This is a genomic window from Pseudomonas sp. P8_241 (assembly GCF_034008315.1).
Classification (GTDB): domain Bacteria; phylum Pseudomonadota; class Gammaproteobacteria; order Pseudomonadales; family Pseudomonadaceae; genus Aquipseudomonas.
This window is the reverse complement of sequence record NZ_CP125377.1, coordinates 1224713-1282383: the sequence shown is the minus strand read 5'-3', so window position 1 is coordinate 1282383 and position 57671 is coordinate 1224713. Positions and strand designations below refer to the sequence as shown.

Genomic DNA, 57671 nt, shown 5'->3' with positions numbered 1-57671 from the left:
AGATATATCTTAAGTTGTATCTAAACACGACGAGAGAAGACGAAATGAGAGACCATCATTCCCCCCACCGCGAACACGGCGACGGCCGCGACGGCTTCGAGAAACGCCCCGGCCGCGAACGCGGTGGCCGCGGCCCGCGGGTATTTGCCCCTGGTGATTTGAAACTGCTGCTGCTTGCACTGATCGCCGAACAGCCTTGCCACGGCTACGACCTGATCCGCCAGATCGAAGGCCTGTTCGACGGCGCCTACAGCCCAAGCCCCGGTGTGATTTACCCGACCTTGACGTTCCTCGAAGAAAGCGAGTTGATCCAGGGCGACGCCGAAGGCGGAAAAAAACGCTACACAATCACCGACGCCGGACGTCTTTCCTTGCAGGAGCAAGCCGTTGCGCTGGATGGCGTGCGCATGCGCATCGAGGTGAGCAAACGTTCGTTGCGCGGGCATGATCGACCGCCGGAAATTCATGAGGCGGTGCACAACCTGCGCCACGCATTACAGCTACATCACGGACGCTGGAGCCCGGAAGAAATCCTGCGGGTGCGCGACCTGCTCAACAACACGGCCAAAGCCATTGTCGACGGCCCCGCCGTTCAACCCGTTCAGGAGCAAGCTGAATGACTGAAGTGACCCAAACCATTCACCGCGTCATGCACGAAATCAAACGCCGTCGCCTGGAAGTGCTGCGAGTGGTTGACCTGACGCCGCGCATGCGTCGCATCACCCTGGGCGGACCAGAGCTTGCGGGATTCGTCAGCCTGGGCACCGATGATCACGTCAAACTGCTGTTCCCGCAGAACGCCGAGCAAACGGCGGCACTGGACACCATGGTGCTCGGTGCCGGCAAGTCCAACGGTCCGATGCCTGAAATGCGCGACTACACCCCACGTCGCTATGACCTGGACACGCTGGAGCTGGACATCGACTTCGTCCTGCATGGCGACGGCCCTGCGTCGACCTGGGCGGAACAGGCGCAACCCGGGCAGTTCCTGCACATCGGCGGGCCACGGGGTTCGATGATCGTGCCGGACATCTTCGACAGTTATTTGCTGATCGGCGACGAAACCGCCCTGCCTGCCATCGCCCGGCGCCTCGAAGGCCTGGCGGCCAATCGGCGTGCACTGGTGATCATCGAAGTGGAGAACGGCAAGGAGCAGCAAGTGCTGCACAGCGCTGCCCAGGTCAATGTGATCTGGGTGCTACGCGAAGGTGGCCAAGAGCATTTGCTGACCACTGTGCGCCAGATGCAGGTGCCGGCTGGCAGCCTGTACGCCTGGGTGGCGACCGAGAGCAAGGTTTCGCGGCAGATTCGTCGGGTCTTGCTGGATGAGCATGGGCTGGACGACCAGTTCGTCAAGGCGGCTGGATACTGGAAGCTCGATAGCAGCGACGTGGAGTAGCAACCTGTAGGAGCGAGCATGCTCGCGAAAAACCTGAGAACGCCGCGGGGCGTCAGGCTCGAAGCGTAATTGTTGACGTCCATCGCGAGCCTGCTCGCTCCTACAGAGAGCGGGCGCGCCAGCGATCCAGCCCGATCACCACCAACCCAATCACCACAAACCCCACCAGCAACCCACCGGCATTCAAAAACACCTGTGGATAACCCAACTTGTCCACATCGATGAACGGATAGGGATAAACCGCCAACACATGTCCGCGCAACAACGTATAGGCAAAGTACACCAGCGGATAAATCAGCCATATCGGGATGTGTCCCAAGCGCAAAGTGCCCTTGGGCACGCAGCACCACCAATACCCCAGAAACAGCAGCGGCATCACGTCATGCAGCAACTCATCGGCGAGCCATTGCCACCCTTCGGGATGCCACAAATGGCGCAGCAACAGGTTGTACGCGATGGCGACCACGGCGATGCTCACGGCGATCGCACTGCTGACCCCGGGCTGTAAAAACCAGCGCCGCGCCGCCGAGTCTCGAGAGGTGATTTCACAGGTCAACACCGTCGCCACCAGGGTGTTGCTCAGTACAGTGAAGAAGCTGAAGAAACTGACCAGCCCACCGATCAGACTCGCTTCCAGCGTCCAGCGCGAGTGGAAGATCAAATACATCTGGATACTCAATCCGGCCCAGCCAAGCACGGTCGCCACCGCCACAAACCGACGCCGCACAGACGGATTGACCATGTTCAGAGCGGACGCTTGGTGCGCATCAGCTTCACGTACAGACGCTCGACCTTCTCCCGCGCCCATGGCGTTTTACGCAGGAACGTCAGGCTCGACTTGATGCTCGGGTCACTCTTGAAGCAGCGGATATCGATACGCTCGGCCAGCCCCGACCATTCGTAATGTTCAACCAGCGCATTGAGGATCTGTTCCAGCGTCACGCCATGCAGCGGATCAATGTTGTGTTCGGTCATGCCGGGCCTTCGAGCAGTGAGGGAATTGGAAGCCGCGCACCTTACGTTAAATGTAGGTGAAACGGAAAAGATCGCAGCCTGCATTGGAATGCATTCCCTGTAGGAGCTGCCGAAGGCTGCGATCCTTTGTCACTGTTACCGAATCCGAAAAGCTGCATGTCAGCAAAAGCCCTTTCTCTATTTGTAACAGAACATTATCCTTGCGCCCGCCTTAGCTGAAACGCTTCATCCATCGACTGCACTTCCCGATCACTTCCAGAAAAAGATCAAGAATTTCTTCCTTATGCCTTACGTAAAAAGCTTGCGAGACAGCGCTGTCTTAACTTCTGCTGCCCATCGAAATGCCCTGAATCTGCTCAGTGGATTCACCGCGCTAGGCGTTGCCGCCTGCGCCCAAGCGGCACCGGCGTTCGACAGCGATTCACCGTGGATGCTCGGCGACTGGAACGGCACTCGTACAGAACTCGCGGAGAAAGGCTACGACTTCAAGGTCGAATACACAGGCGAAATGGGCAGCAACCTGCATGGCGGTTACGACAACGATCGGACGGCGCGCTACAGCGACCAGTTTGCCCTTGGGACGCATCTGGACTTGCAGAAAATCCTCGGCTGGAACGATGCCGAATTTCAGCTGACGCTCACCGAACGCAGTGGCAACAACATCAGCAACGATCGCATCAACGATCCGCGCGTCGGCGGCTTCACGTCCGCCCAGGAAGTCTGGGGGCGTGGCCAGACCTGGCGTTTGACGCAGATGTGGTATCAGCAGAAATTTTTTGATCAGACACTCGACATCAAGGTCGGCCGTTTCGGTGAAGGCGAGGACTTCAACACCTTCCCTTGCGACTTCCAGAACCTGGCGTTCTGCGGTTCCCAGGTCGGCAACTGGGCGGGCGGCATTTGGTACAACTGGCCGGTGAGCCAATGGGCGATGCGCGTCAAATATCACCTGACACCCGAGCTGTACACGCAAGTCGGGGTGTATGAACAGAACCCGTCAAACCTTGATCGCGACAACGGATTCAAGCTCAGTGGCAGCGGCACCCAAGGCGCGGTTCTGCCGGTGGAGCTGGTGTGGACGCCGAAGCTCAACGGTCTGCCGGGCGAATACCGCGCCGGTTACTACTACAGCAACGCCGACGCCACCGACGTCTACAAGGACAGCAACGGCCAGCCCGCCGCCCTGAGTGGCGAGGCCTACCGCAGCGCATCGAGCAAGCACGGCGTGTGGCTCGGCATTCAGCAACAAGTCACCAGCCTCGCCAGCGACCATTCACGCGGCCTGAGCGTGTTCGCCAACGGCACGATGCACGATAAGAAGACCAATGCCATCGACAACTACGTCCAGGCCGGCGTCGTCTACAAAGGCTTGTTCAATGCCCGCGTCAAGGACGACATCGGTTTCGCCATGGCCCGCGTCCACGTCAACCCGGCTTACCGCAAGAATGCCGAGGCGACCAATCAGGCCCGCGCCGTCTACGACTACGATGATCCGTCCTACCTGCCGCCACAGGACACCGAATACAGCGCCGAACTCTATTACGGCGTGCACGTCACCCACTGGCTGACCGTGCGCCCGAACCTGCAATACATCCGTCATCCCGGTGGCGTGAAAGAGGTAGATGACGCGCTGATCGGCGGGATCAAGATCCAGTCATCGTTCTAAAAAACACCAAAAACCCTGTAGGAGCCGGCTTGCCGGCGATGGCGGTGTATCAGTCGACACACATGCCCGCTGACACACCGCCATCGCTGGCAAGCCAGCTCCTACAAGGGATTGCGTCAACCCAATCGGTTTTATCTGAACCATGTCCCAGCAAGATCGTCATCTACAGTGAACTTGCGCGGGACTCTTTGAAACATCACGGAGAATCACACTATGAGCACTGATGGTGCCTTGAGTCGAAGCCGTCTATTGCCGACGTTGCTCGGCATTCTGCTTTTGCTGATGGGCCTGGCCATGCTGGCCGGGGGAATCAAGCTGAGCATGCTCGGCGGCTCGCTGTATTACCTGCTGGTCGGTATCGGCCTGGCGCTGAGCGGCGTGCTGCTGATCGCCGCTCGCCGCGCGGCGTTGGGCCTGTATGCACTGGTGCTGTTCGCCAGCACCGTGTGGGCACTGTGGGAAGTCGGCCTCGACTGGTGGCAACTGGTGCCGCGTCTGTCGCTGCTGTTCGGACTGGGCATCGTCATGTTGCTGCCGTGGTTGCGCCGTCCACTGCTGGTCAACGGCGCGGCACCGATGGGCACGGGCGCGCTGAGCGTCGCCGTGGTGCTCGCGGGCGCGACGGCACTGGCCAGCCAGTTCACCAACCCGGGTGAAATCAAAGGCCAACTGGACCGCGACAGCGTGCCGGGCATGACCAACACCGCTCCGGCCATGCCGGACGGCGACTGGAACTCCTACGGCCGCAGCGCCCACGGCGACCGTTACTCGCCGCTGGCGCAGATCACGCCGCAGAACGCCCATAAACTGGTCGAAGCCTGGTCTTATCGTACCGGCGACCTGCCAGGGCCGAACGACCCGGGCGAAACCACCGCCGAAAACACCCCGCTGAAAGTCAACGGCATGCTCTACGTGTGCACGCCGCACAGCCAGGTGATTGCACTGGATCCGGATACCGGCAAAGAAATCTGGCGTTTCGATCCGAAGCTCTCCACGCAGAACGCGGCGAACTTCAAGGGTTGGGCGCACATGACCTGCCGTGGCGTGACCTATCACGATGACGCGGTGTATGCCTCCGAGCAGAGCCCGACCGGTTCCGCCAGCCCGGCCCCGGCAAGCGCTTGCCCACGCAAGATCTTCCTGCCGACCGCCGACACTCGTCTGATCGCCCTCAACGCCGACACCGGCAAGATGTGCGAGGAGTTCGGTGACAAGGGTCAGGTCGACCTGCGCGCCAACATCGGCGGCTTCACGGCCGGCGGGTACTACTCTACCTCGCCACCTGCAGTCACCAAGGACCTGGTGGTAATCGGCGGCCACGTCACCGATAACGTCTCCACCGACGAGCCTAGCGGCGTGATTCGCGCGTTCGACGTTCACACCGGCAAACTGGTGTGGAACTGGGACAGCGGCAACCCGGACGACACCACGCCGATTGCCGAAGGTGAGATCTACACCCGCAACTCGCCGAACATGTGGTCCATGTTCGCCGTCGATGAAAAACTCGGCATGCTTTACCTGCCGATGGGCAACCAGACCCCGGACCAATTCGGTGGTGATCGCACCCCTGAATCGGAACTGCACGCTGCGGGCCTGACCGCCCTGGACATCGCCACCGGCCAAGTGCGCTGGCACTTCCAGTTCACTCACCATGACCTGTGGGACATGGACGTCGGTGGCCAGCCAACCCTGATGGACCTGAAAACCGCTGACGGCGTCAAGCAAGCAGTACTGGCGTCGACCAAGCAAGGCAGCATCTACGTGCTGGATCGCAGCACTGGTCAGGCCATCGTGCCGATCAATGAAGTGCCGGTGCCGCAAGGCGCGGTGGACGGCGACCACACCTCGCCAACCCAACCGAAATCCGACCTGAACCTGATGCCGCCGCCGCTGCAAGAGCGCGACATGTGGGGTGTTACACCGTTCGACCAGCTGATCTGCCGGATCGACTTCAAATCCATGCGCTACGACGGCCCGTTCACGCCGCCATCGCTGCAGGGTTCGATCGTCTATCCCGGCAACTTCGGCGTGTTCGACTGGGGCGGTATCTCGGTTGACCCGGTGCGCCAGATCGCGTTCGTGAACCCGAGCTACATGGCGTTCAAATCGAAAATGATCCCGGCCGCCGAAATCGCGGCCCAAGGCCCGCGCAAAAGCGAAACCGAAGGCGTGCAGCCGAACAAAGGCGCGCCATACGGCGTGGTTCTCGAAGCATTGCTGTCGCCGATGGGCCTGCCTTGCCAGGCGCCAGCGTGGGGTTACGTGGCCGCGGTCGACCTGACCACCCACCAGATCCTCTGGAAGCACAAGAACGGCACCGTGCGCGACAGCTCGCCGGTTCCGATTGCCCTTAGCATGGGCGTGCCAAGCCTGGGCGGCACCTTCACCACCGCCGGTGGCGTTGGGTTCCTCAGCGGCACCCTCGACCAGTACCTGCGCGCCTACGACGTAAAAAACGGCAAGCAATTGTGGGAAGGTCGCCTGCCGGCCGGTGCGCAAACCACGCCAATGACCTACACCGGCAAGGACGGCAAGCAATACGTGCTGGTTGTTGCCGGCGGCCACGGTTCGCTGGGCACCAAGCAGGGTGACTATGTGATTGCGTACAAACTGTCCGAGTAAGTTTTAGCGGCAATAAAAAGGCGACGCCCTCACAGGCGTCGCCTTTTTTGTGATCGTGTGAAAAACACTGTAGGAGCCGGCTTGCTGGCGATGGCGTGCCAGGCGACATCACCGCCGCTGACACACCTTCGCCAGCAAGCCGGCTCCTACAGATGAACTCATCGTCACAGTATCCAGCCAACCTGTCGCTGCGCTGAACACACAGCCAAAACACCCGCTCGCGCAAATTGACCGTTGAAACCACCGCCAACCTGCCCCATCTAAGACCCATACCCATTGCGCAGGTGCCCCCATGAGCGACCAGCAAGAATTCCCCGAAGACCCGAGCGAGTACGCTGACCCCGAAAACGCCGAACACCACGCCACCGGCAAAGGCCTCGCCCTGCCTGGCCAGAACCTGCCGGACAAGGTCTACATCATCCCGATCCACAACCGCCCGTTCTTTCCGGCCCAGGTGCTGCCGGTCATCGTCAATGAAGAACCGTGGGCAGAGACTCTGGATCTGGTAGCCAAGTCCGAACACCATTCCCTGGCCCTGTTCTACATGGACACGCCCCAGGAAGATCCGCGCCACTTCGACACCTCGGCCCTGCCGCTCTACGGCACGCTGGTCAAGGTGCACCACGCCAGCCGCGAAAATGGCAAACTTCAATTCGTCGCCCAGGGTCTGACCCGCGTACGCCTCAAGACCTGGCTCAAGCACCATCGCCCGCCTTACCTGGTGGAAGTCGAATACCCGCACCAGCCCACCGAGCCGACCGACGAGGTCAAGGCCTACGGCATGGCGCTGATCAATGCGATCAAGGAACTGCTGCCACTCAACCCGCTGTACAGCGAAGAGCTGAAGAACTACCTCAACCGCTTCAGCCCCAACGATCCATCGCCGCTGACCGATTTCGCCGCTGCCCTGACCTCGGCCACCGGCAGTGAACTGCAGGAAGTGCTCGACTGCGTGCCGATGCTCAAGCGCATGGAAAAAGTCCTGCCGATGCTGCGCAAGGAAGTCGAGGTCGCGCGCCTGCAAAAGGAGATTTCCGCCGAAGTTAACCGCAAGATCGGTGAACATCAGCGCGAGTTCTTCCTCAAGGAACAACTCAAGGTCATCCAGCAGGAGCTGGGCCTGACCAAGGACGACCGCAGCGCCGACCTCGAACAGTTCGAACAGCGGCTGGTGGGCAAAGTCCTGCCGGCGCAGGTGCAGAAACGCCTCGAAGAAGAAATGAACAAGTTGTCGATCCTCGAGACCGGTTCGCCGGAATATGCGGTGACCCGCAATTACATCGACTGGGCGACCTCGGTGCCGTGGGGCGTGTACGGCGAGGACAAACTCGACCTCAAGCACGCGCGCAAGGTGCTGGACAAACACCACGCCGGCCTCGAGGACATCAAGGACCGCATCCTCGAATTTCTGGCCGTTGGTGCCTATAAAGGCGAAATCAGCGGCTCCATCGTGCTGCTGGTCGGCCCGCCGGGCGTGGGCAAGACCAGCGTCGGCAAATCCATTGCCGAATCCCTGGGCCGGCCGTTCTATCGCTTCAGCCTCGGCGGCATGCGCGACGAAGCCGAGATCAAGGGCCATCGCCGCACCTACATCGGCGCGCAGCCAGGCAAACTGGTGCAAGCGCTGAAAGACGTCGAAGTGATGAACCCGGTGATCATGCTCGACGAGATCGACAAGATGGGTCAAAGCTACCAGGGCGACCCGGCCTCGGCCCTGCTGGAAACCCTCGATCCGGAGCAGAACGTCGAATTCCTCGATCACTATCTGGACCTGCGGATGGACCTGTCGAAAGTGCTGTTCGTGTGCACCGCCAACACCCTCGATTCGATCCCAAGCCCGTTGCTCGACCGCATGGAAGTGATTCGCCTGTCCGGTTACATCACCGAAGAAAAAGTCGCCATCGCCAAGCGTCACCTGTGGCCCAAGCAGCTGGAGAAAGCGGGTGTGTCCAAGGGCAGCCTGAGCATCAGCGACAACGCCTTGAAGGCATTGGTCGACGGTTATGCCCGTGAGGCCGGCGTGCGTCAGCTGGAAAAAAACCTCGGAAAACTGGTGCGTAAAGCGGTGATGAAGCTGCTGGACAATCCGAAGGCCGTGATCAGGCTCGGCCCGAAAGACCTCGAAACGTCGCTCGGCAAACCGGTGTTTCGTAACGAGCAGGTGTTGTCGGGTGTGGGTGTGATCACCGGGCTGGCCTGGACCAGCATGGGTGGCGCGACGCTACCGATTGAAGCCACGCGCATCCACACCCTCAACCGCGGATTCAAACTCACCGGGCAGTTGGGCGATGTGATGAAAGAGTCCGCTGAAATCGCCTACAGCTACATCAGTTCACACTTGAAGTCGTATGGCGGTGATCCGAAATTCTTCGACGAAGCCTTCGTGCACTTGCATGTACCGGAAGGTGCGACGCCCAAAGACGGCCCTAGCGCCGGCGTGACCATGGCCAGCGCCCTGCTCTCGCTGGCGCGTAACCAGCCGCCGAAAAAAGGCGTGGCCATGACCGGTGAGCTGACGTTGACCGGGCATGTGCTGCCGATTGGCGGCGTGCGCGAGAAGGTCATTGCGGCGCGGCGACAGAAGATTTTCGAACTGATCTTGCCCGAGGCCAACCGCGGGAGCTTCGAAGAGCTGCCGGAGTATCTGAAGGAAGGTATTACCGTGCACTTTGCCAAGCGGTTTGCGGATGTGGCGAAGGTACTTTTCTGATGCTTCTGTAGTGCCTGCATTACCGCCATCGCGAGCAAGCTTGCTCCTACAGCGATTGGGGGGACTCACAGATTATGTGTCCACCGCAAAACCCTGTAGGAGCCTGGCTTGCCAGCGATGGCGTCGGCACTGACAACGCCGACTTCCCTGGCTGTCACAATTTGTCTCAACTCGGTTATGCTCGCCGTTCGTCGTGAACGCCGGAGCCACTGACCTTATGTCCCCCACTCGCCTGTCGATCCTCCTCACCCTCGCCTTGCTGGCCGGATGCGCCACGCAACCTGCACACAACGTGACGGTGGAAAAACAAAGCGAATGCCCGGTGCAGCTCAGCAACGGGCAAAACCTGATCCTGACCCTGCCGAGCAATCCCACTACGGGTTACCGCTGGGCCATCCAGGATTCAGCCGGTGGTGTGATCCGCGCATTGGGGCCAGAGGTTTACCGAAACCCGGAAGATGCCGGCGTCGTGGGCGCTGCCGGTGTATCGACCTGGCGCTTCCAGGCATTTACTCCCGGTACCGGGCGCTTGCGCCTGACCTCCCAACAGCCGTGGGCGCCGGAAGTGTTGCCGGTAGAAATCTTTGACTGCGCGATCTCGGTCAACTGACCGTGGGCTGGCTGATTCTGGCGCTGATGGGCGCAGTGACCTTTCTTTACGGCCTGAGCGTGCATGCCTCGTTGCTCTGTCTGCTGGTCAAACCCTTGCCGGTGCTGGCCCTGCTCGGCTGGCTGCACGATGCGCCGCCTGGTGAGTATCGACGCTGGATCAGTCTCGGACTGATTTTCTCCCTGCTCGGTGATGTACTGCTGGCATGGCCGGGGGATTTGTTCGTGTTCGGCCTCGGGGCATTTCTGGTCGCGCACCTGGCTTATCTGAAAGCCTACTTGAGCGATTGCCGGCGCGTGGCGCTATTGCCGCTGATGATTGCCCTGGGCGTCGGTGCGGTGTTGTTGGGGATTCTGATTTCCCATGGGCTGGGGCCATTGCTGGTGCCGGTGATTGTCTACGGCCTGGCGATCAGCGCCATGCTCTGGCGCGCACTGGCCCGGCTCGGCACCGATGTACCAAAACGTTCGGCGCTACTGGCGGCTGCAGGTGCGGTGGCGTTTGTGTTTTCCGACAGCGTGATTGGCATCAGCCGGTTTGTGGTGCCGTTTGATGCCGCGCCTTACGTGATCATCCTCAGCTATTGGTTGGGGCAGTGGGGGATCACCGCTTCGGCTTTCAGAAAAACTACGCATTCGGCATAAAAAAGATCGCAGCCTGCGGCAGCTCCTACGGGGATCGGGGTTCCAATGTAGGAGCTGCCGCAGGCTGCGATATTTTGATTCTGCGCTTTATCAGACAATCCGCGCATCCGCGCGCCAACTTGGCTAAAATGCCGGCCTTTTCACCCACACCGCCGGAACCGCCGTGAGCAAAGAATCCGATCGCCTTTTCGCCCAGCCTTTGGCCCAGGTGCCTGACTTCGCCTTCAACGAGGACGTGGTGCGGGTATTCCCGGACATGATCAAGCGCTCGGTCCCCGGCTATCCGACTATCGTGGAAAACCTCGGCGTGCTCGCCTCGCAGTTCGCCCAGCCGGGCAGCGTGCTCTACGACCTCGGCTCGTCCCTTGGCGCAGTGACTCAGGCCTTGCGCCGCCACGTGCGCACAGACGGTTGCCGCGTCATCGCTGTGGATAACTCCACCGCCATGGTCGAGCGCTGCCGTGAGTACCTCAACGGTCAGGATTCGATGTTCCAGGAGTTGCTGCCGGTGGAAGTGATCGAGGGCGACATCCTCGCCCTGCAGTTCCAGCCTGCCTCGGTGGTGGCGTTGAACTTCACGCTGCAATTCATTGCCCCGGATCAGCGTACCGCATTGCTGTCGCGCATCCGTCAGTCACTGCTGCCCGGCGGTGCGCTGATCCTCTCGGAAAAACTGCGTTTTGAAGACGAGCAGGAGCATGCGCTGCTCACCGACCTGCACATCGCCTTCAAACGTGCCAACGGCTACAGCGAACTGGAAATTGCCCAGAAGCGCAGCGCCATCGAAAACGTCATGAAGCCCGACAGCCTCGAAGAACACCGCGAGCGCCTGCTGGCCGCCGGGTTCTCGAATGTCGTGCCGTGGTTTCAGTGTCTTAACTTTGCCTCGTTGATTGCCTTGCCATGATTGATCTGTCCCCACTTGCCCGCCGTCTGGCCGGTTCTCCTCTGGCCGAATGGGCCAACAGCCTGCAAGCGCAACTCGACAAGAAAATGGAGAAGGGTCACGGCGACCTGGAGCGCTGGCAGAGCGCTCTGGACGCCTTGCCGAAGATCCAGCCGAGCGAAATCGATCTGCTCAACGGCTTGAAGCTCGACACCGATTGCGACGACGCTACTCGCGCACAAATGCGCACCGCCCTGATGGGCCTGTCGCCGTGGCGCAAGGGGCCGTTTGACCTGTTCGGTGTGCATGTCGACACCGAATGGCGTTCGGACTGGAAATGGTCGCGGGTTGCACCGCATCTGGATTTGAAGGGCAAGCGCATCCTCGACGTCGGGTGCGGCAACGGTTATTACATGTGGCGCATGCTCGGCGCCGGTGCCGACAGCGTGATCGGCGTTGACCCGAACTGGTTGTTTTTCTGTCAGTTCCAGGCGGTGCAGCGCTACTTGTCAGAGCCAAACGCCTGGCACCTGCCCTTCCCGTTCGAAGACCTGCCGCCAAACCTCGAAGGGTTCGACACGGTGTTCTCGATGGGCGTGTTCTATCACCGCCGCTCGCCGATCGAACATTTGCTGGCGCTGAAGGATTGCCTGGTCAAGGGCGGTGAACTGGTACTGGAGACGCTGGTGATCGAAGGCGATCAGCAGCAGGTGCTGGTACCGGAGGACCGTTACGCGCAAATGCGCAACGTGTGGTTCTTGCCGTCAGTTCCGGCGCTGGAATTGTGGCTGCGTCGTGCCGGGTTCACGGACGTGAAGTGTGTGGACGTCAGCACCACCACTATCGAGGAACAGCGCGGCACGGAGTGGATGAAGTATCAGTCGTTGAGCGACTTCCTTGATCCCGAGGATCACAGCAAGACCATTGAAGGATTGCCGGCGCCGATGCGGGCGGTGATTGTCGCGAAGAAATGATCCACAAACACCTGTAGGAGCTGGCTTGCCAGCTCCTACAGAGGGCGGTGTTTAGTCTGTAGGTTTCGCGCGGCGGGCCTTGAAGAACTCGCTCAACACCGCCCCGCACTCTTCCGCCAACACCCCGCCTTCATACAACACCCGGTGATTCAAGAAGCCCTGGGCAAAGAACTGGCCCTGGCTCTGCACAATCCCCGCTTTGGGCTCCAGCGCGCCATACACCACCCGCGCAATCCGCGAATGCACGATCAGCCCGGCGCACATGCTGCACGGTTCGAGCGTGACGTACAGCGTACTGCCCGGCAGCCGATAGTTGCTCACAGCCTGGGCGGCGGCACGGATCGCGACCATCTCGGCATGGGCGCTCGGGTCGCTGCCAGTGATCGGACAGTTGAAGCCGCGACCGATGATTTCTCCGTCCTGCACCAGTACGGCGCCCACCGGTACTTCACCCAAGACAGCACCTTGAGCGGCCAGTGCCAGCGCTTCGCGCATGAAATCGCGATCACGGCTGCGGTCGATGATCGCGGTGGGACGAATCTGACGCATCACGCCACCTCGATAGCGGCCATCAGGCCGGTTTCCATGTGATCGATCACGTGGCAGTGAAACATCCACACCCCGGGGTTATCCGCCACCAGCGCCACCTGTGCGCGCTCGTTCTTGCCCAGCAGGTAAGTGTCGGTGAAGTACGGGATGACCTTGTGCCGGTTCGAGGCGATCACCTTGAAACTCATGCCGTGCAGGTGAATCGGATGCTGGTACTGAGTCATGTTCTTCAGTTCGAAAATGTAGCTCTTGCCCTTCTCAAGTTTGGCAATCGGGCGGTCGGCGCAGGTCTTGTCGGTGATGTCCCAGGCCTTGCCGTTGATCTGCCACAGGCTGGGTGGCTTGCCGTTGTCGACGTTGACCGACACCGAACCGACCCATTCGAAATTGAAGTTGAGTTTGGTGGCATTGGCCAGGTCCGGCTCGGAAATCGGGTTGGCCGGCAGCGCCGGTGGCCATTGCGGCGGCGCTTCAGTATTGGCCACCGAACGGAAGGTCCCAAGACGTACCGGACCGTTGCGCAACGACAATTCTTCACCAGCTGGCGGGGCCTTGATCGCCAGGCAAATACGCATGCCGGGGCCCAGCCAGTATTCCTTGCCGAGCGGACGCGGTTCGATCGGATTGCCATCGAGCGCGTAGATCTGCGCTTCGACGCCGGGAATGTTCAGACGATAGGTCAGGGTGTTATCGAGGTTGAGCAGGCGTACACGGGTAATTTGTCCGGCCGGCAAATCGATCACCGCTTGCGGGACGCCATTGATCGTCGACAGGCGCCCCGCCGTTCCGCCACGCGCCGCTTCCCGTGGAATGCTGAACTCGCCGAAATTGCCCACCTCGTCGACATGCCAACTCTTGAGGCTCAAGGTTTTTTCGTACTTGAAACCGGTCGGTTCGCGCTCTTCGATGATCAACGGGCCCACCAGTCCACGGCCGAGCTCTTCACTGCTGTTCACGTGTGGGTGATACCAATAGCTGCCAGCATCCGGCACGCGGAATTTGTAGTCGAAGTACTCACCCGGCAACACCGGCAATTGCGACACGTAAGGCACCCCGTCCATTTCCAGCGGCAGGCGAATGCCATGCCAGTGGATGGTGGTCGCAACTGGCAGGTGATTGATGAACCGCACCCGCAGCCATTCACCCTGGCGCACACGTAACTCGGTGCCCGGCGCCGATGGGCCAAAGGCCCAGGCCTGGGTCTTGTACCCGGCCACCAATTCGACGTCCAGCGGCGCCGCGATCAGCTCGTAGTCGTGACCCGCCTCGGCGTCGGCCCTTTTGCCCAGCCAGTAACGCGACGCGCCACCCGCCCCCACGCCAACCACCACAAGACCGGCCAGACCACCGAGTATTTGTCGACGGGTAAAGGACATGAACTCAACTACCTCACTGAAAACGACAGGCTCGCTGCCTGCAAAAGGCGAATACGATACACCTGCAACTGCGAAACGATAAGACCTGGAGACAATAGGACGCAGGCAAGTCACCGCTGGGCGATGAAACAGTCAGCTGTTTCAATGGAGCAGGTCGCCGACGGGCAACGGCTTTCAGCTGAAGGATGTGTAGTGTTTTCCTACAACAATTATCCAAAAATCCCAGCCCCCCTAATCACAGTCGGCCTACATATTCCATTGCTCCGACTCGCTCATAGTGCGATCCCTTACTCAGCAAAAATCTCAAGGATGAGAAATGAAAACATCTGACACAGAGACGGCAAGTGTATTGCCCTCGGCAGAAGACGAACTGTTACTTAAAGACCTTGTGTCCCCCTTTGTCGAGGCTTGTCCCGACATGCATGAGATGGCGCGAAACGAAGCGCAGAAGATCCTCGATAAATACGGGATCAAGAACATCGACCCGGATCACGTCTGGTGGCACCGTTTCGAAAACACTTCGGCCAGTAGTGCGCAAGCGTTTCTGGGTTGGGAGCACTACCCCAAGCCCATCGAATCGCTGACATTGCCACAACTGGTGATCCAGCGCTTCCGGTTGCATGACCAGGACAACGCTGATCTTCTGGACGGAGATGGAGGCTTTTACAGCCAGGACGCCTCAGCAACGATTTACAACGAAACCAATGAAGTCCGGATGTATCCAAGCCAAGTGATCAAGGATCTGTGGCGCATCAATTTCAGTGAGCTCTACCTGGAAAAAATGGAGCGTTTCTGGAGCCGTCATTCGGACGATTACCGAACCCTGGCCAAACTCAATTTCATTGCCAAGGCGCTGGAGGAGCATGACAGCTCGCGACTGAGCAACGAAAACCTCAAGACCGTGCTCATGGCCGTGGCACGGACTCTTTCATGGCCCGTGACACTGGACATGCTCAAGACCGAGAACTCGCCCATCGAAAAGTTGCGCGTCGCCCCCCTCCATATCGGTGGTTACATGTCGACCGATATTCTGCGGGTCGTCGATCAAAACGGCTGCCAGATTCTTTACACCCCGGGAGAGCTGGACGCTTTCCATGTCTTTGAAAGCCCCTATGACCTGCATTGGTGGCTGTTGTGTCAGACCAACCACGCTGATAACCGTGCGCGGTTCATGAGCCACTTCCCATTGTGGGCCCAAAAGCCGAAAGGTGACGAAGTGGGCTTGAACAATATGATCGACCTGCTCTTCGTGACGTGGGGCAAATACGATCACAGTCTTTTCGATACGGAGCACGGCGTTCTGGATAGTGACCCTTTCACCTGGTTGCGAGATCAGGTCAAGGAGCGCATGGCAGACGACGCGGCGCTATCGCTGCGCTCGAACGGGGATCTGCGGGAACAGATGTGGATCGGTTATCTGACGACTTTTTCGCGGTTGTTCGGGCCCATGGCCGTTATAGGCTGGCCTGCCGCCCTTGCCGCTGTCGGGGCCGGTCTGGCCAGCATTGGCTTGAACATCGATCAAGCCATCAACGGCATCGATGCAAAGGATCGCAAGAGTGGAGTCATTGGCATCATCGTCAGCACAATCGATACGCTTTTCAATCTGCTGGCACTTAAGGGCGCAGTCGAGCTGACGGAAGTCGGGAGCGCGAAAGAAGTGTTCACACCTCAAGAGAATCTCGCCACGAAGGTGGAACAACCTGTAGGCACAGTACCCAAAATCGCCGAACTCGCCCCTGGCAGGACCTACGTCCAGGAAGGGGAAAACCTGCTTGCCCCCTTTGAGACCAATGAAATACTCGATGGCCTTGAACCAATCAGCAATGAAGGCATGTACCGCAACATCTACCAGCCACCGAGCGGCGGCAACTACATCGAAATCGATGATGCGTATTACCTGGTTCGTTACGTCAAGGAAATGAAAACCTGGGCCATCATCGATCCCGCCAACCCTTATTCGTTTTACCGCAGCGTACCTGTTCGCCTGAATGCCGAGGGTGAATGGGAGGCTCTGACCCGTCTCGGGTTGAAAGGTGGCGGGAAAATTTTCGGCGCACGACCTTGGGGACGCGCTCCAGCACCCCTACCTGAAACGCCAAGTGTTTCAACAGCTTACGATGTGCCGGTGGAATTACGCGAGGAACTCAAGTCGCTCGGAAGCAACAAAATTGGTGGTCGCCCACTGGATGATCAGTTCGTCAACCTGGCTAACCCGGAAAACGCAATGGGCCAGTTCAAGGAGCTACGACGCACCTTGTACCGTGATGCACACGCGTTTTACGCCAACCCACCCTTGGCTGCACGCCCTACCGTCCCGACGTTCGGCTCCGTCAACAAGACAAAGGACATTATAAAGACCCTCTTCAAGAAGACCCCCAACCTGGTGATCGGCGAACAGCATGCCAGTGTCGGCAGCAAGCAGTTGCTGATCGAGAACATGGAAGTGCTCGCCAAACAAGAGGTCAAGACCCTTTACATGGAGCACTTGCTCACTGATTTCCACCAAGCCGACCTGGATATCTTCAACAAAGGTGGAGCCATGTCCGAGGATCTGGAAAGTTATCTCAAGCAACTTGATCAGGGGCACGGTACCGACCCTACCGGCCAGTACAACTTTCTGGAGGTGGTCAAGGCTGCACAGAAAAACCACATTCGAATACAAGCCATCGACTGCGCCGCCAGCTACCAGTCAAAAGGGATAACAGGTGCTTCCAGTACCTACCGGCAAGAAATGATGAACTACTTTGCAAAAACCGTGATTGATGCCGACCAAGTTGCCAAGGGTCCCCATCGCTGGGTAGCACTGGTTGGAGAAAGCCATGCCAACACCTGGAACGGCGTTGCCGGAGTCAGTGAACTGGAAGGCGGCATCGGTGTACGTGTCGAGAGCGCTGAAGCAGGTCAGGCCACCCGGATTGAAGTGGATCCGGGAAGAGTTGCAACTGATCCAGAAACGTTCCAGGCCAGCTCGGTCAAAAACGATTTGCGCCTGCAAATACAGCTGCCGCCCGCATTGCTCAGGGAGCAGGCATTGAATGCCGCCCTGACGAAACCCGGCATGATCACCGTCGAGAAAGCCGGTAGCCGCTTCGAGCTGATTCACCGCAGCCGAGCCGGCGCGCTGGAGCGCACCCCGATCAACTATGACAGCACAGGTTACTGGGTGAAACGCCCCACATGGGACATCAATCACCAACACTTCAGCACCTTCCAGGAGCTGGTCAATGCCCTTGATCGGATGGGCATGACTCGCGTACGCGTGCCCTGAAACGTAAAAAGGCTCCTGGCGTTACGCTCAGGAGCCTTTTACTGGAACCGGAGCCGAATTGAGGCGGTTCCGGTCATGTCAGGGGATCACTCCCACTCAATCGTCGCTGGCGGCTTGCTCGACACGTCGTAAGTAACGCGGGAGATGCCTTCGATTTCATTGATGATGCGGCCAGAAACGGTTTCCAGCAGTTCGTAAGGCAGGTGTGCCCAACGAGCAGTCATGAAGTCGATGGTTTCAACGGCACGCAGTGCCACGACCCAGGCGTAACGACGGCCATCGCCGACCACGCCCACCGATTTCACCGGCTGGAACACCACGAATGCCTGGCTGACCTTGTGGTACCAGTCGGCCTTGCGCAGTTCTTCGATGAAGATGTGGTCGGCACGACGCAGCAGGTCGGCGTATTCCTTCTTCACTTCACCGAGGATGCGCACACCCAGGCCCGGGCCCGGGAACGGGTGACGGTAGACCATGTCGTACGGCAGGCCCAGTTCCAGGCCCAGACGACGGACTTCGTCCTTGAACAGTTCGCGCAGTGGCTCGACCAGTTTCAGGTTCATTTCTTCCGGCAGGCCGCCCACGTTGTGGTGCGACTTGATCACGTGGGCCTTGCCGCTTTTCGCGCCAGCCGACTCGATCACGTCCGGGTAGATGGTGCCCTGGGCCAGGTATTTGATGTTGTCCAGTTTGTTGGACTGGGCATCGAACACGTCGATGAAGGTGCGGCCGATGATCTTGCGCTTCTTCTCCGGGTCGGCTTCGCCGGCCAGGTTGTTCAGGAACTGCTCTTCAGCATTGGCGCGGATCACCTTGACGCCCATGTTCTCGGCGAACATGGCCATCACTTGCTCGCCTTCGTGCAGGCGCAGCAGGCCGTTGTCGACGAACACGCAGGTCAGCTGGTCGCCGATGGCCTTGTGCAGCAGCGCGGCAACCACGGACGAGTCCACGCCGCCGGACAGGCCGAGCAGGACGTTGTCGGTGCCGACCTGGGCGCGAACCTGGGCGATGGCGTCTTCAGCAATCTTCGATGGCGTCCACAGGGCTTCGCAGCCGCAGATGTCGAGGATGAAGCGCGACAGGATGCGACCACCCTGCTTGGTGTGGGTCACTTCCGGGTGGAACTGCACGCCGTAGTAGCCGCGAGCATCGTTGAACATACCGGCAATCGGGCAGCTCGGGGTGCTGGCCAGGACGTGGAAGTCTTCCGGCATGCGGGTAACTTTGTCGCCGTGGCTCATCCACACGTCGAGACCGAACAGGCCATCGGCGTCGATGTGGTCTTCGATGCCGTCGAGCAGGCGGCTCTTGCCGACCACGTCAACGCGGGCATAACCGAACTCACGCAGCTCGGAACCTTCAACCTTGCCACCCAGTTGCTCGGCCATGGTCTGCATGCCGTAGCAGATACCGAAGACCGGCACGCCCAGATCGAAAACAGCTTGCGGGCAGCGCGGGCTGTTGGCTTCGTGAACCGACTCCGGGCCGCCAGCGAGGATGACGCCTTTAGGAGCGAACTCGCGGATCGCATCTTCGTCCATGTCGAACGGGTGCAGTTCGCAGTACACGCCGATTTCACGCACGCGGCGGGCGATCAGCTGGGTGTACTGGGAACCGAAGTCGAGGATCAGGATGCGGTGGGCGTGAATGTCGAGGGCCATGATTCAGTCTCGTCTAAAAAATTCGGAAACAGTCGTGATTCAGAAACAACTCGGGGCTGAATAAAACAGCCCCGGTTGCTTAGCTTGTTGCTTGAAGGCTCAACCTACGCGGTAGTTTGGCGCTTCTTTGGTGATCTGCACGTCGTGAACGTGGGATTCGGCCATGCCAGCGCCGGTGATCCGCACGAACTCAGGCTTGGTGCGCATTTCTTCGATGTCGGCACTGCCGGTGTAGCCCATCGAGGAACGCAGGCCGCCCATCAGCTGGTGGATGATCGCGCTCAGGGTGCCTTTGTAAGGAACACGCCCTTCGATGCCTTCCGGAACCAGCTTCTCGGCGCCTGCCGAGGAGTCCTGGAAGTAACGGTCGGAGGAACCTTGAGCCTGGGACATGGCGCCCAGTGAACCCATGCCGCGATAAGCCTTGTACGAACGGCCCTGGAACAGTTCGATCTCGCCCGGTGCTTCTTCAGTACCGGCAAACATCGAGCCCATCATCACGCAGGAAGCACCGGCTACGATGGCCTTGGACAGGTCACCGGAGAAACGGATGCCGCCGTCGGCGATCAACGGAACGCCGGTGCCTTCGAGGGCTGCGGCAACGTTGGCGATGGCACTGATTTGCGGCACACCGACACCGGCGACGATACGGGTGGTGCAGATCGAGCCAGGGCCGATACCGACCTTGACCGCGTCAGCGCCAGCTTCGGCCAGGGCCTTGGCGGCAGCGCCGGTGGCGATGTTGCCGCCGATGACCTGCACTTCAGGGAAGTTCTGCTTGACCCAGCGAACGCGGTCGATCACGCCTTTGGAGTGACCGTGAGCGGTGTCGACCACCACCACGTCAACGCCGGCGTTGACCAGGGCGGCAACACGGTCGCCGGTGTCTTTACCGGTACCGACGGCAGCACCCACGCGCAGACGACCTTGATCGTCCTTGCTGGCCAGCGGGTAAGCCTTGGCTTTTTCGATGTCGTTGACGGTCATCATGCCTTTGAGGGCGAATTTGTCGTCGACGATCAGCACGCGCTCGATGCGGTGCTTGTGCAGCAGTTCACGCACATCGTTCTTGTCGGCGCCTTCCTTGACCGTGACCAGACGCTCTTTAGGCGTCATCACTTCACGGACAGTGGCTTCCAGACGATTCTCGAAACGCACGTCACGTGAAGTGACAATGCCGACCAGGTCGCCATTGTGCAGCACCGGAACGCCGGAGATGTTGTGCATGCGGGTCAGTTCGAACAGTTCGCGCACGGTAGCGTCGGCGTCGATGGTGATCGGGTCCTTGACCACACCGGCTTCGTAACGCTTGACCTTGCGCACTTCGGCAGCTTGCTGCTCGATGGTCATGTTCTTGTGGATAATGCCGATTCCACCTTCCTGAGCCATGGCAATTGCCAGACGGGCTTCAGTGACGGTGTCCATGGCGGCGGAAACCAATGGAATATTCAGTTCGATGCCACGGGTAAGGCGGGTCTTGAGACTGACTTCGTTAGGAAGCACCTCGGAATAACCGGGCACTAGGAGAATGTCGTCGAATGTCAGAGCTTCTTGGCTGATACGCAGCATCGCGGGGGCTCCCGAGCGGGAAAATGGAAGCGCGCCATTATAGTCAGACACCCTCTCGGGTTCAATGTAAAACTCTGTCTATTATCGACGCGGTGATCGACGGGATATTTGAGGAGCATCGCCAGCAAGCCGGCTCCTACAGATTTGGCGTGATCTTGTAGGAGCCGGCTTGCTGGCGATCAACGATAACGCGGTCCATCAGACGCGCTACAACTCGACCTTCACCCAACTGACCGGTTGATCGAGCCAGTCGGCAAACTCATCGAGAAAGCTCTGCTTGAACCCGGCTTCGGCCCAGTTGTTGAAGATGAAACCGAGGTTGGAGAAGCCGCATTCCTGCAGGAACAGGAAGCCGTTGATGTCGTCTTCGTGCCCGCATTCCGGGCAGGTGAAGTTATCGGTGCGTCCCGGCATCCAGTCTTCCAGGCTTTCAAACAAGGCCTCTCCGACTTCCTTGCGACACTCGGCGCAGCCCGCTTCCTCAAGGAAACCCTTGGCCGGCGTATAGATGCAGCGTTTGGTGATGATCTCCAGGCCATTGACCGGCTCGCCGAACGGCAGGGCTTCGGGGTGCAGAACCACTGCACGTGCACCGTCGGCGATGGCATGGGCCATGCGATTGCCGGTGCGGCCACAGGTGGTGAGCTCTTCCTGGATGATGTTCTTGCGCACCAGCCATCGCACGATCGCCCGGGCCCGGGGCTCGTGCACCGGCAATGTGGAGATTTTCGGGACGATGATGCTTTGTGAATTCATGGGTACAGGCCTGAGGAGTGACCTGTAGGAGCGAGCAAGCTCCGGGCGGCGTTCCGACGATGGTCGCGAACGATAACGCGGGAAAATTGACACCCCGCGGCGTCCTCGAGTCCATCGCGAGCAGGCTCGCTCCTACAGGTTAAGCAATTGCGCGATGCCCAATAGAAGGTATAGGCCCGCTCAAGAGGTTTTTACAGTTCGACGACAACCGCCTGCGAAGCACGGGTCGCCTTGGCGCGGGCGGCTTCGATCGACTCGTCACGCGCCAGGGCCACGCCCATGCGGCGCTGGCCGTTGACTTCAGGCTTGCCGAACAGTCGCAGTGCGGTATCCGGCTCGCTCAATGCAGCGCCCAGATTGGCGAAAGCGGTCTGGGTCGACTGTCCTTCCACCAGAATCACCGCCGAGGCTGATGGGCCGAACTGGCGAATCAACGGGATCGGCAGGCCGAGAATTGCCCGTGCGTGCAGGGCAAACTGCGACAAGTCCTGGGAAATCAGGGTCACCAGACCGGTGTCGTGCGGGCGCGGCGAGACTTCGCTGAACCACACCTGATCACCTTTGATGAACAGTTCAACACCAAACAGACCACGACCACCCAGTGCTTCGGTCACGGCTTTGGCAACACGCTCGGATTCTGCCAGGGCAATCGGGCTCATGGCTTGAGGCTGCCAGGATTCCTGATAGTCGCCCTTCTCCTGGCGATGGCCGACCGGTGCGCAGAACGTGGTGCCGCCGACGTGGCGCACGGTCAACAGGGTGATTTCGTAGTCGAAATCGATAAAGCCTTCGATGATCACCCGGCCTTTGCCGGCGCGGCCGCCTTCCTGGGCGTAATCCCAGGCTGTTTTCACGTCTTCAAAGCTGCGCAACAGGCTCTGGCCTTTGCCCGAGGAGCTCATGACCGGCTTGACCACACAAGGGAACCCGAGGTCTTCGACAGCCTTGCTGTAATCCTCGAAGGTGTCGGCGAAGTGGTAAGGCGAGGTCGGCAGGTCCAGCTCTTCGGCGGCCAGGCGACGGATGCCTTCGCGGTTCATGGTCAACTGCGCGGCGCGGGCAGTCGGGATCACGGTGAAGCCTTCGGTCTCCAGTTCCACCAGGGTCGCGGTGGCGATGGCTTCGATTTCCGGCACGATGAAGTGCGGCTTCTCGGCTTCGATCACCGCACGCAGGGCGGCGCCGTCGAGCATGTTGATCACGTGGCTGCGGTGGGCAACCTGCATGGCCGGCGCGTTCGCGTAGCGGTCCACGGCAATCACTTCAACGCCCAGGCGTTGCAGCTCGATCACCACTTCCTTGCCCAACTCGCCACAGCCACACATCAATACGCGGGTCGCGGTCGGCGACAATGGAGTTCCGATACGGGTCATCTGAAGGTCCTCAAGATGCGGATCATCAAGGGATGCGTCGCCATGCGCGCTTCCCATGGGGAGAAAGCGCGGCATTTTACATGAACTTCAGCTGACCACAGCCTGTTTGCGCAGGCGCCAGGCCATGATCAGCCACACGGCGGTGACACCGGCGAACTTTGAACCGAGGGCGGTGAGGATCACACCCGGCGTCAGCGCATCGATCATGCCGAAAAAGATAAAGGTATCGAGGGGAATGCTCAGGGCCGAACTTATCCACAGGCGGTCGTGCAACGGGCGCTTGGTGATGCTGAACACCAGCCAGTCGATGCACTCGGACACCGCGAACGCCGTGGCGCTGGCCAAGGCAATGGAGGGGTCGGAAGTGATATAGGACAGCACCAGCGCCGCCAGCATCGCCACAATCGCGCCATGGCCAAAACGGGTTTGCACCATGTCGCGCAGGATAAACACCAGACCACCCCAGGCCGACCAGATGATGTCGAGATGCGGGGCGGTGGAAAAGGCGTAGTTAATCAGCACGACGCTACTGATGTAGGCGATCAGGAAGAGCATGGGGGCACCTGTCAATTTGGCGCACAGGATACTGTAGGAGCGAGCATGCTCGCGATGGTCGTGAACGATAACGTGGCAATCCTGACACCCTGCTGCGTTCGCGGGTTCATCGCGAGCATGCTCGCTCCTACAGTGAAAGCCGTTCGTCAATTCCCGGGTTTTGCGCCGATCATCCAGACAAGCCCACTGGCCTTCGCCCGCTCATGACACAACCCCAACACCTTGCGGCGCTCGTCGTTGTCCATGCGACTCCAACGAGTAATCTCTTCCACGGTACGCTGGCAACCGGTGCAGATATCATCGTCGTCCAGCGCGCAAATATTCACGCAGGGCGATGCTACCGGACGTTCGTTGGTGGTCATTCTTCCTGCTCAGCCAGATCGCGAGCATAGCGCTGAGCGTTGTGCACGTAATGAGCCGCACCCGCTTCGAGCATTTTCTTCTGCGCCTCGGTCAGTTCACGCACCACCTTGCCGGGCGAGCCCATGACCAGCGAACCGTCCGGGATCTCCTTGCCTTCGCCGATCAGCGAGTTGGCGCCAATGATGCAGTTCTTGCCGATCTTCGCGCCATTGAGAATCACCGCGTTGATGCCGATCAGACTGTTATCGCCCACGGTGCAGCCGTGGAGCATGGCGTTGTGGCCGATGGTCACGCCGGTGCCGATGGTCAATGGATATCCCATATCGGTATGCATCACGGTGCCGTCCTGGACGTTGCTGTTCTTGCCAATCAGGATCAGCTCGTTGTCGCCACGCAACACGGCGTTGAACCAGACGCTGGCGCCCTCTTCCAGTTTGACCCTGCCCACCAGCACGGCATTGGGTGCAACCCAGCTCTGTGGGTGGGTTTCGACGCGGGCGTCGCCCAGGCGGTATTTCATCTTGTAATCCTCAAGGCTCAGGCAGCCGCGGTTTTGGCCATTCGAAGGATGGCTTCAGGTATTGATGAAGCTTTTGGGTGGCTGGTGCAGGCTGATTTTCGCGTCATACAGCAGGTTGATCAACTCGACGATCATGATCGCCGTCAGCCCCCAGATCTTGAATTCGCCATAGCGATAGCTCGGCACGTACCAGCTGCGGCCCTGATAGTCGATGCGGTGGGTATGTTCACGCGGGTCCTTGCGGAAGAACTCCAGAGGCACGCTGAACACCGCGGCGATCTCGGCATCGTTGGCCTGGTACTCGACGAAATCTGGAATCACCCCGACATAGGGCGTGACCTTGATCCCATGCAGGGAGATCAACGGACTGAGGGGGCCGATCACCTCGACCAGCCCTGGCGGCAAGCCGATTTCTTCTTCGGCTTCGCGCAGGGCGGTGAAAATCAGGTCGGGATCTCCGGGATCACGGCGACCGCCCGGAAACGCCACTTCGCCGCCATGGGTCGATAGCCCGCTGGCACGCAAGGTCAGAACCAGCTCCGGCTCGTCACTGCGAGTGATGGGAACCAGCACTGCTGCCTCGGGAAAACGAAGGTCAGTCTCCAGCGTATGTGGAATGTGATTACTTACCCGATGCAGTAGCTCGTCCAGCATGAGTGTTCTCGATCTGTGCCTTACCCTGCATCATGCACCAATCATTGCGGTCGCCCAACCCCCGAAACAGCCCCATGTCGCGAAACGACAACTTGCCGACAGACACCGGCGCACGCCAAGATAGGCGCAGCATTCAGGAACCCAAGCATGAAATTTTGCAGCCAGTGCGGCAACCCGGTGACCCAGCGCATTCCCGAAGGCGATTCGCGCCTGCGTTTTGTCTGCGACAGCTGCCACGCGATTCATTACCAGAACCCCAATATCGTCGCTGGCTGCGTCGCCATCTGGGGTACCAAAGTCTTGCTGTGCCGGCGCGCCATCCAGCCACGCCTCGGCTATTGGACCCTGCCCGCCGGTTTCATGGAAAACGGCGAGACCATCGAGCAGGCGGCCATACGTGAAACCGCCGAGGAAGCCTGCGCCAGGGTGCGCAATCTGAGCATCTATACCCTGATCGACGTGCCGCACATCAGCCAGGTGCATGTGTTCTTTCGCGCCGAACTGGCGGACCTGGACTTTGCCGCCGGCCCCGAGAGCCTGGAAGTGCAATTATTCGACGAAGCGGACATCCCTTGGGACGAGCTGGCTTTCCGCACGGTGGGCCGTACCTTAGAATGCTTCTTCGCTGACCGGCGGACCGAGGTCTATCCCGTACGGTCCGAATCGATCCCGCCGCTTGCCCAGCCTGCCATTATCTGATGTCATCTCAACATCATTGCTAGGCGCTGGTAGATCGTCCGAACCCGGCCCGCGCCTTGGGCAGCGCCCACAAAAACACCTATAAATATATATATCGTCGCGACACCTCCTGGGGAATCGTTTCAATGCGCTGGTTGCTTGCCCTGTTATGTTTGTCGTTTGTCTCGGTGTCCCAGGCTTCTGCCGTGGAAACCTTGAACGGCAAGGTCATCGAGAAAATTCTGGTTCTCAAGTCTTCCCATCAATTGCAATTGATCAATGACGGCAAGCCGATCAAGACCTATCGCATTTCCCTGGGCAAACGCCCCAAGGGTCCGAAATTGATGGAAGGCGACAAACGTACGCCGGAAGGTTTCTATTGGGTCGACTGGCGCAAGGTCAGCGACCGCTTCAACCTGGCGATGCACATTTCCTACCCGAACATCAGCGATGCCGCCCGCTCACGGCGCGAAGGGGTCGATCCTGGCGGTATGATCATGATCCATGGCACCCCGGACACCGAAGAAAATCCGGAACACCTGTTCCACACCCTGGACTGGACCGACGGCTGCATCGCCATGCGCAACATGGACATGCGCGAAGTCTGGAACCTGGTGCCGGATGGCACGATGATCGAGATTCGTCCCTGACCTCGTTTTGAGTTGGGGCCTTTGTGGCGAGGGGGCTTGCCCCCGTTGGGGGCGCAGCGGCCCTGCCTTCAAAGAATTCGATATCAGATCTAAAGAAGGGGGCAGCTACGCAGTCCAACGGGGGCAAGCCCCCTCGCCACAGGGATCACATTCCTACGGGTATTAAAAAACCCGCTGAAATCGCTTTCAGCGGGTTTTTAGTTTCAACGGTGCGAGGATCAGAAATCCTCCAGTCGCCACACCTCATAAGCCGGTGTCTCGTAGGGATGGCTCAGTTTAAGCGCAGCCACTACCAAGCGAATCAACTCATCGGCCACCACCAGCTCAACCTTCCATTCCTCGACCTGTTCGACCTGCCCTGCTTCGCCAATGAACGGCTGACTGCCATCCAGCGGACGAAACTGACCAGTGCCAAGCACCTGCCAGGCACAGTGATCATAAGCACCGATCCGCCCGCCACCGGCGGCGAATACGGCGCTTTTGACCACGTCGACATGACTGTCGGGAACAAAAAAGCTGAGCTTGTACACGGCTATCAGTTAACCCAGACGCGAGCGTTACGGAACATGCGCATCAGCGGTGCATCTTCGTTCCACTCGTCCGAACGCCACGAGTTCTGCACGGCGCGGAACACACGCTCCGGATGCGGCATCATGATCGTTACGCGACCGTCGCGGCTGGTCAGACCGGTGATCCCGCGCGGCGAGCCGTTCGGGTTGGCCGGGTAGCTTTCGGTGACCTTGCCGTGGTTGTCGACGAAACGCATCGCCACGCAACCGGACAGATCGGCTTCCAGCAGTGCTTCTTCGCTGGCGAACTCGGCATGGCCTTCACCATGGGCGATGGCGATCGGCATACGCGAACCGGCCATGCCTTGCAGGAAGATCGAGTTCGACTCCTGGATCTGCACCATCGCAACACGGGCCTCGAACTGCTCGGAACGGTTACGCACGAAGTGCGGCCAGAACTCGCTGCCCGGGATCAACTCGTGCAGGTTGGACATCATCTGGCAACCGTTGCACACGCCGAGGGTGAAGCTGTCGTTACGCTCGAAGAAACCCTGGAACGCATCGCGGGCACGGCTGTTGAACAGCGCGGATTTTGCCCAGCCTTCACCGGCACCCAATACGTCGCCGTAAGAGAAGCCGCCGCAAGCGACCATGCCCTTGAATTCGTTCAGGTCGACACGGCCGGCCAGAATGTCGCTCATGTGCACGTCGATCGCGTTGAAACCGGCGCGGTCGAACGCTGCCGCCATTTCCACCTGACCGTTGACGCCCTGCTCACGCAGTACGGCAACCTGTGGGCGAATGCCTTTCTTGATGTAAGGCGCGGCGATGTCCTGATTGACGTCGTAGCTCAGCTTGACGCTCAGGCCAGGATTGTCTTCTTCCAGCAGCACGTCGAACTCTTGCTCGGCACAGTCGGCGTTGTCACGCAGACGCTGGATCTGGTAGCTGGTCTCGGCCCACTGACGTTGCAGCAGACGACGCTGGCCTTCGAAGACAGTGTCACCGTTGAAGGTGATGCTGATCTCGCCGTTATTCATCGGCTGACCGATTACCGACACGCAGTCACCCAAACCGGCAGCGCTGAACTGCGCGAGGATGTCCGGGGTAGCGTCCTGACGAACCTGGATCACGGCACCCAGTTCTTCGTTGAACAGGATGGCAGCGATGTCGGCCGAGGTTTCTGCCAGACCGTCGAGGTTCAGGCTCAAACCGCAATGACCGGCGAAGGCCATCTCGACAACGCTGGTCAGCAGACCACCGTCGGAACGGTCGTGATAAGCCAGCAGGTGACCGTCGGCGTTGAGGCCCTGGATCACCGCGAAGAAGGCTTTGAGGTCTTCGGCGTCATCGACGTCCGGAGCCTGATTGCCGAGCTTGCCGTGAACCTGCGCGAGGATCGAGGCGCCCATGCGGTTCTGGCCATGGCCCAGGTCGATCAGGATCAGGTCGGTGGTGCCCTTGTCCATGCGCAGTTGCGGGGTCAGGGTCTGACGGATGTCCGTCACTGGCGCGAAGCCGGTCACGATCAGCGACATCGGCGAAGTCACGGACTTGTCCACGCCTTCATCGTTCCAGCGGGTGGCCATGGACATCGAGTCCTTGCCCACCGGAATGGTGATGCCCAGCTCAGGACACAGCTCCATGCCGACCGCTTTCACGGTGTCGTACAGACGTGCGTCTTCGCCCGGGTGACCGGCCGCCGACATCCAGTTCGCCGACAACTTGATATCGGAGATCTTGCCGATGCGCGAAGCCGCGATGTTGGTCAGGGTTTCGCCGATCGCCATGCGGCCCGACGCCGGAGCGTCCAGCAGTGCCAGCGGAGTACGCTCGCCCATGGCCATGGCTTCACCGGTGTAGACGTCGAAGCTGGTGGCGGTGACGGCAACGTCGGCTACTGGAACTTGCCACGGGCCGACCATTTGGTCACGGGCCACGAGGCCGGTGATGGTGCGGTCGCCGATGGTGATCAGGAAGCTCTTGCTCGCCACGGCCGGGTGATGCAGGACGCGCTCGACGCATTCGGCGATGTTCAGGGTCGACGGATCGAAATCGTCGCCCAGTTCGCTTTCACGAACCACCGAACGGTGCATGCGTGGAGCCTTGCCCAGCAAGACTTCCAGTGGCATGTCCACCGGGCTGTTACCGAAGTGGCTGTCGGTGACGGTCAACTGTGGTTCGGCAGTGGCTTCGCCGACCACGGCAAACGGGCAACGCTCGCGTTCGCAGATTGCCTTGAAGCGCTCGAAGTCAGCCGGGCCGACGGCCAGGACGTAGCGTTCCTGGGATTCGTTGGACCAGATTTCGTGCGGGGCCATGCCCGGCTCGTCGTTTGGAATATTGCGCAGTTCGAAACGGCCACCGCGGTCGCCGTCGTTGACCAGTTCCGGGAAGGCGTTGGACAGACCGCCCGCACCCACGTCGTGGATGAAGCTGATCGGGTTCTTGTCGCCCAGTTGCCAGCAACGGTCGATGACTTCCTGGCAGCGACGCTCCATCTCAGGGTTTTCGCGCTGTACCGAAGCGAAGTCCAGGTCTGCCGAGCTGGTGCCGGTGGCCATGGAGGAAGCCGCGCCGCCGCCCAGGCCGATCAGCATTGCCGGGCCGCCAAGCACGATCAGCTTGGAACCAACCAGAATCTCGCCTTTCTTGACGTGTTCTTCACGGATGTTGCCCATGCCGCCAGCCAGCATGATCGGCTTGTGGTAACCGCGAACTTCGTCACCGTGCGGGGTGGTGATCGACTGTTCGAAGGTACGGAAGTAGCCGGTCAGTGCCGGACGACCGAACTCGTTGTTGAACGCAGCGCCGCCCAGCGGGCCTTCGATCATGATATCCAGCGCAGTGACGATGCGCTCAGGCTTGCCGTACGGCACTTCCCACGGCTGTTCGAAGCCCGGGATCTGCAGGTTCGACACGGTGAAACCGGTCAGGCCAGCCTTCGGCTTGGCACCGCGACCGGTGGCGCCTTCGTCGCGGATTTCGCCACCGGAACCGGTGGACGCGCCCGGGAATGGGGCAATCGCGGTCGGGTGGTTGTGGGTTTCAACCTTCATCAGGATGTGTACCGGCTCCTGCACCGCGCCGTACTGGCGGGTTTCAGGGTCCGGGAAGAAACGCCCGGCCACGGAGCCGACGATCACCGAAGCGTTGTCCTTATAAGCCGACAGAACGCCTTCGCTGTGCATCACGTAGGTGTTCTTGATCATGCCGAACAGGCTTTTTTCCTGGCTCTGGCCGTCGATGTCCCAACTGGCGTTGAAGATCTTGTGACGGCAGTGCTCGGAGTTCGCCTGGGCGAACATCATCAGCTCGATGTCGTGCGGGTTGCGCTTCAAGCCGACGAAGGCGTTGACCAGGTAGTCGATCTCGTCTTCGGCCAGGGCCAGGCCCAGCTCGGTGTTGGCTTTTTCCAGCGCGGCGCGACCACCACCCAGCACGTCGATGGCGGTCAGTGGCTTGGGTTCGGCGTGGCTGAACAGGCCGGCAGCCTGTTCGAGGTTGCCCAGGACGATCTGGGTCATGCGGTCGTGCAGGCCATCAGCAATCAGCTGGGCTTCAGCGTCGCTGAACTGGCCGGCCACGTAGAACGCGATACCGCGCTCAAGCCGCTGGATTTTCGCCAGGCCGCAGTTGCGAGCGATGTCGCTGGCCTTGCTCGACCACGGCGAGATGGTGCCGAAACGCGGCAACACCAGGAACAGACGACCGGTCGGCTCTTGTACCGGAACGCTAGGGCCGTACTTCAGAAGGCGCGCAAGCACCTGCTGTTCGTCGCCGGTCAGGACGCCGGTGACTTCGGCGAAGTGAGCGAATTCAGCATACAAGCCACTGACAGCCGGAACCTTCTGGCTCAGTTGCTCAAGGAGTTTGCTGTGGCGAAAGGCAGAAAGGGCAGGAGCGCCGCGCAGGATCAACATCTTCGGGACAGCCTCGGGAAGGGGTGTGCTTTGAGGCCGTGCATTCTAGCCTAAACCGCCCGCGACATCACCCGAAACGCTACGCACGGTTGCACCCGGACGTCGATCTGTGTTTCTGCCTCGAAAGTCAGGTTAATTTCGGGTGTAACAACCGCTTATTTTTACAGTAACAAAATGCAGGAAAGGCCCATTCCTGCTGGGTTTTGCTCGGTTTTGTGATCTCTAGCAGACAACCCCTTCGCTGTCGAGATATGGCGCCCGTGGTCGTTTGCGTATACTGCGCAGATGTTTTCCCCAACGGCTTTGCGTCCGCGGTACGCCAAATGGCTGATCGCAACCGGACTCTTCCTGGTGCTCGGTGGCTGTGTTGATAAACCCAACACCCTAGAGCGCGTAAAGGAGGATGGTGTGCTGCGGGTGGTTACCCGAAACAGCCCCGCCACCTACTTTCAGGATCGCAACGGTGAAACCGGCTTCGAATACGAGCTGGTGAAGCGCTTTGCCGACGATCTGGGGGTCGAACTCAAGATCGAGACCGCCGACAACCTCGACGACCTGTTCAATCAGGTCGGCAAGCCCAACGGCCCGGTTCTCGCGGCGGCCGGCCTGGTCAGCAGCGAAGAACGCAAAAATCAGGTGCGGTTTTCCCACTCCTATCTGGAAGTGACCCCTCAGGTCATCTATCGCAACGGCCAATCGCGGCCGACTGACGCGAAGGATCTGGTGGGCAAGAAAATCATGGTGCTCAAGGGCAGCACCCACGCCGAGCAACTGGCGCGACTGAAACAGAAATTTCCCGGTATCGAATACGAAGAGTCTGACGCGGTCGAGGTCGTTGATCTCCTGCGCATGGTTGACGAAGCTCAGATCGACCTGACCCTGGTCGACTCCAACGAAGTCGCGATGAACCAGGTGTATTTCTCCAACATCCGGGTCGCCTTTGACCTCGGTGATGCCAGCAACCAGAGCTGGGCCGTCGCACTGGGCGATGACAACAGCCTGCTCAACGAAATCAACGATTACCTCGACAAGGTCAAGAAAAACGGCACGCTGCAACGCCTCAAGGACCGCTACTACGGGCACGTCGACGTCCTCGGCTACATGGGCGCCACCACTTTCGCCCAGCACTTGCAGCAGCGCCTGCCAAAGTACGAGCAGCACTTCAAGGCGTATGCCAAGAAAGAGAAAGTCGACTGGCGCCTGCTCGCGGCAGTCGGTTATCAGGAATCGTTGTGGCAGCCGGCAGTCACGTCCAAGACCGGCGTGCGCGGCCTGATGATGTTGACCCAGAACACCGCGCAGGCCATGGGCGTGTCCAACCGTCTCGACCCCAAGCAAAGCATCATGGGCGGCGCCAAGTACCTGGCGTACATGAAAGACCAGCTGGACGATTCGATCCAGGAGCCAGATCGCACCTGGTTTGCCCTGGCAGCCTATAACGTCGGCAGCGGGCACCTGGATGACGCGCGCAAACTGGCGGCCAAGGAAGGGTTGAACCCGGACAAATGGCTGGACGTGAAGAAGATCCTGCCGCGCTTGTCAGAAAAGAAGTGGTACAGCAAGACCCGTTACGGCTACGCCCGTGGCGGCGAGCCGGTGCACTTTGTGGCGAACATCCGTCGCTACTACGACATCCTGACGTGGGTCACGCAGCCGCAGCTTGAAGGCGACCAGGTCGCCGAGGGCAAACTGCTTGTTCCGGGGATCGACAAGAGCAAGCCGGCTCAAGAGCCAGCCCCGCTGTAGGAGCGAGCTTGCTCGCGATGGGCGTCAACGATAACGCGAAAAACCTGATGCCCCGCGGCGCCCTCAGGTTTTTCGCGAGCAAGCTCGCTCCTACCGGGCAGCCGCCAGAATCAGCGCCTTCATCTCCGAAACAGCCGACTTGAAGCCCACGAACAGCGCATGGGCCACCAGCGCATGGCCAATGTTCAGCTCGTTGATGCCCTTGATCGCCGCCACGGCTTCAACGTTGTGATAATGCAGGCCGTGACCGGCATTGACGATCAGCCCCTGGGCCAGACCAAACGCCACACCATCAGCCACACGCTTGAGTTCTTCGGCGACTTCAGTCGGGGTTTCGGCATCGGCATAACGCCCGGTGTGCAGTTCGATGGCCGGTGCGCCGACACGGCGCGAGGCTTCGATCTGGCGCTCATCGGCATCGATGAACAACGACACTTCAGAACCGATCTTCGACAAGCGCTCGACCGCTGCCTTGATGCGTGCTTCCTGCCCCGCCACGTCCAGCCCGCCTTCAGTGGTCAGTTCCTGACGAGTCTCCGGCACCAGACAGATGTGCGCCGGGCGAATACGCTCGGCGAACTGCATCATTTCTTCAGTGACGCCCATCTCGAAGTTCATGCGGGTTTGCAGCACATCCTTGAGCACCAGAACGTCGCGCTCCTGAATGTGCCTACGGTCTTCACGCAGGTGCACAGTGATGCCGTCGGCACCTGCCTCTTCCGCGTCCAGTGCTGCCTTGACCGGGTCCGGGTAACGAGTGCCCCGGGCCTGACGCAGGGTGGCGACGTGGTCGATGTTCACGCCAAGAAGAATGCGGGTGCTGGTGGTCACGGAAAGCGCTCCAGAAGAAGAGAAAGTTCGGTGCACAGCATACGGTGTGATCAGGGCTTGCGAAACAGCTCGCGACTGACAAGTGGACGGCCGCCCAGGTGAACGGCCAATGCCTGACGCATCAAGCGCTTGGCAGCCGACAAAGCGCCGAGGGTTGACCAGTCGGCTTCGGCCATGGCGAGCAGATCGGCACCGCTGAACAAACCCGGTTGCAGCAGGTAGACCCGCTCCAGCCCTGCATCTACTTGCAAACGGTAGAGACCGTCCGGGGCGATGGGCTGGTCGTGGATATCGGCACTCAGGGAAAAACCGTAGCCGAGGTCATCAAGCAATCGCCATTCGAAGGAGCGCAGCAACGGCTCCAGGGGCCGACCCTCGGCCAGCGCCAGCAAGGTCGCGGCGTAGTGGTCAAACACCGAGGGAAGCGGGTCTTCGGCGGGTAACAGGCGAATCAGCAGCTCATTGAGGTAAAGGCCACTGAACAGTGCCTCACCACTTAGCCAAGTGGAAACTCCGGCACTTTCCATGCGCCCGACGTTCTTCAACTCTCCCCTGCCCCGAAATTCGACTTCCAGCGGCACAAACGGCCGCGCCAGGGTTCCGGCCTTGCCCCGCGCACTGCGCAACACCGCCCGCAGCCGACCTTGCGGCGTGAGGAAGTCCACCAACGCACTGTTTTCGCGGTAGGCGCGGGAGTGCAGGACGTAGGCGGGTTGGGCGATGGGCGGAGTTGAGGACATCAAGTCTCACATACTGTAGGAGCGAGCTTGCTCGCGATGGTGGATAACGATAACGCGGGCTTTCTGAATGAACGCGGCGCTCTCAAGTCCATCGCGAGCAAGCTCGCTCCTACAGGGGGGCTTTCGGAGTATTACAGGTCGCCATAACCCAACGAACGCAAGGCGCGCTCGTCATCGGACCAGCCACCTTTCACCTTGACCCACAGGTTGAGCATGATCTTGGAGTCAAACAGCAGCTCCATGTCTTTGCGCGCCTCGGTGCCGATGCGCTTGATGCGCTCGCCCTTGTCGCCAATGATGATTTTCTTCTGGCCATCGCGCTCGACGAGGATCAAGGCATGAATGTGCAGGGTCTTGCCCTGCTGCTTGAACTCTTCGATTTCGACGGTGATCTGGTACGGCAGCTCGGCACCCATCTGGCGCATGATTTTCTCGCGCACAAGCTCAGCGGCGAGGAAACGGCTGCTGCGGTCGGTGATCTGGTCTTCCGGGAAGAAGTGATCGTTTTCCGGCAGGTGATCGGCGATCACACGCTCCAGTGCATCAAGGTTGTGCCCGTGCTGTGCGGAAATCGGGATGATCTGCGCATTGGGCAACTGCTCCTGCAACCAGCTCAGGTGCGGCATCAGCTCGGCTTTGTCTTCGATGCGATCGGTCTTGTTCAACGCCACGATCAGCGGGCCAGTCACGTACTGGACACGCTCGAGAACCATCTGGTCTTCTTCGGTCCATTTGGTGCGATCCACCACGAAAATCACCACGTCGACGTCTTTCAACGCTGCCGAAGCGGTCTTGTTCATGTAGCGGTTCAGGGCCTTTTCGCCGCCCTTGTGCATGCCCGGGGTGTCGACGTAGATCGCCTGCACATCACCTTCGGTCTTGATACCGAGCATGTTGTGACGGGTGGTTTGCGGTTTGCGCGAGGTGATCGCCAGCTTCTGACCCAGAATGTGGTTCAGCAGCGTGGACTTGCCCACGTTGGGACGGCCGACGATGGCAACATAGCCACAGCGAGTTGCGTTTGTATCAGTCATTGCCATTCTCCACACCCAGGGCAATCAGTGCTGCGGCGGCCGCTACCTGTTCGGCAATACGACGGCTCACACCCTGACCTCGGCTTTTTTCGTTCAGTAAGATGATTTCGCATTCGACGAAGAACGTCCGGCAATGCGGCTCACCCTGGATATCCACCACTTCGTAACGCGGCAGCTCACAACCACGGGACTGCAGGAATTCCTGCAGGCGGGTCTTTGGATCTTTGTTGGTGTCGACCAGCGTCAGGCCTTCGAACTCACCGGCCAGCCAGGCCAGCACGCGCTCGCGGGCCATTTCCATGCCGGCATCGAGGTAGATCGCACCGATCAGCGCTTCGAGGGCATCGGCCAGGATCGATTCGCGACGGAAACCGCCGCTTTTCAGCTCACCCGAACCCAGACGCAGGTAATCGCCCAAGTCGAAACCACGGGCCAGTACGGCCAGGGTCTCACCTTTCACCAAGCGTGCACGCAAACGCGACAACTGGCCTTCGCGGGCCAGCGGGAAGCGATCGAACAGCGCCTCGCCGGCTACGAAGTTAAGGATAGCGTCACCGAGGAACTCCAGGCGTTCGTTGTTACGCCCGGCGAAACTGCGGTGAGTCAGGGCCAGGACCATCAGTTCCTGATCCTTGAAGGTGTAGCCGAGCTGACGCTCGAGACGGCTTAAGGAGACGCTCACGGTTTACCCACGCTGAGTTCGTGGTTGGATTCCACCGCCACCGCCGGGATTCGGCGCAGGCCTGGGACAATTAACGCTGTGTTCAAAAATAACGTCCTGAATATCATTGGCTTCATGCTTTCCGCCCCCGATTGTCTCGGTTCCAGAAATGCATTCGGCGCTGTGTTCAACAGCGCCGTGTGTGATTACTTGATCAGGCCAACCCGCGAGAAGTTCGGCAGGTGACTGAGTTTTGGTTCCGGCCAGCTCATCCAGACCGCGAAGGCCTTGCCGACGATATTCTTGTCGGGAACCATGCCCAGCAGATCCTTGGGAATGTTCGGATCATCCCAGTAGCGACTGTCGTTCGAGTTGTCGCGGTTGTCGCCCATCATGAAGTAGTGCCCGGAAGGCACGGTCCACGAACGGTCCGGCGTGGCGCGATAGCGGCTCATTTCCTTGCGGATCATGTGCTCGGCAACACCGAGTTTTTCCTTGTACAGTTCCGCGCTGCCCAGCGTGCCCGGTTCTGAACCGACCAGTTGCTCGGCAATCGACTCACCGTTGACGAACAAGCGCTTGTCGGCGGTGTAACGAATTTTGTCACCCGGCAGGCCTACTACACGCTTGATGTAGTTGACGTTCGGATCACTTGGATAGCGGAACACCATCACATCGCCGCGCTGCGGATCACCGACTTCGATGACTTTCTTGTCGATCACTGGCAAGCGGATCCCGTAGGAGAACTTGCTCACCAGGATGAAGTCGCCGACATCCAGGGTCGGCTTCATCGAACCGGAAGGAATCTGGAACGGTTCCACCAGGAACGAACGCAGCACCAGCACGATGAACAACACCGGAAAGAACGACTTGCCGTATTCAACCAGCAGCGGTTCTTTGTTCAGTTTCTCGACCACAACCATATCCGGCTGGCTGACGCTGCCCTGATAGGAGGAGATGGCAGCACGCCGACGCGGCGCCAGGATCAACAGATCAAGCAACGCCAACAGGCCGCAGACGAACACGGCGATGACCAGCAACAGCGGGAAATTTAGTGACATAGGACCTAACTATCCAACCTGAGCACGGCAAGGAAGGCTTCTTGTGGAATTTCCACGTTGCCGACCTGCTTCATGCGTTTTTTACCGGCCTTTTGCTTTTCCAGCAGTTTCTTCTTACGGCTGACGTCACCACCGTAGCATTTGGCCAATACGTTCTTTCTGAGCGCCTTGACGGTTGTCCGCGCCACAATCTGCCCACCAATGGCGGCCTGGATTGCCACGTCGAACATCTGCCGCGGAATCAGTTCTTTCATCTTCTCGGTCAACTGGCGACCTTTGTAGTGCGAGTTGTCACGGTGCACGATCAGCGCCAGGGCGTCGACCTTGTCACCGTTGATCAGCACGTCCAGTTTCACCAGACTAGCCGATTGATAGCGATCGAAATGGTAGTCCAGCGAAGCATAGCCGCGGCTGGTGGACTTCAGGCGATCGAAGAAGTCGAGTACCACTTCGTTCATCGGCAGGTCATAGGTCACTTGTACTTGGGAGCCGAGGAACAGCATGTCGACCTGAACACCACGTTTTTCGATGCACAGGGTAATGACGTTGCCCAGGTGCTCTTGCGGCACAAGAATATTGGCGCGCACGATCGGCTCGCGCATGTCTTCGATGGAAGACAGGTCCGGCAGCTTGGACGGGTTATCGACGTAAATAGTCTCGCCGGTCTTGAGCAGCAGCTCGAAGATTACCGTCGGCGCGGTGGTGATCAGGTCCAGGTTGTATTCGCGCTCAAGGCGCTCCTGAATGATCTCCATGTGCAGCATGCCGAGGAAGCCGCAACGGAAGCCGAAGCCCAGGGCGTCGGAGCTTTCCGGCGTGTACTGCAGCGACGAGTCGTTGAGGGTGAGCTTTTGCAGCGCCTCGCGGAAGTCTTCGAAGTCGTCGGAGCTGACCGGGAACAGGCCGGCGTAGACCTGCGGCTGAATGCGCTTGAACCCAGGCAGCACGTCGACGTCCGGCGTCGAGCTCAAAGTCAGGGTGTCGCCCACTGGCGCACCGTGGATGTCCTTGATGCTGGCGATGATGAAGCCCACTTCACCGGCCTTGAGGTCAGCGGTCGGGGTGTGTTTCGGGTTGAATACACCGACGCTGTCCACCAGGTGGATCTTGCCGGTGGACTTGACCAGGATCTTGTCGCCCTTCTTCACACGGCCGTGGCGCACGCGCACCAGGGACACGACGCCCAGGTAGTTGTCGAACCAGGAGTCGATGATCAACGCTTGCAGCGGATCTTCGTAGTTGCCGGTCGGCGCAGGAATGGTGGCGACCAGACGCTCGAGCACCTGGTCGACGCCCAGGCCGGTCTTGGCCGAGCACTCGACTGCGTCGGTGGCATCGATGCCGATGATTTTTTCGATTTCTTCCTTGACGCGGTCAGGATCGGCCTGTGGCAGGTCGATCTTGTTCAGCACCGGCATCACTTCCAGGCCCTGCTCGATCGCCGTGTAGCAGTTGGCAACCGACTGCGCTTCAACGCCCTGACCTGCGTCAACCACCAGCAGCGCACCTTCACAGGCCGCCAGCGAACGGCTGACTTCGTAGGTGAAGTCAACGTGGCCGGGGGTGTCAATGAAGTTCAGTTGGTAGTTGATACCGTCCTGGGCTTTGTAATACAGGGTGACGCTGTGCGCCTTGATGGTGATCCCGCGTTCACGCTCCAGATCCATGGAGTCCAGGACCTGGGCTTCCATTTCGCGCTCGGCGAGGCCGCCACACATCTGGATGAAGCGGTCGGCCAGCGTCGACTTGCCATGGTCAATGTGGGCGATGATGGAGAAATTGCGGATATGACTCAAATCACTCACGGATCAACACTCAAAAAGGCTGCAGGCATAGCCCGCCGAAAAATAGCCGGGAATTGTACCTGATCCACGGCGCAAGCGTCACGTTTGCAGGTCAGACGGCACCTACAAAAAACGCCCCGGTCTTGCGACAGGGGCGTTTTTACTACCGAAAAGTCCGTAATTACCCGGCCATCAACCGGCGCGGCGCAACAACCAAAGCCCTGCCACGGCACAGACCCCGGCCGGGACCAGCACGGAAAACAGCGGCGAGAAACCGAATACCAGGCTCGAAGGGCCCAGCAAATCCTGAACGATGCGGAAGGTGAAACCCACCAGCACACCGGTGAACACCCGCTGACCGAGGGTCACCGAGCGTAACGGTCCGAAAATGAAGGAAATCGCCATCAGCACCAGTGCGGCGGTGACCAGCGGCTGCAACACCTTGACCCAAAATGCCAGCCAGTAGCGACCATTGTTAAGCCCTTGATCCGCCAGGTAATGGATATAACTCCACAGCCCACTGATCGACAGCGACTCCGGCGTCATCACCACGGTGTTCAGCAATTGCGGGCTCAACGCCACATCCCAACGCTCAACCGGAGCGGATACAACTTCGGTGTTCTTTTCGTGGAACAGCGTGGTCGTGACGTCCGACAACTGCCAGTGATCCTTGTCGAACTCCGCACGCTTGGCGAAGCTCGCCGACAGCATGTGCCGCTCGTTGTCGAAGCGATAACGGGTCACGCCGTAGAGGATGCCATTGGGTTGCACCGAGTTGACATGAATGAACTCGTCGCCCTGACGGTGCCACAGGCCATGCTTGGCGCTTTGCGAGTCACCGCTGCCCTGGGCCAGCGAGCGGTTGGCCTGAGCAACGCTTTCGGTGGCCGGGGCGACATACTCGCCGATCAGCACACCCACCAGCATCAACACCAGCATGGGCTTCATCACCGCCCAGACGATTCGACCAATCGACACGCCAGCGGCGCGCATGATGGTCAATTCGCTGTTGCTGGCCAGACTGCCGAGACCGATCAGGCAACCGATCAAGGCCGCCATCGGCAGCATGTCGTAGAGGCGACGCGGAGCCGTCAGCAACACATAGCTCAACACATCGAGCAGTGTGTAAGTATCGCTGGCATCGCCCATTTCATCGATGAACGCAAACAACGTCGCCAGGCCGAGGATGATCCCGAGCACGGCGAGGATCGCCATGAACACACTGCTACCGATGTAGCGATCCAGCTTAACCACGAGCCACCTCCAGCTTGCTGCGGCGACTCGCCATCTTCAGGCGCAACGGCTCCCAGTAAAGCAGGCCCAGGCCAATGATCAGGAATATCCCGTGCACCCACCACAAGCCCAGTGCCGGTGGAATCTTGCCCTTTTCGAGCGCACCACGAGCGGCAATCAGGATGGTCAGGTAAGCCATGTAAAGAAGAATCGCCGGCAGCAGCTTGAGGAACCGGCCCTGACGCGGGTTGACCCGCGACAGCGGTACCGCCATCAAGGTCACGATGAATACCAGCAAAGGCAGGGACAATCGCCATTGCAGCTCAGTGCGCGAGCGAATGTCATCGTTGCCCAGCAAGGTCGCCGTGGTCATGGCATCGCGGTCAGTGACTTCATCGCTGACATCGGGCTTGGGCAGCAAGACACCGTACTCGTCGTACTTGATGGCCCGGTAGTCGGCCTGCCCCGGGTTGCCATCGTAGCGATAACCGTTGTCGAGGATCAGGTAGCGGTTGCCGTCAGGGCGGATCTCCTGACGGCCCTTTTCAGCCACCAGTACCGAGATCCCACGGTCCTTCTTTTCTGAACTGATGTTTTTCTGGGAAATGAACACACCGCCCAGATTGACGCGATCATCCGATAGCTGCTCGGTGTACGTCACCCGGGTTCCGTCACGCAGGGCCTGGAAACGACCAGGTTCGAGGGTATCGAATTCGGTCAGGGCGTCCTGCTTGTTCAGCAACAACTGAAATTGATTGGCGCCTTGCGGGGCCAGGCTCAGGCTCAACCAGGCAACGACCAGCGCCACCAGCGTGGCCGGGAACAGGGTCATGCGAAACAGGCGTTGCTGGCTCATGCCCGTGGCCGAAAGCACGGTCATTTCGCTCTCGAGGTACAGGCGACCGTAGGACAGCAGAATCCCGAGAAACAGGCCCAGCGGCAGGATCAGTTGGAGAAAGCCCGGCAGACGAAACCCCATGATCAGGAACAACGAGCCCGGATCGAGTTGACCCGAAGCCGCCTGGGCAAGGTATTTGATGAAGCGGCCGCTCATGATGATGACCAGCAGCACGGCGCTGACGGCGCTCAAGGTCAAGAGGACTTCGCGGGACAGATAACGGAAGACAATCAAACCAGACACTCCAGGGTTGTCAGGCTAAGGCGGCCAAACAAGCAAACGTATCAGACAACCCGCAAGGCAGAGCTGCCGAAAAAGATGGCGCATTATCCTGTGATTGGGTGCGCCTGTCACTGCGCAATGCATGAACACGGGACGCCTGTACTGTAGGAGCGAGCACCCTCGCGAGAAACTCGAGACCGCTGCGGGGCTCCCTACCCGCGTTATCGTTGACGACCTTCGCGAGCATGCTCGCGCCTGCAGGGTCGATAATCCAATCGCACAACCGAGGGTTGTCAGGCGCCGGTAGCGAGGTTCAAACTGCGGCCTTTGTCGCCGATCGACCTGGCGCCTTTCTCTTTATAGGCAAGTGGCGCACATACGGTGTCGGGCACTTGCGAGATCACCATCAATTCAGGGAACCGGACATGGAACTGGTTGTAAAAAGCGTTAACCCGGAAACGTTGAAGACCGCCACCCTGGTGGTTGCCGTCAGCGAAGGCCGCAAGCTCGGTGCCGTGGCCAAACAACTCGATGAATTGAGCGGTGGCGCAATCAGCGCCGTACTCAAGCGCGGCGATCTGGCCGGGAAAGTTGGCCAGAGCCTGATGCTGCACAGCCTGCCGAACCTCAAGGCCGACCGCGTGCTGCTGGTGGGCGTGGGCAAGGACGACGAATTGGGTGACCGCCCATTCCGTAAAATCATCGCCGGCATTCTCAACACCCTCAAAGGCCTGGGTGGCAGCGACGCGGTATTGGCGCTCGACGAAGTCGTGGTCAAGGGCCGCGACAGCTACGGCAAGACCCGTCTGCTGGCTGAAACCCTGGTGGATGGCGAATACACCTTCGATCAGTTCAAAAGCCAGAAAGCCGAACCGCGCGCACTCAAGAAAATCACCCTGCTGACCATCAAGGCTGCTCAGGCTGAAGTGCAACGCGCCGTGACCCACGCCACCGCTATCGCCAATGGCATGGCTTTCACCCGCAACCTGGGTAACCTGCCGCCAAACATCTGCCACCCAACCTTCCTCGGTGAGCAGGCGAAAGACCTGGGCAAGGAATTCAAGGACCTTAAAGTCGAAGTCCTCGACGAGAAGAAGATCAAGGCCCTGGGCATGGGTTCGTTCTATGCCGTCGGCCAGGGCAGCGCCCAACCGCCGCGCCTGATCGTCATGCAATACAACGGTGGCAAGAAATCCGAGAAGCCGTACGCACTGGTCGGCAAAGGCATCACCTTCGACACCGGCGGCATCAGCCTCAAGCCGGGCGCCGGCATGGATGAAATGAAGTACGACATGGGTGGCGCCGCCAGCGTATTCGGCAGCTTGCGTGCCGTGCTTGAGCTGAAGCTGCCGATCAACCTGGTGTGCATCCTGGCTTGCGCCGAGAACATGCCAAGCGGCAACGCTGCGCGCCCTGGCGACATCGTCACCACCATGAGCGGCCAGACCGTGGAAATCCTCAACACCGACGCCGAAGGCCGTCTGGTGCTATGCGACGCCCTGACCTACGCCGAGCGCTTCAAGCCTCAAGCGGTGATCGACATCGCGACCCTGACCGGCGCCTGCATCGTTGCGCTGGGCTCCCACACCTCTGGCCTGCTGGGTAACAACGACGAACTGATCAGCCAACTGCTGAGCGCCGGCAAGACTGCCGACGACCGCGCCTGGCAACTGCCGCTGTTTGATGAGTACCAGGAGCAGCTGGACAGCCCGTTCGCCGACATCGCCAACATCGGCGGCCCGAAAGCCGGCACCATCACCGCTGCCTGCTTCCTGTCGCGCTTCACCAAGAACCTGAACTGGGCGCACCTGGACATCGCCGGCACCGCGTGGATCAGCGGCGGCAAGGACAAGGGCGCCACTGGCCGTCCGGTTCCCCTGCTGACCCAGTACCTGCTGGACCGTGCCAAAGCCTGAAACCAATGACCCTTGGCGGCGTTGCTCTCGGGCAACGCTGCCAAAGGCTCAGGAACCGCAATGACCAAAGTCGACTTTTACATCCTGCCCAGCGCCGATCCCTCGGCACGGCTGGACTTCGCCTGCAAGCTCACCGAAAAAGCCTGGCGCATGGGCCACCGCGTATATCTGCATTGCAGCGACGCCACACAGCGCGATGACCTGGATGCGCGCCTGTGGACCTTCAAGGGTGAAAGCTTCGTGCCCCACGGTCCCGCCGAACATGAACCGGACGGCTTGATCGTGCTGGGTTTTGGCGATGACTGTGGTGAGCATCAGGACTTGCTGATCAATCTCGACCTGAAAGTCCCTGCCTTCGCCCAGCGCTTTGCCCGCGTGGCGGAAGTGGTGGTGGAAGACCCGACGATTCGCCAGGCCGCGCGGGAGAGTTTCCGTTTCTACCGCGAACAGGGCTATCCTCTGCAAGATCACCGTTTACAGCGACTCTGAGCATTCCGATGGACACTCCAAAACCGCTGCAACAATCCTCGCACCTGCTGGACGACCTTGAATCGATCCGTCAGTTGCTCGGAGATGACAACCTGCAACCGCCGTTGCTGACCGAGACGGTCGAGGACGACGATCAGGAACAGATTCCCATGTTGTTCGACACCGTTAGCGCTCCCGCGCCGACCGTCGCACCACCCGCCCCTGCGCCCGCGGCCGAACCGGCACCGGCACCGGCGCCAACTGCCATCAAGAACCCCGACGACTTGCTGCACCTGGACAGCGAACTGCGCGCCGCTGCGCAGCTGATCATGCAGGACGTGATCGACGACTTCGCGCCGCACATCGAAACCGAAATCAAACGGCGCCTGAGTGCACGACTGGAGCGGTTGTTGAGCCAGTACAACGATTGAGCTGAAAGCCGGTCATCGTGAAGCCACGAACCGCTCTGTGCACGAGCCCGGCTTGCCGGCGATGGCGCCCTCAAGGGTGCCATCGCCGGCAAGCCGGGCTCCTACAAAAAGCGGATCCGGTCATGCACTGAGATAACGCCCGATCAGGGCAATTCCGCTAGCCAGCACCAACCAGGTGACCAACCGCACGAACGCTTCGCGTGACAAACGCAGGGTCAGCCGCCGACCGACCCAAAGCCCCAATGCCATGGCCGGCAGCAGACACAGTGCCAGCGCCAACAGTGGCAAATCCGCATAGACCCCGGCTATAGCAAACAGACTCAAACGCACCACCGTGCTGCAGCTGATCAATGCGCTTTGGGTGGCCCGGGCTGATTCCTTTGACAAACGGCTGTTCAGATAAATCGCGTACAAAAATCCACCACTGCCAAACAACGCGCCGAACATCCCGCCTACCGCACCCATTGGCACTGCCCACGCGGCCGATAACTGCGTCGGGCGAACCTTTACCCACAAGCTGTAGATTGCATAGGCGCTGATAAACAGCCCCATCAACAGCAGCAACAGATCGGATTTGAGGTTCAGCAGGAACACAACGCCCAAAGCGCAGCCAACCGCCATGCAGGGCAATAACCGCAGCAACTCCGGTTTCGCCACATCCCGCCGCGAGGGCAGCAGGTTGCCGAACGCTGCGACGAAATCCAGCAACACCAGCAACGGCACAATCTTCGACAGCGGCATGAACAAAATCAAAATCGGCGCCGCCACCAGCGCGGTGCCGAAACCGGCGATGCCGAACACGATGTAAGCCAGGGCGATGCCCCCACCAATCACCAGCCAGTCCATGGCGCCAAACGGCCATTGCCCCAGCAACGTCAATGCGCTCATTGCAGCGTTCCTCTATTTAAGTTCGCTGACTTTAGCCATTGCCGAGGGTTGCGACTAATATCGTCAAAGCCACCTACCAATCTCAAAAAGGCATGCCTTATGCTTTCAATCCGGCAACTGCGTTACTTCGTAGAAATCGCTGAGTGCGGCAGTTTTGGGGCTGCAGCCGAGCGCCTGTTCATCGCCCAGTCGGCGCTGAGTCGACAAATCAAGGACATGGAAGCGCACCTGAAAACCCCGCTCTTTGAACGTACTGCACGCAGGCCCCAGCTCACACCTGCGGGGGAAGCTTTTTTACCACGAGCCAAAAATCTGTTGAGCGAACTGATCAAGGCCAGCGAAATGGCCACCAAGATCGGTAGTGGCCAAACCGGTACCTTACGCCTGAGTCATTCCAGCACGGTGCCCATGAGCGGCCGACTGCTACGCAGTGTCAGCGATTATCTTGAACATCATCCCGGTGTATCCATGGACATCGCCCAGTTGTCTTCCGAAGCGCAGCTGCAAGAATTGGCAGACGGTCGACTGGATGTCGGTCTATTGCGTTTGCCAGTGCTCCGCCAGTGCGAAGGGATACAGATAGAGGTGCTTTACGATGAACCTTTGCTGGTGGCAGTTCCGCCCGATCACTGGTTGGCCGGGGACATACCCGGGCAGCCAATCAACCTGGGACAGTTGCGTGAAGAAGCGTTTATTTCCATCCCTCACCCCCAACGAGGAGGGCTTAGCTACCTGTCTGCGCAGTTGTGCATGCGCCAGGGCTTCTTTCCCAAAGCAGCTCGGGTGATGTCGCGTAAAACCACGCAACTGCAATTAATCCAGGCGGGATTTGGTATCGCCCTTTTGCCGGAATCGATGCAGGACATTGCGTCACCCGACGTCCATTTTCTGCCATTGGCAGACCCCGACAGCCATAGCAGCGTCGCCTTGGCATACCGCAAACACCCAACGACGCTGGTTCAACAGTTCATCGATCATTTGGTGATATAGGGATCGTGCATTCACTTGGAAAATGCCTTTAAACTGCGCCCCATGATTAAAGATCCCTTTGCAAGACTCGGCCTGGACCGCGAAGTCCTGACCGTCAGCCAGCTCAACGGCCGCGCACGGGTGTTGCTCGAAGACGTCTTCAGCAACATCTGGGTCGAAGGCGAAATTTCCAACCTCGCCCGCCCGGCGTCCGGCCACGTGTATTTCACCCTCAAGGACAGCGGCGCCCAGGTGCGTTGTGCACTGTTTCGGCAGAACGCCGCACGCGTGCGTCAGGCCTTGAAGGATGGCCTGGCGGTCAAGGTCCGAGGCAAAGTCTCGTTGTTCGAAGGACGCGGCGATTATCAGTTGATCCTCGACACCGTGGAGCCGGCCGGCGATGGCGCCTTGCGCCTGGCTTTCGATGCGCTCAAGGAAAAACTCAGCGCCGAAGGAATGTTCAGCGCCGAGCGCAAAGTGCCGCTGCCGGCGCATCCACAACGCATCGGCATCATCAGCTCGCCCACCGGCGCGGTGATCCGCGACATCATCAGCGTGTTCCGCCGCCGAGCACCGCAGATTCAGCTGACGCTGATCCCCACCGCCGTACAGGGCCGCGAAGCCACTGCGCAGATTGTCCGTGCGCTCAAGCTGGCGGACGCCCGTGGCTTCGATGCGTTGATCCTGGCCCGTGGCGGTGGCTCGCTGGAAGATCTCTGGTGTTTCAACGAAGAGGCGGTTGCCCGCGCCGTCGACGCCTGCGTGACGCCCATCGTCAGCGCCGTCGGCCATGAAACCGACGTATCGATCAGTGACTTCGTCGCCGACGTTCGCGCTCCGACGCCCTCCGCTGCCGCTGAACTGCTGGCACCGGATTCCAGTGATCTGGTGCGCCGGGTCGAAAGCCTGCACCGCCGCTTGGTGATGCGCATGCGCGATCGCCTGATGCGCGACCGGCTGCGACTGGAAGGCATCTCCCGTCGTCTACGTCATCCCGGCGAGCGTCTGCGCCAGCAAGCGCAACGCCTGGATGACCTGGACATGCGCATGCGCCGCGCGTTCGAGCGCAGCCTCAATACCCGTCGCGAGCGGTTGATCCGCCTGGAGACTCGTCTGGCCGGGCAACACCCCGGCCGGCAACTGGCGATGCTGCGCCAACGCCTCGACAGCCTCGCCGAACGCCTGCCCCGCGCCATCCGCGAAGGGCTGAAGAACCGGCGCCTGCAGTTGCACAGCCAGATGCAGACGCTGCATGTGGTCAGCCCACTGGCAACCCTCGGCCGTGGCTATAGCATTCTGCTGGATGAACGCGGCAAAGCGATCCGCAGCGCCGGGCAAACCCAAACCGGTCAGCGCCTGACAGCCAAACTGGGCGAAGGCGAACTGCGAGTCCGGGTCGAAGACAATCACCTGACGCCTGTCACCCTTTCTCTACTGGACTGATCCATGCCACGTTTTTTTGCTCCACTGCTGTTGCTGTGCCTGACCCTCGACGCCCATGCCGACAGTTACATCACCCGCCTGCTGAACAAACCGGTGCCGGGCGGTGTGGCCGTGGTCGACCTGGGCGCTTCGGCACAGGCGCCGAAAGCCAGCTATCAGGGCAAACCCGTATTGGTGGTCAAGGAACAGAACAACTGGCTGGCCATTGTCGGCGTGCCGCTGACGGTGAAACCGGGTGCCCAGTCCATTAGCAGTGGCGGTCGCAATCTGGGTTTCACCGTTGGCAACAAGAAGTACCCGGAGCAGCGCATCACGCTGAAGAACACGCAACAGGTCAATCCGGACCCGGAGAACCTCAAGCGAATCGAGCGTGAACTCGCCGAGCAAATCACCGCTTACCGTACGTTCAGCCCGAACACGCCGAGCAATCTTCTGCTGGATAAACCGGTCAACGGGCCGCTGTCGAGCAAGTTCGGTGTGCGCCGCTTCTTCAACGGTGAAGAGCGTAATCCTCACTCAGGCCTGGATTTCGCAGTGGGCGCCGGGACACCCATCAAGACGCCGGCCGCAGGCAAGGTGATTCTCATCGGCAATTACTTCTTCAACGGCAACACGGTGTTCGTCGACCACGGCCAGGGCTTCATCAGCATGTTCTGCCATATGTCGAAGATCGATGTGAAAGTCGGCCAGCAACTGGCTCGCGGCGGCGTGGTCGGCAAGGTCGGAGCGACTGGGCGGGCGACCGGGCCGCATATGCATTGGAATATCAGCTTGAATGATGCGCGGGTGGATCCGGCGATTTTTATTGGGGCATTCCAGCCTTAAGGAAGATCAAAAGATCGCAGCCTGCGCCAGCTCCTACAGGGATGGATGCATACCCTGCAGGAGCTGCGATCTTTTAGGGCCCTACTCAGCGTCCAGATCCTCAATCCCGTGAACCTCCCGGTCCGCCAGGCAGTGCCTGACCCATTCCTGGGTCTCCTGCGAGAAACCGCTCAACTCCTGCGCCGTGATCAACTCCCGCGCACACAGCCCAAGCAGATGCGAACGCGCTTCATGGCGTGAAAACCGAAAGACGCCAAACGCCCAATACAGCTCCTTCTGCCCGGCCTTCAACAGCTCTTCGCTGGTTTCGATCCGCTCGTAGGGCGCAATGCTCCTGTCCAGCACGATCTTTTCGACGTCGGTCATGATGCGGATGCACATCCGCTCATGGGCTACCGGTCGCAACTCGCAATATCGTTTCCAATCGGACTCGTTCATCAGCGACTCCTGCTTGCCACTCAGGCTTTAAGAATAGTCCCGGTATCAGTCCGCAGCGCCAAACCCTTCGATTGCGCATCGCTCGAAGCATGCGCAAACAAGTCAAATATTTATGCAAAAAACAGCAATAAAATCTCGGCAAATACACAACCAAGAGGATTCCTCTCAATTTTTTTCGACTGCTTGCCATCCTTCCCCCCCAAGGTTAGGGTTGAAGGCATGAAAACCTCGCACACCCTCATTCAGCTTCGCCAGCACCGCAGCCTGTGCCTCGTCAGCGCACGACTGCCGGGCTGAATCGTGGTGCCTCGTACCAAGCAGTACTCCAAGAACTTTTGATCCACCGGCAGGCCGCCTTTTTTCGGCCCACACAATAAGGATTTCCAGATGAGCATGCTCAAAGACCCGTCTTCGAAATACCGCGCGTTCCCGACCATCGACATTCCGGACCGCACCTGGCCATCGAAAACCATCACTGCCGCGCCAATCTGGTGCAGTTCCGACCTGCGCGACGGCAACCAGTCGCTGATCGAACCGATGGACGCCGTCAAGAAGCTGCGCTTCTGGAAAACCCTGGTGCAGGTCGGCGTGAAGGAAATCGAAGCGTCGTTCCCGGCCGCATCGCAAACCGACTTCGACTTCGTTCGCACCCTGATCGAAGGCAACCACATCCCGGACGACACCACCATCCAGGTGCTGACCCAGGGCCGTGAAGACCTGATCGAGCGCACCTTTGAATCCTTGCGTGGCGCGAAGAAAGCCATCGTTCACCTCTACAACGCGACCTCTCCTTCGTTCCGCCGCATTGTCTTCAACCAGGACAAGGACGGGATCAAGGAAATCGCCGTCAGCGCGGCCAAGCTGTTCGTCAAGTACGCGGCCATGCAGCCGGACACCCAGTGGACTTTCGAATACTCGCCGGAAACCTTCAGCGCCACCGAACTGGAGTTCGCCAAGGAAGTCTGCGACGCGGTGATCGAAGTCTGGAACCCGACGCCCGAGCACAAGATGATCCTCAATCTGCCGGCCACCGTCGAATGCGCGACCCCGAACATCTATGCCGACCAGATCGAATGGTTCGGCCGTCACATCAACCGTCGTGACAGCGTGATCATCAGCCTGCACACCCACAACGACCGTGGTACTGGCGTTGCGGCCACCGAATTGGGCCTGATGGCCGGTGCCGACCGTGTCGAAGGCTGCCTGTTCGGCAACGGCGAGCGTACCGGTAACGTCGACCTCGTGACCGTGGCCCTGAACATGTACACCCAGGGCCTGGACCCTCAGTTGGACTTCTCCGACATCGACGGCGTGCGCAAAGTCGTCGAAGAGTGCAACCAGATTCAGGTACACCCGCGTCACCCGTATGTCGGCGACCTGGTGCACACCGCTTTCTCCGGCTCGCACCAGGATGCAATCCGCAAGGGCTTTGCCCAGCAGAAATCCGATGCATTGTGGGAAGTGCCGTACCTGCCGATCGACCCGGCCGACATCGGCCGCAGCTACGAGGCGGTCATCCGAGTCAACAGCCAGTCAGGCAAGGGGGGTATCGCCTACCTGCTGGAACAGGAATACGGCATCAGCTTGCCGCGTCGCATGCAGATCGAGTTCAGCCAGGTCGTGCAGCGTGAAACCGATCGCCTGGGCCTGGAGATGACCGCCAAGCAGATCCACTCGCTGTTGATCAGCGAGTACCTGCAAGCCAACACCCCGTACGCCCTGGTCAGCCATCGCCTGCAGGAAGAAAACGGCAACAGCGCCGTCGAAGTGGAAGTGGCCAGCAAAGGTCAGGGCGAAACCAACCTGCACTGGCGCGGCAAGGGCAACGGCGCCCTGGAAGCACTGGTGGCCGGTTTGCCGATCCCGGTCGAAATCATGGATTACAACGAACACGCCATCGGCGCAGGCACCAATGCCAAGGCAGCGGCCTACATTGAACTGCGTGTGAACGGTGAACGTGCGGTGCACGGCGTGGGGATCGATGAAAACATCACCACGGCCAGCTTCAAGGCGCTGTTCAGCGCGCTGAACCGTTCGCTGAGCCAGCCGGAAGCGAAAGCGGCGTAAGCCATCGCGAAAATGCAAAAGGCCCCAGGGTGCGAACCCTGGGGCCTTTTTTCATTCTGCTGTAGGAGCCGGCTTGCTGGCGATGCTGAGTTCTCGATGCATCTGTCAGGACGTAATCGCTGGCAAGCCAGCTCCTACAGAGTTATCAGGTGAACTCGAAGGTATCGGCATCCAGATTCGCCGGAAACCGCGTGCGATACGCCGCCAGTTGCGCCGCTTCCAGCGTCACCTTGAACACTCCATCCGCCTCCCCTGCACTGAGCAACGTCTCACCCTGGAAGTCCAGCACCTGACTGTCACCGGTATAGGCAAAACCTTTGCCATCGGTGCCGATGCGATTCACCGCCGCCACATAGCAGAGGTTCTCGATCGCTCGCGCCGGTAGCAAACGGTTCCAGTGCTGGCGACGCGCGCCCGGCCAATTGGCGGTGTACAGCAACAGGTCGGTGTCCTGGGCATCGCGACTCCACACAGGGAAACGCAAGTCGTAGCAAATCAACGGCCGTACCCGCCAGCCTTTCAGCTCGAACTGCACCTGACGTTCACCCGGCGTGAAATGGTTGTGCTCACCGGCCATGCGGAACAGATGGCGCTTGTCGTAGTGCAGCACCTCGCCATCGGGCCGAGCCCACAACAGACGATTGCGATGACTGCCATCAGCGGCCTGGACGATGACACTCCCGGTAATCACCGCATCCAGCTTCGCCGCCTGAGCACGCAACCATTTACTGGTCGGTCCGTGTTCCGACTCCGCGAGGGTTTCGGACTCCATGGAGAAGCCGGTGGTGAACATCTCCGGCAGGATGATCAGGTCTGCATCGCGGGCCTGTTCCAGCAGCGGTTCGAAATGTTCCAGATTCGCCTGTCGGTCATGCCAGGCCAGGGATGTCTGGATCAGCGCCACGTTCAGATCGGGCAATGCACTCAGATCACGCATAGTTTCTCCGCTGCTTCACGCAGGGTCTCCTCACGCTTGGCGAAGCACAGGCGCACCAAACGCTGGCCGACCGGCGGCGACTGGTAGAACACCGAAATCGGGATGCTTGCCACGCCGTGTTCGCGGGTCATCCATAGCGCCATCTCGACGTCATTGAGGTCCGGGCGGATCTGCGAGTAGTCGACCAACTGGAAGTAAGTGCCCGTGACTCGCGTAAAACTGAAGCGCGATGGTGCCAGCAAGTCGCAGAACAGATCGCGCTTGGCCTGATAGAAATCCGGTAACTCTTCCACATGTTCAGGGTGCGAGGCCATGAAATCGGCCAGCGCGAATTGCAACGGCGTTACACCGCAGAAGCTCACGTATTGGTGAACCTTGCGCAGCTCTGCCGTAAGCGCCGGCGGTGCGATCACGTAGCCGGTTTTCCAGCCCGTAACGTGATAGGTCTTGCCGAACGAGCTGACCACAAAGGCACGCTGATACAGCTCTTCATGATTCAGCACGCTGACATGAGGTACGCCGTCGTACACCAGGTGTTCGTAGACTTCGTCGCTGATCACATAGATATCGCGGTCACGGATCAAATCCGCCAACTGATCCAGCTCGGCACGGCTGATCAGCGCGCCACTCGGGTTGTGCGGGGTATTAAGGATGATCATCCGCGTACGCGGGCTCAACGCATCGGCGAGCCTCTGGAAGTCGATGCTGAAGTCATTCACACCCAGCTGCACATGCACGCAACGACCGCCAGCCAGTTCCACCGAAGGCTCGTAACTGTCGTAGGCCGGGTCAAACACGATGACTTCGTCACCGCTGTGGATAACCGCCTGAATGGCGCAGAAGATCGCCTGGGTCGCGCCGGGGGTGACCGTCACTTCATGGTCTGCATCGACATTCACGCCATAGCTGCGCGAAATCTTCGCCGCAATCTGCAGACGCAGGAGCGGCAGGCCCGTCATTGGAGAATACTGGTTGTGGCCATTGGCGATGTGCCGCCCGACCGCATCGCACAGGGCTTGCGGGGCATCGAAATCGGGAAACCCCTGGGACAAATTGAGCGCGCCGGTCTGAGCCGCGAGCTGAGACATCTGCGTGAAGATAGTGATGCCGACATTCGGCAGCTTACTGGTGATCATCGGTGATTCCCTGCTCTACACCCGGCTCTACGGCGGCACGGGAGAGCCCGAGGATAGCCCATCCGGCGCCCATAAAAAAAGGGCACTCTGGTGAGTACCCTTTTTACTGCCGCCCCCTGTAGGAGCCGGCTTGCTGGCGATCCTATCACTGCGGTACTTCAGATGAACCGCCATGGTGCCATCGCCAGCAAGCCGGCTCCTACACAAGCGTCAACGCTTGTCGCGGCGCTTCTTGTCGGCTTTCTTGTGGTGCGACATCAAACGACGCTTCTTGTTGACCTGACGGTCGGTGAGCGAGTTCTTGTTGCCTTCGTACGGGTTCTCGCCGCCCTTGAACTCGATGCGGATCGGTGTGCCGACCAGCTTCAGTACACGGCGGTAAGTGTTCTCCAGATAGCGTACGTACGACTTCGGCACTTTCTCGATCTGGTTACCGTGGATCACGATGATCGGCGGGTTCGCACCACCCAGGTGGGCGTAGCGCAGCTTGATCCGGCGGTTGTTGACCATCGGCGGCGCGTGCTCGCCTACCGCATCTTCCAGAATCTGGGTCAGGCGGTTGGTTGGCCAGCGAGTAACGGCGGACTTGAACGAGTTCTGTACGGAGGCGTAGAGGTTGCCCACGCCGGTGCCGTGCAGCGCCGAGATGAAGTGGATATCGGCGTAGTCAACGAAGAACAGTCGACGTTGCAACTCGACCTTCACGAAGTCGCGCTCGCTCGGCGTCATGCCGTCCCACTTGTTGATCGCGATAACCAGCGCGCGACCCGACTCAATGGCAAAGCCCAACAGGTTGAGGTCGTGATCCACCACGCCTTCGCGGGCGTCCATCACAAAGATCACCACGTTGGCGTCTTTGATCGCCTGCAAGGTTTTGACCACGGAGAATTTTTCGACTTCTTCGTGGATCTTGCCGCGCTTGCGCACACCGGCGGTGTCGATCAGTGTGTACTTCTCGTCGTTACGCTCAAACGGGATGTAGATACTGTCGCGGGTGGTGCCGGGCTGGTCATACACGATGACCCGGTCTTCACCGAGCATGCGGTTGACCAGGGTCGACTTGCCGACGTTCGGACGGCCGATGATAGCGATCTTGATCCCGTCTTTTTCGCTCGGGCCAGGAATGCGCTTGGCTTCCTCACCTTCGGCAACGATCTCTTCCTCGCCGTCTTCCGGCTCTTCTTCGTCTTTCGGGAAATCGCTGAGGGCGATTTCCAGCATCTGGGTGATGCCACGACCATGGGCACCGGCGATCGGGATCGCGTGGCCCATGCCCAACGGAGCGAATTCGGCGCGGGCCATTTCCGGGTCGATGTTGTCGACCTTGTTGGCAACCACGTAGGAACGTTTGTTACGTTTGCGCAAGTGCTCGGCGATCATCTGGTCGGCGGCGGTGAAACCGGCCTTGGCATCTACCAGGAACAGAACAACATCCGCTTCTTCGATGGCCAGCAGCGACTGCTCGGCCATCTTTTCGTCCATACCATGTTCGTCACCGGAGATACCACCGGTGTCGACCAGAATGTAGGAACGCCCTTGCCACTTGGCCTCACCGTATTGGCGATCACGGGTCAGACCGGACAAGTCGCCAACGATGGCATCACGAGTCCTGGTCAGGCGGTTGAACAAGGTGGACTTGCCGACGTTCGGTCGGCCCACCAGGGCGATTACGGGAACCATGCGGCTCTCCACTTCGTTATTTCAGAAAATACAAAAGCCGCTGCTAGGCAGCGGCTGGTGCTCGGGGCAACACTGTGTGCTTTCCTGCGGGAGCGAGCCTGCTCGCGAAAAACGCCGGGGCACCGCGTTTATTCAGGACGTAAACGTATTCGTTAACGTCCATCGCGAGCAGGCTCGCTCCCACATTCATACCCACAAGTGAAGCAGCCTGGGGCGGTTAACCCCAAGCATAGTTCTTACTTGATGGTCAGGGCTTCCAGTTTGCCGCTGTTGCCATACACATAAATCGTGTCACCCACCACCAGCGGACGGGCACGCAGGCCGTCGCTGTCGATGCGTTCGCGGCCGACAAAACGGCCGTCCACTTGACTCAGCAAGTGCAGGTAACCTTCCAGGTCACCGACTGCAACATAGCTGGAGAACACTTCCGGAGCCGACAGTTGACGGCGGGCCAGCGAATCGTTGCTCCACAGGGCTGTGGTGGAACGCTCGTCGACGCCTTCAACGGTGCCCGACGACAGGCTCACGTAGACAGTGCCAAATCCTTGGGCGACACCGGCGTAGCTGGACGCATCACGCTGCCAGAGCTGGCGGCCGCTTTGCAGATCCAGAGCGGCAACGCGCCCCTGATAGCTGGCGACATACAGCGTCTCGCCCGACAGCAGCAAGCCGCCGTCGATATCGACCACACGCTCCAGCTCCGAACGACCTTGCGGGATCGCTACACGCTGTTCCCACACCGGCACACCGTTGGAGATATCCACCGCAACCACTTTACCGGTCGACAGGCCAGCCACCGCGAGGCGGTTGGTCACGATCGGCGCACTGGTGCCACGCAGGGTCAGTACCGCAGGCGTGCTGTCATAGATCCAGCGACGGTTACCGGTAGCGGCGTCCAGGCCGATCAGGCGATCGTCCTGAGTCTGAACCACCACAACGTCACCGTTGTTGGCCGGCGGCGCAAGGACTTCGCTGGACACGCGAGCGCGCCATTTCTCTTCGCCGTTGATGGCGTCGAGGGCAACGATTTCACCCTTGATCGTACCGATCGTCAGCAGACCGTAAGCGACGCCAACGGCGCCGGAGACAGGCAGCTCGAGATCCTTCTTCCATTTCACGTCGCCGTTGCTGCGGTCCATGGCCATGACCACACCGGTAACGTCGGCGGCATAGATGGTATCGCCATCGATCGCCGGGACCAGCATGTTATACGACTCGCCCTGACCGTCACCGATCGAACGACTCCACTGCTTTTGCAGAACCACTTCTTCCTTGAAGTCGACCAGTTCGGCCGGTGGCAGTTCTTTTTTGCTGTTGCTGCTGCAACCCGCGGCCAATAGGGCCAGAGCCAGCAATGCTGCATGTTTCCAACGAATCACGTCACGCATCCCCTTTGGCCAGGTCGTCCAGCTTGATTTGCAGGCCACCGACCGCCGCTTCGTCCGACAGTGCCGCCTTGGCTTTTTGATACGCCGCGTTCGCTTCCTCGGTACGACCCAACTGCACCAGCAGGTCGCCCTTGAGTTCTTCGCGAGTGGCCAGGAACGCCTTGTCGGCATCGCCTTCCAGCAGTTTCAATGCCTCGTCGGCCTTGTTCTGCGCACCCAGCACCTGAGCCAGACGCTGACGGGCGATTTCGCCCAGTGCCGGGTTGGCCGGTTTGGCGACAATGGCTTTCAGTTCGGTGGACGCGTCATCCAGCTTGCCGCTGTCGACCGCAACCTTGGCCACGAACAGGCTGCCGTATTGCGCATAAGCGCTGCCGGCAAACTCAGTGTTGAGCTTGCCTGCCAGGTCCGCCACGCGGGCAGCATCAGGCTTGCCGTCGGGCGTCAGCGTGGTTTCCAGCAATTGCTGATAGAGGATCGAGGCGCCTTGCGACTGATTGCTCTGATACTTGTGGAACGCCTGCCAGCCGAACACGATGACCAGCGCCAACAGGCCGCCAGTAACCAGGGGCTTGCCGTTGCGCGACCACCAATCCTTCAAATCCGCCAAATTTTCGTCTTCGGTACTCGACACCCCAATACTCCTTAATCGCTAATTCGGCTGTTTAAGACAGCTTCAACCCTGCACGACGCAGGTGGCCAGGTGAGCGGCAAGCGCATCCCAGGCAATGCTTTGTTGTTCGCCCTGGCCACGCAGGGGTTTGAAACCTACCACTTGCTGGGCCATTTCGTCGTCACCGAGGATCAGTGCATACAACGCACCGCTCTTGTCGGCTTTCTTGAACTGGCTTTTGAAACTGCCGGCGCCGGCGTTCACTTGCAGACGCAGGTTGGGTAATTGATCACGCACACGTTCGGCCAGGGCCAGACCGGCCAACTCCGCTTCTTCCCCGAAGGCACAGAGATAGACATCGACCTGACGGGAGATCTCTTGCGGGATCTGCTCCAGGGTTTCCAGCAACAGCACCAGCCGCTCGATGCCCATGGCGAAACCCACGCCGGCAGTAGGCTTGCCGCCCATCTGCTCGACCAGGCCGTCGTAACGACCACCAGCACACACGGTGCCTTGGGCACCCAGTTTGTCGGTGACCCATTCGAAAACGGTCTTGCTGTAGTAATCCAGACCGCGCACCAGCTTCGGGTTGATCACATAAGGAATACCGGCAGCATCCAGGCGAGCCTTCAGGCCCTCGAAGTGCAGACGGGACTCTTCATCGAGGTAGTCAGCCATTTTAGGTGCGTCGACCAGGATCGCCTGTGTGTCGGCGTTCTTGGTGTCCAGGACCCGCAACGGATTGGTCTTGAGGCGGCGCTGGCTGTCTTCGTCCAGCTTGTCCAGGTGACCGGACAGGAACTCGACCAGCGCTTCGCGGTAACGACCACGGGATTCACTGGTGCCCAGGCTGTTGAGCTCGAGCTTGACCGCGTCACGAATACCCAGCTCGCCCCACAGGCGCCATGTCAGCACGATCAGCTCGGCGTCGATGTCCGGACCGTCGAGGTTGAACACTTCGACACCGATCTGGTGGAACTGGCGATAACGACCTTTCTGCGGACGCTCGTGGCGGAACATCGGGCCGATGTACCACAACTTCTGTACCTGACCACCACCGGTGATGCCATGCTCAAGCACTGCTCGCACACAAGCCGCTGTGCCTTCCGGGCGCAGGGTCAGGGAATCACCGTTACGGTCGTCGAAGGTATACATCTCTTTTTCGACGATGTCCGTCACTTCACCGATCGAGCGCTTGAACAGCTCGGTGAACTCGACGATCGGCATGCGGATCTGCTTGTAACCATAGTTATCGAGCAGACGCGAAACGGTGCCTTCGAAATGACGCCACAGGGGAGTCTGCTCGGGCAGGATGTCGTTCATGCCACGAATGGCTTGCAATGACTTGCTCACTTTAAATCCTTAA

50 protein-coding genes are annotated in these 57671 nt (G+C 59.8%); 20 read left to right on the top strand and 30 right to left on the bottom strand.

The features are described 5' to 3' along the window. Positions 1-44: 44 nt before the first annotated feature. A complete protein-coding gene (locus QMK58_RS05720; protein ID WP_053162233.1) occupies positions 45-620 on the top strand; it encodes a PadR family transcriptional regulator in 576 nt (191 codons plus the stop codon). Continuing rightward, entirely contained in the window at positions 617-1399 is a 783-nt protein-coding gene (locus QMK58_RS05715; protein WP_053162235.1) for a siderophore-interacting protein, read from the top strand. The genes QMK58_RS05720 and QMK58_RS05715 overlap by 4 nt, the downstream gene beginning before the upstream one ends. 100 nt (positions 1400-1499) lie before the next feature. Here QMK58_RS05715 and QMK58_RS05710 read toward each other — a convergent pair whose 3' ends face one another. Together QMK58_RS05710 and QMK58_RS05705 are read right to left on the bottom strand one after the other, a co-directional pair. Next, positions 1500-2141 (bottom strand): Pr6Pr family membrane protein, encoded by a 642-nt coding sequence (locus tag QMK58_RS05710; protein ID WP_053162238.1) that lies wholly within the window; start codon positions 2139-2141, stop codon positions 1500-1502. A gap of 2 nt (positions 2142-2143) precedes the next feature. Beyond that, entirely contained in the window at positions 2144-2374 is a 231-nt protein-coding gene (locus QMK58_RS05705; RefSeq protein WP_007975135.1) for a VF530 family DNA-binding protein, read from the bottom strand. A 283-nt stretch (positions 2375-2657) separates the two neighbouring features. On the opposite strand from QMK58_RS05705, the gene QMK58_RS05700 reads away from it, so the two are divergent. From QMK58_RS05700 to cmoB, 7 genes are all read left to right on the top strand, one after another. Then, positions 2658-4040 carry a carbohydrate porin gene (locus tag QMK58_RS05700; RefSeq protein WP_053162240.1) on the top strand — a complete coding sequence of 461 codons (1383 nt, stop codon included), beginning with the start codon at positions 2658-2660 and terminating at the stop codon, positions 4038-4040. A gap of 213 nt (positions 4041-4253) precedes the next feature. Beyond that, positions 4254-6662: a glucose/quinate/shikimate family membrane-bound PQQ-dependent dehydrogenase gene (locus QMK58_RS05695; protein ID WP_320395982.1), complete on the top strand. Its 2409-nt coding sequence runs from the start codon at positions 4254-4256 to the stop codon at positions 6660-6662. Positions 6663-6954: 292 nt separating this feature from the next. Then, complete coding sequence (lon, locus tag QMK58_RS05690) at positions 6955-9372, top strand: endopeptidase La (RefSeq protein ID WP_053162245.1); 2418 nt, start codon at positions 6955-6957, stop codon at positions 9370-9372. A 217-nt stretch (positions 9373-9589) separates the two neighbouring features. After that, complete coding sequence (locus tag QMK58_RS05685) at positions 9590-9982, top strand: protease inhibitor I42 family protein (RefSeq protein ID WP_053162247.1); 393 nt, start codon at positions 9590-9592, stop codon at positions 9980-9982. A 2-nt stretch (positions 9983-9984) separates the two neighbouring features. Next, a complete protein-coding gene (locus QMK58_RS05680; RefSeq protein WP_053162249.1) occupies positions 9985-10626 on the top strand; it encodes a lysoplasmalogenase in 642 nt (213 codons plus the stop codon). Positions 10627-10789: 163 nt separating this feature from the next. Beyond that, positions 10790-11533, top strand: coding sequence for a carboxy-S-adenosyl-L-methionine synthase CmoA (gene cmoA, locus QMK58_RS05675; protein WP_053162251.1), 744 nt, complete (start codon positions 10790-10792; stop codon positions 11531-11533). Continuing rightward, on the top strand, positions 11530-12486 hold the full coding sequence (gene cmoB, locus QMK58_RS05670; protein WP_320395981.1) for a tRNA 5-methoxyuridine(34)/uridine 5-oxyacetic acid(34) synthase CmoB: 957 nt from the start codon (positions 11530-11532) through the stop codon (positions 12484-12486). The genes cmoA and cmoB overlap by 4 nt, the downstream gene beginning before the upstream one ends. Before the next feature lie 51 nt (positions 12487-12537). Here the strand turns inward: cmoB and tadA are convergent, their stop codons facing one another. After that, complete coding sequence (tadA, locus tag QMK58_RS05665; protein WP_320395980.1) at positions 12538-13035, bottom strand: tRNA adenosine(34) deaminase TadA; 498 nt, start codon at positions 13033-13035, stop codon at positions 12538-12540. After that, positions 13035-14411 (bottom strand): multicopper oxidase family protein, encoded by a 1377-nt coding sequence (locus QMK58_RS05660; protein ID WP_320395979.1) that lies wholly within the window; start codon positions 14409-14411, stop codon positions 13035-13037. Before QMK58_RS05660 ends, tadA begins: the two co-directional genes overlap by 1 nt. A gap of 316 nt (positions 14412-14727) precedes the next feature. Between QMK58_RS05660 and QMK58_RS05655 the strand changes: the two genes are divergently transcribed. Beyond that, positions 14728-17682, top strand: a complete 2955-nt coding sequence (locus tag QMK58_RS05655) for a membrane-targeted effector domain-containing toxin (protein ID WP_053162259.1) — start codon at positions 14728-14730, stop codon at positions 17680-17682. A gap of 86 nt (positions 17683-17768) precedes the next feature. Here QMK58_RS05655 and guaA read toward each other — a convergent pair whose 3' ends face one another. From guaA to QMK58_RS05615, 8 genes are all read right to left on the bottom strand, one after another. Continuing rightward, entirely contained in the window at positions 17769-19346 is a 1578-nt protein-coding gene (gene guaA / locus QMK58_RS05650; protein WP_053162261.1) for a glutamine-hydrolyzing GMP synthase, read from the bottom strand. Positions 19347-19445: 99 nt separating this feature from the next. After that, complete coding sequence (gene guaB, locus QMK58_RS05645) at positions 19446-20915, bottom strand: IMP dehydrogenase (RefSeq protein WP_034150805.1); 1470 nt, start codon at positions 20913-20915, stop codon at positions 19446-19448. Between the two features lie 207 nt (positions 20916-21122). Continuing rightward, positions 21123-21671, bottom strand: a complete 549-nt coding sequence (locus QMK58_RS05640) for a hypothetical protein (protein ID WP_053162264.1) — start codon at positions 21669-21671, stop codon at positions 21123-21125. 191 nt (positions 21672-21862) lie between these two features. Beyond that, positions 21863-23044, bottom strand: a complete 1182-nt coding sequence (gene purT, locus QMK58_RS05635; protein ID WP_053162266.1) for a formate-dependent phosphoribosylglycinamide formyltransferase — start codon at positions 23042-23044, stop codon at positions 21863-21865. 87 nt (positions 23045-23131) lie between these two features. Beyond that, positions 23132-23599, bottom strand: a complete 468-nt coding sequence (locus QMK58_RS05630) for a VUT family protein (protein WP_320395978.1) — start codon at positions 23597-23599, stop codon at positions 23132-23134. Between the two features lie 146 nt (positions 23600-23745). Then, a complete protein-coding gene (locus QMK58_RS05625) occupies positions 23746-23961 on the bottom strand; it encodes a DUF1289 domain-containing protein (RefSeq protein ID WP_053162270.1) in 216 nt (71 codons plus the stop codon). Next, on the bottom strand, positions 23958-24482 hold the full coding sequence (locus QMK58_RS05620) for a gamma carbonic anhydrase family protein (protein ID WP_053162271.1): 525 nt from the start codon (positions 24480-24482) through the stop codon (positions 23958-23960). The genes QMK58_RS05625 and QMK58_RS05620 overlap by 4 nt, the downstream gene beginning before the upstream one ends. Positions 24483-24536: 54 nt before the next feature. Then, positions 24537-25136: a CoA pyrophosphatase gene (locus QMK58_RS05615; RefSeq protein ID WP_053162274.1), complete on the bottom strand. Its 600-nt coding sequence runs from the start codon at positions 25134-25136 to the stop codon at positions 24537-24539. A gap of 147 nt (positions 25137-25283) precedes the next feature. On the opposite strand from QMK58_RS05615, the gene QMK58_RS05610 reads away from it, so the two are divergent. Both QMK58_RS05610 and QMK58_RS05605 read left to right on the top strand, forming a co-directional pair. Next, on the top strand, positions 25284-25835 hold the full coding sequence (locus QMK58_RS05610; protein WP_320395977.1) for an NUDIX hydrolase: 552 nt from the start codon (positions 25284-25286) through the stop codon (positions 25833-25835). Between the two features lie 125 nt (positions 25836-25960). Then, positions 25961-26464 carry a L,D-transpeptidase family protein gene (locus tag QMK58_RS05605; RefSeq protein ID WP_053162278.1) on the top strand — a complete coding sequence of 168 codons (504 nt, stop codon included), beginning with the start codon at positions 25961-25963 and terminating at the stop codon, positions 26462-26464. A 218-nt stretch (positions 26465-26682) separates the two neighbouring features. On the opposite strand, the gene QMK58_RS05600 is transcribed toward QMK58_RS05605, so the two are convergent. Together QMK58_RS05600 and purL are read right to left on the bottom strand one after the other, a co-directional pair. Next, positions 26683-26994 (bottom strand): YqfO family protein, encoded by a 312-nt coding sequence (locus tag QMK58_RS05600; protein WP_053162279.1) that lies wholly within the window; start codon positions 26992-26994, stop codon positions 26683-26685. A gap of 5 nt (positions 26995-26999) precedes the next feature. Further along, positions 27000-30896 carry a phosphoribosylformylglycinamidine synthase gene (gene purL / locus QMK58_RS05595; protein ID WP_053162281.1) on the bottom strand — a complete coding sequence of 1299 codons (3897 nt, stop codon included), beginning with the start codon at positions 30894-30896 and terminating at the stop codon, positions 27000-27002. Between the two features lie 285 nt (positions 30897-31181). Between purL and mltF the strand changes: the two genes are divergently transcribed. After that, positions 31182-32642, top strand: coding sequence for a membrane-bound lytic murein transglycosylase MltF (gene mltF, locus QMK58_RS05590; RefSeq protein WP_320395976.1), 1461 nt, complete (start codon positions 31182-31184; stop codon positions 32640-32642). A gap of 90 nt (positions 32643-32732) precedes the next feature. Here the strand turns inward: mltF and pdxJ are convergent, their stop codons facing one another. The 8 genes from pdxJ to lptF all read right to left on the bottom strand — a co-directional run bounded on the left by pdxJ (position 32733) and on the right by lptF (position 41118). After that, complete coding sequence (gene pdxJ, locus QMK58_RS05585) at positions 32733-33473, bottom strand: pyridoxine 5'-phosphate synthase (protein WP_053162283.1); 741 nt, start codon at positions 33471-33473, stop codon at positions 32733-32735. Between the two features lie 50 nt (positions 33474-33523). Then, positions 33524-34213 carry a DNA repair protein RecO gene (gene recO / locus QMK58_RS05580; RefSeq protein ID WP_053162284.1) on the bottom strand — a complete coding sequence of 230 codons (690 nt, stop codon included), beginning with the start codon at positions 34211-34213 and terminating at the stop codon, positions 33524-33526. A gap of 131 nt (positions 34214-34344) precedes the next feature. Next, positions 34345-35247 (bottom strand): GTPase Era, encoded by a 903-nt coding sequence (gene era / locus QMK58_RS05575; RefSeq protein ID WP_053162286.1) that lies wholly within the window; start codon positions 35245-35247, stop codon positions 34345-34347. Beyond that, on the bottom strand, positions 35240-35929 hold the full coding sequence (gene rnc, locus QMK58_RS05570; protein ID WP_053162288.1) for a ribonuclease III: 690 nt from the start codon (positions 35927-35929) through the stop codon (positions 35240-35242). Before rnc ends, era begins: the two co-directional genes overlap by 8 nt. Positions 35930-36114: 185 nt before the next feature. Continuing rightward, positions 36115-36969 carry a signal peptidase I gene (gene lepB, locus QMK58_RS05565; RefSeq protein ID WP_053162290.1) on the bottom strand — a complete coding sequence of 285 codons (855 nt, stop codon included), beginning with the start codon at positions 36967-36969 and terminating at the stop codon, positions 36115-36117. A gap of 5 nt (positions 36970-36974) precedes the next feature. Then, complete coding sequence (gene lepA, locus QMK58_RS05560; RefSeq protein ID WP_053162292.1) at positions 36975-38774, bottom strand: translation elongation factor 4; 1800 nt, start codon at positions 38772-38774, stop codon at positions 36975-36977. Between the two features lie 171 nt (positions 38775-38945). Further along, positions 38946-40007, bottom strand: a complete 1062-nt coding sequence (lptG, locus tag QMK58_RS05555) for an LPS export ABC transporter permease LptG (protein ID WP_053162294.1) — start codon at positions 40005-40007, stop codon at positions 38946-38948. Further along, positions 40000-41118: an LPS export ABC transporter permease LptF gene (lptF, locus tag QMK58_RS05550; RefSeq protein WP_053162296.1), complete on the bottom strand. Its 1119-nt coding sequence runs from the start codon at positions 41116-41118 to the stop codon at positions 40000-40002. The genes lptG and lptF overlap by 8 nt, the downstream gene beginning before the upstream one ends. Positions 41119-41531: 413 nt before the next feature. On the opposite strand from lptF, the gene QMK58_RS05545 reads away from it, so the two are divergent. The 3 genes from QMK58_RS05545 to QMK58_RS05535 are packed head-to-tail and all read left to right on the top strand — an operon-like array spanning position 41532 to position 43921. Further along, entirely contained in the window at positions 41532-43022 is a 1491-nt protein-coding gene (locus tag QMK58_RS05545; RefSeq protein WP_053162298.1) for a leucyl aminopeptidase, read from the top strand. Between the two features lie 60 nt (positions 43023-43082). Continuing rightward, complete coding sequence (locus tag QMK58_RS05540) at positions 43083-43511, top strand: DNA polymerase III subunit chi (protein WP_053162300.1); 429 nt, start codon at positions 43083-43085, stop codon at positions 43509-43511. An 8-nt stretch (positions 43512-43519) separates the two neighbouring features. Continuing rightward, positions 43520-43921 carry a hypothetical protein gene (locus tag QMK58_RS05535; protein ID WP_053162302.1) on the top strand — a complete coding sequence of 134 codons (402 nt, stop codon included), beginning with the start codon at positions 43520-43522 and terminating at the stop codon, positions 43919-43921. A gap of 120 nt (positions 43922-44041) precedes the next feature. Here the strand turns inward: QMK58_RS05535 and QMK58_RS05530 are convergent, their stop codons facing one another. Next, positions 44042-44809 carry a sulfite exporter TauE/SafE family protein gene (locus QMK58_RS05530; protein WP_053162304.1) on the bottom strand — a complete coding sequence of 256 codons (768 nt, stop codon included), beginning with the start codon at positions 44807-44809 and terminating at the stop codon, positions 44042-44044. A gap of 99 nt (positions 44810-44908) precedes the next feature. Here QMK58_RS05530 and QMK58_RS05525 point away from each other — a divergent pair, with 99 nt between their 5' ends. From QMK58_RS05525 to QMK58_RS05515, 3 genes are read left to right on the top strand one after another with little or no spacing between them, the layout of a single operon-like run. Next, positions 44909-45799, top strand: a complete 891-nt coding sequence (locus QMK58_RS05525) for a LysR family transcriptional regulator (protein WP_053162305.1) — start codon at positions 44909-44911, stop codon at positions 45797-45799. 42 nt (positions 45800-45841) lie between these two features. Beyond that, a complete protein-coding gene (xseA, locus tag QMK58_RS05520; RefSeq protein WP_053162306.1) occupies positions 45842-47221 on the top strand; it encodes an exodeoxyribonuclease VII large subunit in 1380 nt (459 codons plus the stop codon). A 3-nt stretch (positions 47222-47224) separates the two neighbouring features. Then, positions 47225-48046, top strand: coding sequence for a M23 family metallopeptidase (locus QMK58_RS05515; RefSeq protein WP_053162308.1), 822 nt, complete (start codon positions 47225-47227; stop codon positions 48044-48046). An 81-nt stretch (positions 48047-48127) separates the two neighbouring features. Here QMK58_RS05515 and QMK58_RS05510 read toward each other — a convergent pair whose 3' ends face one another. After that, a complete protein-coding gene (locus QMK58_RS05510) occupies positions 48128-48484 on the bottom strand; it encodes a hypothetical protein (protein WP_053162310.1) in 357 nt (118 codons plus the stop codon). Positions 48485-48871: 387 nt separating this feature from the next. On the opposite strand from QMK58_RS05510, the gene leuA reads away from it, so the two are divergent. Next, the gene (gene leuA, locus QMK58_RS05505) at positions 48872-50551 is read left to right on the top strand and encodes a 2-isopropylmalate synthase (protein ID WP_053162311.1); all 1680 of its coding nucleotides are present in this window, start codon (positions 48872-48874) and stop codon (positions 50549-50551) included. Positions 50552-50696: 145 nt separating this feature from the next. On the opposite strand, the gene QMK58_RS05500 is transcribed toward leuA, so the two are convergent. From QMK58_RS05500 to hisS, 6 genes are all read right to left on the bottom strand, one after another. Continuing rightward, entirely contained in the window at positions 50697-51488 is a 792-nt protein-coding gene (locus tag QMK58_RS05500) for an amidohydrolase (RefSeq protein WP_053162313.1), read from the bottom strand. Then, a complete protein-coding gene (locus QMK58_RS05495; protein ID WP_053162315.1) occupies positions 51476-52624 on the bottom strand; it encodes a pyridoxal phosphate-dependent aminotransferase in 1149 nt (382 codons plus the stop codon). The genes QMK58_RS05500 and QMK58_RS05495 overlap by 13 nt, the downstream gene beginning before the upstream one ends. 210 nt (positions 52625-52834) lie before the next feature. Next, the gene (gene der / locus QMK58_RS05490) at positions 52835-54304 is read right to left on the bottom strand and encodes a ribosome biogenesis GTPase Der (protein WP_017340309.1); all 1470 of its coding nucleotides are present in this window, start codon (positions 54302-54304) and stop codon (positions 52835-52837) included. Between the two features lie 236 nt (positions 54305-54540). Then, a complete protein-coding gene (bamB, locus tag QMK58_RS05485) occupies positions 54541-55692 on the bottom strand; it encodes an outer membrane protein assembly factor BamB (RefSeq protein WP_053162317.1) in 1152 nt (383 codons plus the stop codon). Then, entirely contained in the window at positions 55685-56326 is a 642-nt protein-coding gene (locus QMK58_RS05480; RefSeq protein ID WP_053162318.1) for a tetratricopeptide repeat protein, read from the bottom strand. The genes bamB and QMK58_RS05480 overlap by 8 nt, the downstream gene beginning before the upstream one ends. 42 nt (positions 56327-56368) lie before the next feature. Continuing rightward, entirely contained in the window at positions 56369-57658 is a 1290-nt protein-coding gene (gene hisS / locus QMK58_RS05475; RefSeq protein ID WP_053162320.1) for a histidine--tRNA ligase, read from the bottom strand. Positions 57659-57671 lie beyond the last annotated feature (13 nt).

Bases quoted from the DNA above. Each gene is read 5' to 3' on its own strand.
- QMK58_RS05540 (WP_053162300.1), top strand. From the start codon at position 43,083: ATGACCAAAGTCGACTTTTACATCCTGCCCAGCGCCGATCCCTCGGCA.
- QMK58_RS05510 (WP_053162310.1), bottom strand. From the start codon at position 48,484: ATGAACGAGTCCGATTGGAAACGATATTGCGAGTTGCGACCGGTAGCC.
- recO (WP_053162284.1), bottom strand. From the start codon at position 34,213: ATGTCCTCAACTCCGCCCATCGCCCAACCCGCCTACGTCCTGCACTCC.
- QMK58_RS05545 (WP_053162298.1), top strand. From the start codon at position 41,532: ATGGAACTGGTTGTAAAAAGCGTTAACCCGGAAACGTTGAAGACCGCC.
- QMK58_RS05515 (WP_053162308.1), top strand. From the start codon at position 47,225: ATGCCACGTTTTTTTGCTCCACTGCTGTTGCTGTGCCTGACCCTCGAC.
- QMK58_RS05620 (WP_053162271.1), bottom strand. From the start codon at position 24,482: ATGAAATACCGCCTGGGCGACGCCCGCGTCGAAACCCACCCACAGAGC.
- QMK58_RS05625 (WP_053162270.1), bottom strand. From the start codon at position 23,961: ATGACCACCAACGAACGTCCGGTAGCATCGCCCTGCGTGAATATTTGC.
- purL (WP_053162281.1), bottom strand. From the start codon at position 30,896: ATGTTGATCCTGCGCGGCGCTCCTGCCCTTTCTGCCTTTCGCCACAGC.
- lepB (WP_053162290.1), bottom strand. From the start codon at position 36,969: ATGTCACTAAATTTCCCGCTGTTGCTGGTCATCGCCGTGTTCGTCTGC.
- QMK58_RS05530 (WP_053162304.1), bottom strand. From the start codon at position 44,809: ATGAGCGCATTGACGTTGCTGGGGCAATGGCCGTTTGGCGCCATGGAC.
- QMK58_RS05685 (WP_053162247.1), top strand. From the start codon at position 9,590: ATGTCCCCCACTCGCCTGTCGATCCTCCTCACCCTCGCCTTGCTGGCC.
- lon (WP_053162245.1), top strand. From the start codon at position 6,955: ATGAGCGACCAGCAAGAATTCCCCGAAGACCCGAGCGAGTACGCTGAC.
- QMK58_RS05525 (WP_053162305.1), top strand. From the start codon at position 44,909: ATGCTTTCAATCCGGCAACTGCGTTACTTCGTAGAAATCGCTGAGTGC.
- guaA (WP_053162261.1), bottom strand. From the start codon at position 19,346: ATGGCCCTCGACATTCACGCCCACCGCATCCTGATCCTCGACTTCGGT.
- QMK58_RS05655 (WP_053162259.1), top strand. From the start codon at position 14,728: ATGAAAACATCTGACACAGAGACGGCAAGTGTATTGCCCTCGGCAGAA.
- bamB (WP_053162317.1), bottom strand. From the start codon at position 55,692: ATGCGTGACGTGATTCGTTGGAAACATGCAGCATTGCTGGCTCTGGCC.
- QMK58_RS05615 (WP_053162274.1), bottom strand. From the start codon at position 25,136: ATGCTGGACGAGCTACTGCATCGGGTAAGTAATCACATTCCACATACG.
- QMK58_RS05660 (WP_320395979.1), bottom strand. From the start codon at position 14,411: ATGTCCTTTACCCGTCGACAAATACTCGGTGGTCTGGCCGGTCTTGTG.
- QMK58_RS05495 (WP_053162315.1), bottom strand. From the start codon at position 52,624: ATGATCACCAGTAAGCTGCCGAATGTCGGCATCACTATCTTCACGCAG.
- QMK58_RS05640 (WP_053162264.1), bottom strand. From the start codon at position 21,671: ATGAATTCACAAAGCATCATCGTCCCGAAAATCTCCACATTGCCGGTG.
- QMK58_RS05700 (WP_053162240.1), top strand. From the start codon at position 2,658: ATGCCTTACGTAAAAAGCTTGCGAGACAGCGCTGTCTTAACTTCTGCT.
- QMK58_RS05720 (WP_053162233.1), top strand. From the start codon at position 45: ATGAGAGACCATCATTCCCCCCACCGCGAACACGGCGACGGCCGCGAC.
- der (WP_017340309.1), bottom strand. From the start codon at position 54,304: ATGGTTCCCGTAATCGCCCTGGTGGGCCGACCGAACGTCGGCAAGTCC.
- QMK58_RS05535 (WP_053162302.1), top strand. From the start codon at position 43,520: ATGGACACTCCAAAACCGCTGCAACAATCCTCGCACCTGCTGGACGAC.
- QMK58_RS05610 (WP_320395977.1), top strand. From the start codon at position 25,284: ATGAAATTTTGCAGCCAGTGCGGCAACCCGGTGACCCAGCGCATTCCC.
- QMK58_RS05715 (WP_053162235.1), top strand. From the start codon at position 617: ATGACTGAAGTGACCCAAACCATTCACCGCGTCATGCACGAAATCAAA.
- tadA (WP_320395980.1), bottom strand. From the start codon at position 13,035: ATGCGTCAGATTCGTCCCACCGCGATCATCGACCGCAGCCGTGATCGC.
- guaB (WP_034150805.1), bottom strand. From the start codon at position 20,915: ATGCTGCGTATCAGCCAAGAAGCTCTGACATTCGACGACATTCTCCTA.
- cmoB (WP_320395981.1), top strand. From the start codon at position 11,530: ATGATTGATCTGTCCCCACTTGCCCGCCGTCTGGCCGGTTCTCCTCTG.
- mltF (WP_320395976.1), top strand. From the start codon at position 31,182: ATGTTTTCCCCAACGGCTTTGCGTCCGCGGTACGCCAAATGGCTGATC.
- leuA (WP_053162311.1), top strand. From the start codon at position 48,872: ATGAGCATGCTCAAAGACCCGTCTTCGAAATACCGCGCGTTCCCGACC.
- QMK58_RS05500 (WP_053162313.1), bottom strand. From the start codon at position 51,488: ATGCGTGATCTGAGTGCATTGCCCGATCTGAACGTGGCGCTGATCCAG.
- QMK58_RS05705 (WP_007975135.1), bottom strand. From the start codon at position 2,374: ATGACCGAACACAACATTGATCCGCTGCATGGCGTGACGCTGGAACAG.
- era (WP_053162286.1), bottom strand. From the start codon at position 35,247: ATGACTGATACAAACGCAACTCGCTGTGGCTATGTTGCCATCGTCGGC.
- QMK58_RS05695 (WP_320395982.1), top strand. From the start codon at position 4,254: ATGAGCACTGATGGTGCCTTGAGTCGAAGCCGTCTATTGCCGACGTTG.
- QMK58_RS05605 (WP_053162278.1), top strand. From the start codon at position 25,961: ATGCGCTGGTTGCTTGCCCTGTTATGTTTGTCGTTTGTCTCGGTGTCC.
- QMK58_RS05710 (WP_053162238.1), bottom strand. From the start codon at position 2,141: ATGGTCAATCCGTCTGTGCGGCGTCGGTTTGTGGCGGTGGCGACCGTG.
- purT (WP_053162266.1), bottom strand. From the start codon at position 23,044: ATGACCCGTATCGGAACTCCATTGTCGCCGACCGCGACCCGCGTATTG.
- QMK58_RS05630 (WP_320395978.1), bottom strand. From the start codon at position 23,599: ATGCTCTTCCTGATCGCCTACATCAGTAGCGTCGTGCTGATTAACTAC.
- xseA (WP_053162306.1), top strand. From the start codon at position 45,842: ATGATTAAAGATCCCTTTGCAAGACTCGGCCTGGACCGCGAAGTCCTG.